Consider the following 54,316-nt stretch of genomic DNA (forward strand, 5'->3'; position numbering starts at 1 on the left):
CTGGTCGTGGTCGGACAGCAGCGCGGACGCGGTCTGCGCGGTGCGGGCCAGGTCGGGGTGGCCCGTCAGGTGTTCGTCGCGCAGTCCGCGCAGGACGTCGATCGCGGCGCGGGCCTCGCCGCGGCGGGCCAGCGCCGTGCCGAGGGCGACCGCCGCGCGCACCCGGTCGCGGGGCGGGCCGGGCAGCCGCATCGCCTCCGCGAGGCGCGGTATCCCGGCCGTGGAGCGTACGGTCGCGTACTCCAGGGAGCCCAGTTCGGTGAGGACGGCGGCGCGGCGGGCGGGCGGTATCGGCTCGTCGAGGGCGCGACGCAGATAGGCGAGGGCGTCGTCGCTGCGGTCGTCGCGGGCGGCCAGGTCGGCGGCGTCGAGCAGGGCGGCCGTCGCCCAGGTGTCGCCGACGGGACCGGCCCGCAGCAGTTGCCCGGCGACGGCCTCGGCGTGGTCGCCGCGGCGCAGCATCGCCTCGGCCGCCCGGCGGTGGGCGCGTTGCCGTGCGGCGCTGGTCCAGCCGCCGAGCACCGCGTCCCGCAGCAGCGGATGGGCGTAGCGGGGCCGGCCCCCGGGGTCCGGGCGGAGCAGGCCGAGGCGGGTCATGGCGGTGAGCCAGCCCGGTACGCGGTCGGGGTCGGCGCCCGCCGTCCGGGCGAGCAGGTCGGCGTCGGCCGTGCCGGGGCCGTCCTCGTCCAGCGCGGCGAGCGCGCGGGCGACCTCGGTGGTGGCGGGCCCGGCGCTGTCCAGCCACCAGGAGACGGCGGCGGCGTACGAGCCGGGGTACAGGGCGGCGCAGGTGTCGGGGAGGGTGTCCTGGTCGGTGGACTGGAGATCGTCGAGGAGGGCGCTCAGCAGCAGGGGGTTGCCGGCGCCCGCCCGTACGCAGTCGGCGACCCACTCCGGCGTGGTGTCACCGGCCCGCACCGAACGGATCAGCTCCGCGGCCGATTCGGGGCTCAGCGGGGCCAGGGTGCGGGTGTGGACGAGGGCGGAGGAGAGGGCGTGCGCCAGGCCGTCGGCCGGTGGGTCGATGTCGTACTGGCTGCGTTCGGTCACCACGAGCAGCACGGGTAAGCGGTCGATCCAGCGGACGGCCTCGACGAGCCAGCGCCGGGACGCGGCGTCGGCGAGGTGCGCGTCGTCGACGGTGATCAGCAGCGGGGTCTCGTCGGCGTAGGAGCGGAGCAGCCGCCACAGCCGGGCGGACCTGCCCCGGTGCGGCGGGGTGCCGGGCGGGTCCGGTGCCTCGCCCGCGACGGCGTCGAACTCGGGTGCGTGGGCGAGGAGTTGGTAGACGGTGTCGAGCGGGATGGCGGTGTGCTCCGGCGAGCAGCGGGCCCGCAGGACCCGCATGCCCTGTGCCGCCGCCTGCTGTGCAGCGGCCTCCAGGAGCGCGGTGCGGCCGGTGCCGGTGGCCCCTCTGAGCACGATCAGGCGGCCGGATCCCGTGCGGGCGCGGGCGGCCTCGGCAGCCAGCAGCTCCAGGGTGTCACGGCGTTCGAGGAGCCGGTCCGGTGCGCACATCACTGCCTCCTGTCGTGGAAGTGTCGTCTTCCGTTCGGTAGACGGGCCGACGCCCGCCGTGGTGCACCGATTCCGGTCGGACTCGGTGCGCCGGTTCCGGCCGGCCGTGTCGTACGGCACCGGTCGGGGTCGGGTACGGGTACGCGGAGCGGGCGGGGTCACGGGCGGGGGTCGGCGGTGCGGGGGACGGTGGTGAAGGGGGCCGCCGTGGAGGTGTCGTGGCCGATCTCGTGGTCGATCTCGTGGTGCTCCACGATTGCGCACGGCGGTCGGCACACAGAAGTGTGGTTCGAGCCCATCGGTCACCTGGGCCCCCGCGGTGCATCCGGCTCCTCCGGCCGGCCCGGTCCGCGGCCCGCACGGTGATCCGGCGGGCACACCGGCAGGCAGCCCGGCCGACGGTCCGGTCGGCGGAGCCTCCCCCCACGCGTACACAGGAGAATCGGTTGCCCAGCTCATTACGGACGCCGGAGACGGAGACGGCCACGACCGTGGCGCGGCGCCGGATCCCGGTCGTGGTCCACACTCCGGATCCGCTCTCCCGGGCGGGGGTGCTCAGCCAGTTGGGCGGGCACCCGGTGATCGACCTGGTCGAGGGCGGTGAGCCGAGGCCCGGCACCGTGGCCGTCCTGATCGGTGAGACACCGGACGAGACGCTGCTGGCGGCGCTCCGCAAACTGGTGCGCAGCGACGGCGCGCGGGCGGTGCTGGTGGTGAGCGCGATCCGGGAGACGGAACTGCTCGACGTCATCGAGTGCGGGGTCGGCGCGGTGGTGTGGCGCCACGAGGCGACCGCGCACCGGCTGTCGCAGGCGGTGCTCGCGGCCTCGCGCGGTGACGGCGATCTGCCCGCCGATCTGCTGGGGCGGCTGATCAACCAGGTCGGCTCGTTGCAGCGTTCGGTGACCGGCCGGCCGGGCGCGCCCGTGTCGGGCCTCGTGCCGCGGGAGATCGACGTGCTGCGGCTCGTCGCCGAGGGGTTGGACACCGGTGAGATCGCGAGCAAACTCTCCTACTCCGAACGCACCGTCAAGAACGTGATGCATGGTCTGACCACCCGACTGCATCTGCGCAACCGGGCGCATGCCGTGGCGTATGCCCTCCGGGAAGGCTACCTCTGATCGAACAGGCAGTCGCATCGGACCCGCCGGGCAGCGTGTTCTGCCCCCGGGTCGTCCCCGGCGTGCCTGCGGGGACGGGCACCGCTCGGGGCACGATCGGCGGACGGACAGACGACGGGGCGGACGGCACGGGAGCACGACGGTGATCCACGAGGTGGACGAGGTCCTCAAGGGGCTGATCGGGGGCGGCGCCCTGGCCGGGTCCGGTATCGAGGTCTCCTTCGAGGCACCGACGCGCGACTGGGCGGCCCGGCGCAACGCGCCCACCATCAACACCTATCTGTACGACATCCGCGAGGACGTCTCCCGTCGGCAGCGGGGCCACATGCCCGTCCGGGACGAGCGTGACATCGTGGTGCGGCGCCGTCAGCCGCCCCGCTGGTTCCGGCTGTCGTACCTGGTCACCGCCTGGACGAAGCAGCCGCAGGACGAACACCGGCTGCTCTCCGCGGTGCTGGCGACGCTGCTGCCGCGCGAGTTGCTGCCGCCGGACGAACTGCCGGGCGCGCTGGGCGCGCTGGGGCTGTCGGTGCCCCTCACGGTGGCGGGGCTGCACACCGAGTCCCGTTCCCTCGCGGAGATCTGGTCCGCGCTGGGCGGCGAGCTGAAGCCGTCCCTCGACCTCGTGGTCACGGCGCCCTTCCCGGCCTTCCCCGAGTACGACGCCGGTCCCCCGGTCACGGAGGGCGCGGCGGTCCGCGTCCGCACCATGGACGGTACGGCGTCCGACTCGCCCGAGCGACGGCACCGGCCGCGGCACCTGGCGCCGGCCCCCGCGACGGGCAGCGGCCCCGTGGCCCCGGTGGAGCGGGCCGAGTGAGCACGCACGCCCCCGTGGAACCCGACGGAGCGACGCTCCCCGCCGCGCCGCGGCCGGGCGTCGCCGACGATCCCCTCCTGGTGCGGCTGGGCCGGCTCCGTGAGCGGGTGTCACGGCTGGTGGACCGGCGGGCCGCCGTCGACCCGACCGCCGGCGATCCGCTGCGCGGGCTCTACCTCTCCGAGGAGGCCGTACGGCATCTGCTGGTCCCGGTGCCGCCGGACCCGGAGGGGCCGGGGGCGGTGTACGAGGGGCCGGAGGACCGGTTCGCGCGGCTGGCCGGGCGACTCGGGCTCACCGACCTGGACACCGCCGTCCTGCTCATCGCGCTCGCCCCGGACGTGGACCGTTCCTTCGAGCAGCTGTACGGGTATCTGAACGACGACGTCAGTCGGCGCCGGGCGAGCGTGGGGCTCGCCCTCGATCTGTGCGGGGTGCCGGTGCACCGTGCCGAGGGGCGGGCCCGGTTCCACCCGTCGGCGCCGCTCGGCGCGCTCGGCCTGCTGACCGTCGAGGAGCCCGAACGCCCTTTCCTCAGCCGGGCGTTGGCCGTGCCCGACCGGCTCGTCGCGCATCTGCTCGGCGACGACACCCCGGACGCCGCGCTCGCCGCTCATGTCCGGCCGTTGACGTCGCCCGCGGAGTCGCTCGTGCCCGGTGGCGCGTTCACCGCCAAGCTGGCCGCCCGGCTGGCCGCCGGTCCGCTCGCCGTCCATCTGCGGGAGCACCGTGAGGGGGACGGGCTGGTGTGCGCGGCGGCCGCCCTGCGCGCGGCGGGCCTGGAGGCCCTGCATCTCACCCCTGCGCCGGAGCCCGCCCAGGACGGCGACCCCTGGTCCGGCCTCCTCCCCCGGCTGCTGCGCGAGGCCCGGCTGAGCGGACGCGCGATCGTCGTGTCGCCCCTGCCCGAGCGGCCGGGCCCGCTGTTGCGCGCGCTGATCCCGGCAGGCGGGCGCGACTTGCGGCACCGTCACCCAGCCGTGGTGTGTGTCGATCCCCGGCCGTACGACCCGCAGTGGGCCGATGTCGACCCGCTGGTCCTCGACGCGCCCCGTCCGTACGCGGCCGCCGCGGACGCCTGGTCGGCCGCGCTCGGCACGGGCGCGGAGGGGCCCGGGTTCGACCTGGCCAGGGCCGTGGCCCCGTACCGGCTCGGCGGGGACCGGATCGAGCGGGCGGCCCGTGCGGCCCTGGACCTCGCCGCGTTCGACGGTACGGAGGTGACCGCCGCCCATCTGCGGCGCGCGGCCCGGCAGCAGTCGGCGTCCGGTCTGGAACGGCACGCCCGCCGGATCCGCCCCGACGTCGGCTGGGGCGACCTCGTCCTGCCGGACAAGCCCCTCGCCCAGCTACGGGAGTTCGCGCTGCGGGCCCGGCATCGCGACCGGGTGCTCGGGGACTGGCGGCTCAGCGCGGGCGGCGGCCGGGGCCATGGCGTGCTGGGGCTCTTCGCGGGCGAGTCCGGCACCGGCAAGACGCTGTCGGCGGAGGTCGTCGCCGCGGATCTCGGTCTGGACCTCTATGTCGTCCAGCTGTCCTCGGTGGTCGACAAGTTCGTGGGTGAGACCGAGAAGAACCTGGAACGGATCTTCTCGGAGGCCGACCGCACCGACGCCGTGCTGCTCTTCGACGAGGCGGACGCCGTGTTCGGCAAGCGCTCCGAGGTCAAGGACTCCCACGACAAGTACGCCAACATGGAGAGCGCCTATCTGTTGCAGCGGCTGGAGGCGTTCGACGGCATCGCGCTGCTCACCACCAACCTGCGGGCCAACATCGACGAGGCGTTCACCCGGCGGCTGGACATGGTGGTGGACTTCCCGTTCCCGGACGCCGGGCAGCGGCTGGCCCTGTGGCGGCACAGCCTCGCGTCGGTGCCGTGCGCCGACGACACCGACCCGGGCGGGGTGGCCCGTGACTTCGAGCTGGCCGGCGGTTCCATCCGCAGCGCGGTGGTCACCGCCGCCTACGCGGCGGCGGGGCGCGGCGACCGGGTCACCTCGGCCGACCTGCGGGAGGGCGCGGAGCGCGAGTACCGCAAGGCCGGCCGGCTGGTGCCGGGCGAGGGCGGCTGGTAGCCGCCGTTCGGCCGGGCTGCCGTTCGGGGGCGGGGTCCGGCCCCGCCCCCGAACGGCCGGCGGCGTCTCACACGGTGAAGCGGACGGCTTCCACCCAGATGTCGTTGCGGAGGGTGCCGCCGAAGGTCCAGCGGTCTCCCTCGTCCGGCTTGTCGCAGGCCATGCCGGCCCAGCCCTCGTTGCGCTGGTGGACGGCCTGGCAGACCGTACCGCCGCCGTCGTCGACGTTGAGGGTGAAGCCCAGCAGGGCGGGGGCGTCCTCCTTGCTGTCGCCGACGTAGTTGTCGCTGCCGTCGGGCGCGCCGGACCACGGTTCGACGTAGTGGCCCTGGCCGTCCGTCGACTGCGGGTTGTGGACGAAGGCGGCGCTGGCGGTGCCGCCCACACCGAACACCGCGATGTTCAGGGCCGTGAGGGGCCGGTTCTGGCCCACCGTGCCGGCCATGTCGCCGTCGCACTCCGGTGCCGTCCAGCCCTTGCCCGCCACGAAGGCCCGGTAGCAGATGTGCTTGCCGCCCGGATCGGTCGCGGCGAGCTTGCGGACCGCGGTGGCGGCGGTCGGCTTCGGGGCCTTCTTCTTCTCCTCGGACCCGCCGCCCGAGCCGCCGCCGTTGCCGCCGCCGCCACCGCCCGCGTTCTCCGGCTCGGCGGTCTGCGGGGGCGCGGCGGGAGCGCTGGAGGTGGGCGGTGGCGCGGGCGAGGGAGGTGCCTGCGGGCTGGGGGGCACGGTGCTGACGGCGGCCTTGTCGAGCTTCTCGGTGGCGGTGCTGCGGACCTGCGGCTTGTGGGTGATCCACAGCATGACGAAGGTGATCGCCAGCGCGAGGAGGAGACCGAGGAAGGTCGCCAGCCAGCCCGGCAGGAAGCCGCGCTGCACGTACGTGCCCTCGACGTCCAGGGGCACCGCCCCGGAGCGCTTGACGGCGAAGGTGTAGGGCCGTTCCTCCTTCGACCCGAACCAGATGATCTGCCGCGGCTTCAGCGTCGCCTTCACGAACGCGGCCCGGCCGGGCTCGATCTGCACGTTGCTCGGGTGGATGTCGTACGACAGCTGATCACCCGTGTCGCTGCCACTGACCGAGGCGGTGACCTTGGTGTTGCCCAGGTTGTCGACCGCCAGTCTCGGGCGGCCCCGCAGGCGGCCCTTCACGGTCGGCGGCACCAGCTCCGCGCGGACCTCCGTGAACGGGGTGATGGTGAGGTTCCCCTCGGGAACCGTCGTCGCCTCCGGATGCTCCGTCGGCGTGATCCGCACCGCGTACGGGTTCGGCCCCGCCGTCGCGTCCGACGTCCGCGGCGGGGCGAACGACAGCTCCACCGTCCCGGTCGTCCCCGGATACAGGCGGAGCGACTGCGGCTCCACCGTCACCCACGGCGCGATGTCACCCACCGGTTCGAATCGGTACTCGTCGACGACATCGCCGGTGTTGCGCAGCTTCAGCCGCACGGTCGTGCTGGCACCCGGGTCCACAGTCGCGGACGGGGGTTCGAGGGAAGTCCACAGGCTCACCACCTCGACGCTAGCCATGGTGATCCCGCCGGTCAGGTGGCTCCTGGGCACGGTTCGTTCCCCAACGGGCGCCGGGCGGTGCCCCTTTGGCCGTCCTGGGGCACGGAGAGCCGTCACGGGGAGCCGTCACCGAGAGCCGTCACGGGGAGCCGGGGCCGGAGCCGGTCGGGGACGGCGCGAACGTGCCCGCGGGCGTGTTGCGGGGGGTCGTGGACGTGCGGAAGACGAGCCCCGGGCCGTGCTTCCTGCCGAGCACCTGCGTGACGTAGTGGTTCATCCGCTCGATCTCGTCGTCGCGCGAGTAGACCCGGACCAGCGCCTTGCGCTGTTCCAGGTCGACCTGGCGCTGTGTCCGCTCCCACTCCTCGCGGGCGGCCTGGTCGGTGCCGTCGACGGGAGCCTTGGGCACGGCGTCGAACTCGTCCTGGGTGCGCACCGGGAAGGAGTCGACGGGGACGAGGACATGGTCGGAGCCGCCCGGACCGGGCACCGCGCGGTACACGATGATGTCGAGACCGTCGACCTGGTTGGCCGCGATCTGCCCCTTGAGCCGGGGCCACTCGATCGTGGTGAGCACGCTCTTCTGGGTGGTGCCGTCGAGGACATGGGCGGTCACCCAGCCCTTCAGGCCCTCCACGTACGTCTGCGACAGGAGCCGCCACAGTTCGCCCAGGGCCGGTGACGCGCTCCAGCTCGGCAGGCCGAAGAGCAGACCGTCGAAGATCCGGCCCTGGATGGACGCCTCCAGGACCGTGCCGCGGCCCACGCTGACGTCCTCGGTGGCCTGCGCCGAGCCCATCTTCGACCAGAGCTGGCCGCGCTGCGCCGACGCGTCGGCGTGCCGGTCCAGGATGTCGAAGAAGCCCTCCTTGGTCTGGTTCTGCTTGTACCAGGAGTACTGGACCTTGTTGCCCTGCACCGTCCGGTGCTGGAACCCGGCGATGACGGCGCCGATGGCCGCGTGGTCGATCGGGGTCGTCTCGTCGGTGTCGGCCTTCTCCAGGTCCCGCTCGATGTTGGCGAGGAAGGCGGTGACGCCCTGCTTGAAGGAGTCCATCTCGGCGAGGGCGCGGATGCCGTTGATCCGGCTCCACAGCTGCTGCTTGTCCTGGATGAACCGGATCTTGCGGGCGTCCGCCGGGGTCATCGACCTCCCGGAGCCCGACGACCGGTCGGAGCCCTGGGAGGACGGCCGGGTCGGCGATCCGTCCTTCCCCGCCCGCTGCACCACCGGGCCGGCCGCCCCCTGCCGCAGCGCCTTCACGGTGGCCGCGTTGCCCGCCGCCTGCTGGAAGGCCAGCACCGACGGGGCGGGCGCCGCGGTGAGCGGGGGCCGGGGCGAGGGCGTCCGCGGCGGCCGTCCGGTGTCGTGGTCCTGGTGTGCTCGCATACGGCTGTCCCCTGGAGAGCTGGTGAGGCGGAGAGGTGGAGAGGTGGAGGGGCAAAGGGGCGGAGAAGTGGCCGGCCGGGCGGGTCAGGCGCTGGTGTCCATGCGGTCGGCGGGGTCCGGCTCGCGGTCGCTGGAGCTGGCCGGTGAGTCGGAGTCGGTGTTGTAGTCCCAGGTCGCCCCGACGGGCACCTGCGTCGTCTCCCCGTCGTGCTCCTCGCACCGCAGCAGGAGCGTGGCGAACGTGCCGCTGACGGTGTCGTCGATCCGCTTCGCCAGCTGGGCCGCCTTCTCCACGCTGAAGTCCGCGATGTCGGTGTTGGCGGCGCCGCTCACCCACGCCGGTCCGGGCCGGATGTCGGAGCCCGCGTACAGCTCGATGAAGCAGCTGACGCAGGGGCGTTTCACACCGGCGATGTGGTCGTCCGAGATGCTGCCCGGCGCGGCGGCGCCGATGATGGTGCGTTCGGCGTGCTTGCCGTCCTTGGTGGGCACCGGCACCGTCATCGGCCCGGTGAGCGCCTGGAGGACCTCCCAGAACTCCGGGGGCGTGGACTCCGCCTCCTTGGCGAGCAGACTCCTCAGCTTCTTCATGTGCCGCGTCTCGCGGTCGGTCTGCCCCACGACCGTCTCCAGCAGCTCGACGATGTACTCCTTGGCGGCCTTCGTGCCCGCGCCCTCGCGCAGCACGTTGTTGACCTTGACGCGGTTGGTGGAGACGAACAGCTTGAACGCGGCCTCCACGTCCGGCGCCTCGGTCACCTCCATGCCCGCCTGGACCTCCTCGGGGCGTTCGTTCTTCTGCAGCATGGCCCGGTTGACGACGGTGGAGATCCAGCGCAGCACCTGCTTGGTGCGTTCCCCGGCATAGCTGCGGGGTGCCACGCCCTGCTCCGAGGGGATGTACATCTGCCCCTTCTTGCTGGTGCCGGCGGCGGCCGCCTTCTGCTCGTCGGTGGCCCCCGAGCGGTCGATCTTGTGCAGGGTCAGGCTCTGGTTCGCGCCGTGGGCCTCCCAACCGAGGGCGATCAGCGCCTGCTTGACCGCGTCGGACGGGCTGGTGGCCGCACCCTTCGCGCCGGCCCGCCCCTTGGCCTTGGTGACCCGGCCCCCGCTGGTCCTGGAGGAGGAGCCGGCGGCCGGCGACCGCTGCACGGCCGGCCGGCCCGCGTCCCCGCCGTCCCGCCGCGCGGGGGCGGCCTCGGCGGCGGACCGCCGCACGGGTGCCGGTCCGCTCATCGCCTCCCGCGCGGTGTGCCGCGCCTCGACCTCGGCCCAGTCGCCGGGATGGGAGATCATCAGGCCGTCGCCGTTGTCGGTGCCGGGCACGGGTCCGCGCTTCTGCTGGCCGATGTGGGCCAGCTCCTCGGCGAGGACCTCCTTGTCGCCGCCGTCCCACACCACGTGCGGGTACGAGGCGTACGCCCGCGCCTCGATCTGTGCGGCGGAGTCCAGGGCCGCCGCGTCGGTGTGGAGGCGTACGTCGCTGAAATCCTGGCCGCCGAACCGGCCCTGCATCTCGTTCAGCAGCGGCTCGTCCATCCGCTGTCCCGGTGAGCGCAGTACCTCGTGCACCGTCGAACGCTGCACCGATGAACGCTGCGCCGACGGGCCGTGCCCGCAGTGGGCGTCGTGCTCGTGCCGCTGCTCCTCGACGGCGCGGGCCACGGCCGCGTTCCCGGCCGCCCGTTGCAGCGCGAGGAGCCCGGCGGCGGGGCCCGGCGCGGGGGTGCGGCCCGCGCCGGCCCGCCCCCGGGTCTGGTCGGTCTCCTTGTCCTGCGCGCGCACGGGGCTCCCTCGACGGCCTGGGTACGTACCGGACGTACGTGCTCCCAGGGCTACCGGAGGGCGCCCGGCCGGGGGAGAGCCGCGAGGGCAGCCTCGCGGGCAGAGCGGGTGGGCGGACGGTCACCCAGGCACGGCGGGGTGCCCCTGCGGGCAACGGGAATGCCCCCGGACAGGCACCGGAGGACGTTTCGGGGGACGCGCTTCGCGCGTGAGGGTGACAGACGAACTGTCTCGTACCCCGAGGAGCGCAGAGCATGCCGTCCTACCTGTCGCCCGGCGTCTACGTCGAGGAGGTGGCCAGCGGCTCGCGCCCCATCGAGGGGGTGGGGACCTCGGTGGCGGCCTTCGTGGGCCTGGCCCCGACCGGCCCGCTGAACGAGCCGACCCTGGTGACCAACTGGTCTCAGTACGTCGCCGCCTTCGGTGAGTTCACCGACGGGTACTACCTGGCGCACTCGGTGTACGGGTTCTTCAACAACGGCGGCAGCGCCGCGTATGTCGTCCGTGTCGGCGGCACGGACGGTGGGGCGGCCGGGAGCAACACCCCGGCCGCCGTCACCGGTTCCGCCGCCCCCGCGGCCCTCCCGGCGGGCGAGCCGCAGCGGCTGGGCACCTTCACCGTGGCCGCCATCGCGGGCGGTTCGCTCAGCGTCGAGGTCACCGACCCGGAGGGCGAGGGCCCGGCGGAGCGGTTCCGGCTGGTCGTCAAGGACGGCGACAAGGCGGTGGAGACCTTCGACGTGACGGCCAAGAAGGGCGGCCGGAACTACGTCGTCACCCAGGTCAAGGAGCGCTCCAAGCTCATCTCCCTCCAGGAGGCGGCGCCCGCCGCGCAGCTCGTGCGCCCCGACAACCAGACCGTGGCGCTGGCGGCCCCCGCCCCGGCGCCCGCCGCGACCGGCGCGGACGAGACGCACCCCGGCCCCCGCGAGTACCTCGGGGACTCCGCCGACCGCACCGGCTTCGGGGGCCTGGAGGCCGTCGACGAGATCTCCATGGTGGCCGTGCCCGACCTGATGGCCGCCTACCAGCGCGGCGCGATCGACCTGGAGGCCGTCAAGGCGGTCCAGCTGGGGCTCATCGCGCACTGCGAGCTGATGGGCGACCGGGTCGCCGTCATCGACCCGCCGCCCGGCCTCAACGCCCGGCAGATCAGGGTCTGGCGGCAGGAGACCGCGGGGTACGACTCCAAGTACGCGGCCCTCTACTACCCGTGGATCAAGGTCTTCGACCCGGCGTCCGGCCAGTCCCGCACGGTCCCGCCGAGCGGCCACGTCGCCGGCGTGTGGGCCCGCAACGACTTCGAGCGCGGTGTGCACAAGGCGCCCGCCAACGAGGTCGTACGCGGGGCCGTGGACCTCGAACTCCAGATCACCCGGGGCGAGCAGGACCTCCTCAACCCCGTCGGCGTCAACTGCATCCGCGCCTTCCCGGGCCGCGGCATCCGCGTCTGGGGTGCCCGCACCATGTCCTCCGACCCGGCCTGGCGCTACCTGAACATCCGCCGGTACTTCAACTACCTGGAGGAGTCGATCCTGATCGGCACCCAGTGGGTGGTGTTCGAGCCGAACGACCACGCCCTGTGGGCCCGGATCCGGCGCAACGTCTCGGCGTTCCTCGTCAACGAGTGGCGCGGCGGCGCCCTCTTCGGGCAGCGGCCCGAGGAGGCGTTCTACGTCAAGTGCGACGAGGAGACCAACCCGCCGGAGTCGGTCGACCTCGGCCGGGTCATCTGCGAGATCGGCATCGCCCCGGTGAAGCCCGCCGAGTTCGTGATCTTCCGGCTGGCCCAGTTCTCCAGCGGCAACGGGGAGCTGGAGGAGTAGGCGACCTCCCGCCGCACCAACCCGCCCCCTCCTTCTCCCACGCGACTCCGTCAGAAAGACAGCGAACCCATGAGTCTCATGCAGGCCGACAGCCTCACCTCACACAATTTCGGCCTCCAGATCGACGGGGTGATGGTCGAGTACCTCGCCGAGGTCAGCGGCCTCTCCCTGGAGCAGGACGTCATCACCTACCAGCAGAACTCCGCGCAGGGCCGCCCCGAGGTCAACCTGCTGCCCGGTGTGCAGCGGAGCGGTCAGTGCACCGTCGTGCGCGGCATGACGCAGTCCGCCTCGTTCACGCAGTGGATCAACGACTCGATCGCCGGGCAGATGAGCTCGGCCCGCAAGAACGCGTCGATCATCATGATGGACTTCCAGAACAACCCGGTGAAGCGCTACAACATGCGCAACGCCTGGTGCAGCAAGGTCGACGCGAGCACCCTGAAGGCCGGCGAGGCGTCCGCGCTCACCGAGACCGTGACCATCGTCTTCGAAGAACTGGTCATCGAGTAATGCGGCGCACGGCAGGACGTACGGCCCTGGGGGCGCCGGCGGCGGGTCCGGGGACGGGCCCGGCGGTGGGCCCGGGGTCGGCGGGTGTGGCGGACGCCCCGGCGTCTCCCGGTGGCTTCGCCCCCACCTCCGTCTCCGTTTCCGGGCCGGCGTCCGTGCCGGAGCCGGTGGCGGTGCGGCAGCAGTTGCGGACGGAGTTCCCCTTCGAGCTGCCGCGCGGCTACGTCGACGAGTCCGGGGCGGTCCACCGGGACGGCGTGATGCGTCTCGCGACCGCCCGGGACGAGCTGATCCCGCTGCGCGACGTCCGCGTCCAGGAGAACCCGGCGTACCTGTCGGTGGTGCTGCTGGGCCGGGTCATCACCCGGCTCGGAACGCTGCCGATGGTGCACGACGGGATCGTGGAGAACATGTTCGCCTCCGACCTGGCGTTCCTTCAGGACTTCTACCGCCAGGTCAACGCGGAGGGCCACACCCGTGCCGCCGTGGAGTGCCCGCACTGCTCCGAGCCCTTCGAGGTCGAGCTCGGCGGGAGCCGCCTGGGGGAATCGTGACGTACGCGACCGACCGGCTGCACGAGGAGATCGCGTACGTCGCCTACCACTTCCACTGGAGCCTGGAGGAGATCCTGGACCTCGAACACCCCGACCGCCGTCGTTTCACGGAACAGATCGCGTCCCTGGTGACCAGGGGCGGGGCGGAGGTCTGAACGGTGGGCTTCTTCGACCGCCTCAGGGGTGGTTCGGGTCCTGCGGGTGGGGGCCACAGGGGGCAGGGGACTGCCGGGCGCGGCTCCGTGGGGGGCGGGGCCGACGTCGGCAGGAGTTCGGCGGGTTCCGGGAGTTCGGTGGATTCCGGGGGATCCGGGCCTGTGGAGGGTTCAGGGCCTGTCGAGGGTTCGCGGGCTTTGGGTGACTCGGTGCCTGCGGGGGGCTCCGGTGTCCCGGTGGCGGGTTGGGTGCGGTTGGCGCCGATCCAGCGGGCCGCCGTGCGCGACGCGGCGGTCGCCGACGCCGGGTTCGGCGGACGGCTGACCACCTGGCAGAACCCGTCCTTCACCGGGTCGCTCTCGCACGCCGTCCTGCCCGACGCCCCGAGCGGCCTGATCAAGGACGTCCTCACGGTTTCGGCACGGCCCACGGCCGGGCTGGAACTGCCCTCGCTCACCTTGCCGGTGGCGAGGGCCGACGCGGAGCCCTTGGGCCGGGTGCCGGGCTTCGGCACGGCCGGGGAGGCGCTCGCCGAGGTGTACGACGACGCGTACGGCGGCACGCACGGCGACCCGATGGGCGACGCGCCCGGTGAGGTGCGGTCGGCCGGGGCCGAGCGACCGTCCGAGGGTGCGGGGCCGAGCGGGGGTGGGCGGCCGGCTGTGGACGGGCGGGCGGCCGACGGTGCTCGGGCGGTGCGGCGTGCGGAGCGGTCGGTACAGCGTGCGGAGCGCGCGCGTTCCGTGCGGGCGTCCCGGCCTGTGGGGCCCCGTGTGACCCCGGTGACTCCGGCTGCTCGTCCACACGCGTCTCGGCCGCCTCTGCTGACGAAGGGCCCCGCAGCGCCCGCCGTACAGCGGCGCGCGCTCCCGGCGGTACGACGCCAGGGGCCGGGACCCGACGGGGCGACGAGTGGCCCCGCTGCCGTGGGCGCTGCGGGCGAGGGCTCCACGACGGTCGGCGTGCTGGGGGACAGCTCCACCGCACCGGGCGTCGCGGGCGACGGCTCGACGGTGGATGTTCCAGACCACGGCCCCATGACGGACATCGCATCCGGCAACCGCAACGCTGTGACGCCTGGTCCTGGTCCTGGTCTTGGTGCTGGTGCTGGTCCTGGTCCTGTTCCTGGCAACGGCTCCATGACCGGAGTTCCGGGTGACGGCTTCGGCGTCTCGGCCGGTCCGACGGCAACCGGCGGCGCCGCAGCGAGCCGTGGCGGTACGGCGGGGCGTACCGGTGTCCAGCGGGCGGCCCTCGGTTCCGACGGGGCGCCGGCCCGCCCTGGCGGCCCGGCTGCCGTGTTCCGCGGGCAGCCCGATGCCGGTCCCGTCGGCACGTCGGACGCTGTTTCCGACCGTACGGTGACCGGCTTTGGCGGGCCCGCTGAGGGCAGCCGTACCGGGGCCACGGTCCAGCGGGCGACGCGCGAACCCGTTCGCCCAGCGGTCGGCCCCAGTGGTGCGCAGCCGCTGCGGAACGAGGCCGTGGGCGAGGACCGAGGGCCGGCGGCGCCTCAGTCCGACGGCGGCTTGGCGGACGGGCCCCGCGCAGGTACGCCGACCCCGACCGTCCCGTACACAGCGCAAGGAGGCGACCGCGACGCCAAGGCGGCGGAGCCGAGCCCTCAGGTGGCCGTCGTGCAGCGGGCGTCGAGCCACACGATGGGTACGCCGCCTGTCTCCGCCGACTCGACCGGCAGTGACGGCGGCGACGGCAACGACGGCACCGGCGTGCAGGGGCCCGGCGTCGGGGCGAAGGGCCCCGTCGGCGGACGGCCGGACAGTCGGCGGAGCACGGCTCCCGGCAACCGTGGGGCGACCGAACCCACCGGCGCGCAGCCTCAGCCTGCTCGAACGGCAACCGGCCCCGCGCCTTCGACGACCGCCCCCGGCCGTCCGGCGCCGACGGACTCGTCCGGCCCGGTGGCCGCGACCGCCCCGCAGGGACCGACAGCACCGACAGCACCGAGCAACTCGAACGGCAAGGTGGACGCCCCGCGCCGCCCTCACATCCCGCCAACCACCAACGCCCCACGCGGCGTTCAGCGGTCGGCGGTCACCCCGAGCACCTCGTCCAGCGCCCCCGCCGCCACGCCGACCACCCCGGCCACCGGCTCAACGGCCACCCCCTCCGCCGCCGCACCGCAAGGCCCCCGTGACATGACCGCCGGACCCGACGGCACCAAGTCGAGCGTCCAGAGGTCCACGCCCCAGCCGACCGGCGCCCCCACGCGAGTCACCGGCCCGAGCTCGCCCACGCCGACGAACCCCGTCGCGTCCACCCCCACCTCCCCCGGCAGCAAGACCTCTCCGCCCAGCACTTCTCCGCTCCCGGCCCCCCGCCCCCTCCAGCGGAGCACCACCGGTCGGACCCGGCGTACGGGCCTCGGCGCCCCGACCTCCGTCGACGTGCCGTCGCCGGCCACCCAGGCAACCCCGCAGCCCCCCGGGGCGACGCCGACCGCGACGTCACCGTCTGCCCCGCCCACCGTCCCCGCAACCACGACAGCGGCCGGTGCCACAGCCAGTCGCGCCGCGGGAACACCCGCACCCGCCACCGCCTCCCCCACGGCCCCCGAGCACTCTCCGTCCCCCGCGCCGGCCGTCTCCGCACCCACCGCCCCCGCAACAGGCACCGCCACTGCCCCAGCCGCACCGACACCCCCGCCCGCCCCTCAACTCCACCCCCCGGTCCAACGCGCGACCACGCCACCCCCGGTCCGCCCCCTCACCCCCAGCCGCGCCCTCACCTCGTCCACGCCCCCCGCGACACCCCCCGCCGTCCAGCGCAGTGCCACCCCCGGCGCCGTACCCCTGCGTCGCCCCGCCCCCCGGCACGGCACCGCACAGACACCGACCCCTCCCGCGGCCCTCGCCGTCCAACGCCTCTCCGCCGCCCAGCCCGCGCACCCCCGCACCACCCCCGCGCCACTCCCCGGCAGCCCTCCGGCGCTCCCTCCCCCACCCCCCTCCCGGCCGAGCGCACTCCCCGCCCCGCCGGTCATCCAGCGAAGCCCCCTCAGGCCCCACACCCCCACACCCTCGCCACCACGGTCGCAGTCGCCCACCCCACCCAAACCGCCGACCACCAGCCCGCAGCAAGGCACCCCCGCGCCCAAGCCCGCCCCCCTCCAGCGCAACCCCCTGCACCCCACCCCCGCCCACACCACCACCGCCGTCTCCCCGGTCACCGCCCACCGCACGCCCCCCGGCCCCACCACCCAAGCCGCAACCGCAACCCCTGCCACAGCCACAGCCACAGCCACAGCCACAGCCGCGACCAGCCCATCCGCCGGTACCTCCGACGCCCCTCCCGACTACGTCGCCGTCCCCAAGGGACAGTTCGACCCCCGCGCGCTCAGCGACTTCCAGTTGGACGAGCTGACGCACCGCCTGATCGGCCGGATCACCCGGCTCGTCCGTACCGAACTCCGCCTCGACCGCGAACGCATCGGCAGACTCCGCGACCCCCGCCACTGACCCCGACCAGCCCGACCAGCCCGACCGCCGAGCCCACGACGCCCCCGACCCCGGGCCCCCGCCCCCGGGCCCCGCACCATCCGCCCCAACCCCCAGAAAGGCCGCCCCCGATGTCCCGCGATCTCGACCCGGGCTCCACCATCTTCTTCACGCTGACCATCGACGGTGAGAGCCTCGGGTACTTCAACGGGTGCGAGGGACTCTCGTCGACGGTGGAGATCGAGCACCGTCAGGAGGGCGGGAACAACGGGTTCGTCTGGCAGTTGCCCTCCCGTGTCACCTTCTCCACCATCCGGCTGACCCGGCCGCTGACGCCGGACACGGCGAAGGTCGCGGCGTGGATCTCGTCCGTCGCCACCGGCGTGAAGCGGCCGACCGCCCAGATCGCCGCGCTGCGCGCGGACGGCTCGGAGGTCGCGCACTGGGGCCTGATCGACGTGCTGCCGGTGAGCTGGCAGGGCCCCACCCTGGACCCGGCCAACCCGAGCGTCGCCACGGAGGTCCTGGAGATCACCCACCACGGGTTCACGGACTGAAGGGGGCGGGACAGACCATGGCAAGGGGCACCAAGGGCGGCGCGGGCAAGAGCCTCGTGCGCGCCACGCTCGCCATCCACGAGCCGCCGGTCGGCACCAGTACCAGCAAGGGCGCGCTGATCGAGACGTTCGCCTTCGACTTCAACCCGGCGCGGTTGCAGCTGAGCCGGCGCGCCCAGTGGAAGGTGACGCCGACGGCGGCGGTGCGCGACGGTTCCGTACCGGAGTTCATGGGGCCGGAGCCCCGTGAGATGACCGTCGAGATCTTCCTGGACTCCTCCGCCAAGCCGGGCGCCACCACGGTGCTGAAGAAGGTGGAGTCGCTGATGGGGTGCTGTGAGGTGACGTCGAAGAGCATCGCCGCGAAGCAGCCCTCCCCGCCGTGGGTGGAGTTCCAGTGGGGGGCGTTCTCCACGGCCCGGTTCACGGCGTACGTCAGCTCCGTGGACGCCACGTACTCCCTGTTCGGGACGACGGGCGTGCCGATCCGGGCCACCTGTCAGGTCCGGCTGCACGAGATCCCCACCAAGACCAAGGGCCAGAACCCGACCTCGGGCGCGCTGACCGCGCGAAGCGTGCACCGGGTGGTGGCGGGCGACTCGCTTCAGTCGCTGGCGTGGCGGGAGTACGGGAACGCGGCGGCGTGGCGGGCGATCGCCGAGGCCAACGGGATCGACGACCCGACCCGGCTGACGACCGGCGTCGTCCTCGTCCTGCCGGCCGCCGAGGAGGTGGGTCCCTGATGGTGAAGCCGTCCCACTCCAACGTCGTCCACGTCACCATCGACGGCAACAAGCTGCCGACCGAGTACGCCGATCTGCTCGTCGGCGGCTGGGTCGACCTGGGGGCCGGGGTGCCCGGCGCGTTCCGGCTGACGTTCCGCGACCCGCACGGGCTGCTGCTCGGCAAGCTGAACATCAGGTTCGGCTCGCTGGTGGTCATCGCGTCCGTCGCCGACGGCAAGGGCGCGGGCTCCCCGCTGCTCACCGGCGAGGTCACCGGGATGGAGACCGACTACGACGGCACCGGCACGTTCACCGTCGTCCGCGGCTACGACCCGGGGCACCGGCTGATGCGGGTGCGCAGGGTGGCCGCGTATCGCAACCAGACGGCCGCCGACATCGCCCGCAAGCTGGCCTCGACGAACGGCATCCCGGTCGGGCGGATCCAGGGCACGAAGACGGTCTACGAGTTCATCAGCCAGTCGAACGTCACCGACTGGGACTTCCTGGCGAGGCTCGCCGACGAGAACGAGATGGTGATGTCGCTGGACTCCCGGGGGAAGTTCCAGTTCGTCGAGCCGAAGCCGGCGTCGGGAGCGCCCGCGACGAGCACCCCCGGCGAGAAGAGTCCCTTCGTGTTCCAGGCCGGTGTCGACGTGCTGCGCTGCCGGGCCGCCGTGACCGCCGCCGACCAGGTCGACAAGGTCGAGGCGCGCGGCTGGAACGTGACCACGAAGAAGAAGCTCACGGCGACGACGAGGGCGGCCACCAGCCCCGGTGTCGACATCGGCACCACCCCGCAGAAGGCCGCGAACCCGTTCAAGGCGGCGAAGCTCGTCGAGACCGACCACCCGTACGACATCCAGGCCGAGGTCACGCACGCGGCGAGCTCCCTCGCCGACGACATCACCTCCGCGTTCGCCGAACTGGAGGTGACGGTGCGCGGCAACCCCGAGCTGCGGCCCGGGGTGCCGATCACGCTGACCGACGTGGGCACGCCCTTCGAGGGCAAGTACACGTGCACCGCCGTACGGCACACGTTCGGCGACGGCAGCCACTACGAGACGTTCGTGACGGTCAGCGGCCGCCAGTGGCGCTCCCTGTTCGGCCTGACCTCGGGGGGTTCAGCGGCCGCCCCGAGGCTGCCCAGCGTCGCCAACGCGCTGGTCACCGATGTCGCGGACCCGCTGAAACAGGGCCGGGTGAAGCTCCAGTTCCCGTGGCTGGACGACACGTACGTCAGCGACTGGACGCGGACGGTGCAGCTCGGCGGCAAGGGCGGCGGCGGCATCTTCCCGCTGGACGTCGGCGACGAGGTGCTGGTCGCCTTCGACCGGGGCACGCTGGACCACCCGTTCGTCATCGGCGGCCTCTACAACGGCGTCGACAAGCCGACGCCGGTCAAGGACGTGTGGCTGCACGACCCGGTCAAGAAGAAGGCGATCCGGCACACGCTGTCCGACCGGGACGGCAACCGGGTGGACCTGCTCAGCCAGCAGACCGGCCTGCGCAAGCAGGGCGTGCGGCTGGCCACCGGCAACGACCGGCTGATCGTCAACCTGGACCGGACGAAGACCGAGATCACCGTGGACAGCAAGGGCGCCGTGCGGATCAAGGGCGGCACGTCGGTGTCCGTGAACGCCGGTACGGATCTGACGCTGAGCGGGCGGCGGTCGGTGACCATCAGGAGTGGTGGGCCGCTCACCCTCCAGGGCCAGGGGCTGGTCGGTCTGCGCTCACTGGCCGGCGCCGTCAACGTGTCCGCGATGGGCGCCCTCAACCTCAGCGCGACCGGCGCCACCACGGTCAACGCGGCCGGGACCGTGCAGATCAACGCCGTGGGCCAGCTGGGCCTGAAGGCCGTCAAGGTCGACATCTTCGGCGGGTTCTTCGTCAACCAGATCAAGTACCCGTTCGGGTGAGGGCCGAGAACGGCGTCGGGGACGTCCCGCACGTCCGACGCCGAAGCGCCGCAGAGACACACGTACGTCAGGAAGGGAGGCCGGCCCGCAGATGGCCGAGCAGTTCGTCGGGTCCGGTTGGGCGTTCCCGTTGCGCATCGGGCCGACCGGAGGCATCGCCCTGGTCAGCGGGGAGCGCGAGATCGAGGAGGCGATCCGGCTGATCCTCGCCACCGCGCCCGGTGAGCGGCCGATGCGCCCCGAGTTCGGCTGCGCCATCCACGACCTGGTGTTCGCCCCGGTCAACGAGGCCACCGCCGGCCGGATCCAGCACGAGGTGTACGCGAGCCTCGACCGCTGGGAGCCGCGCATCGAGGTCAGCGAGGTGGAGGTGACCGCCGGCGCGGAGCAGGGCGTGCTCTTCATCGACGTCCGCTACGCGATCCGCGGCACCAACAACCCGCGCAGCCTGGTCTTCCCGTTCTATGTCATCCCCTCCCACGACGAGCCGGACGTGCCGTCCGAGGCTCCCGAAAGCGACCGCTGATGGCCCTGCCCTCCCCCAACCTCGACGACCGCCGCTTCCAGCAGTTCGTCGACGACGCCAAGCGCTACATCCAGCAGCGCGCCCCGGAGTGGACCGACCACAACGTCTCCGACCCCGGTGTCACCCTCGTGGAGACGGTGGCCCACATGGCCGACCAGATCGTCTACCGGCTCAACCGGGTGCCGGAGAAGAACCACCTCGCCTTCCTGGACCTGGTGGGCATCACGCTGTTCCCGCCGTCCGCCGCCCGTACGGACGTCACGTTCTGGCTCTCCGCGCCGCAGGAGGAGCCGGTCGTGATGCCCGTCGGCACCGAGGTCGCCACCGTGCGCACCGAGAGCGAGGAGGCGGTGGTCTTCGCCACCGAGCGCGAACTGACCGTCGTGCCATGCGAGTTGCGGCATCTGGTGGTGCAGCTGAGCGGTGAGCCGGTCACCGACCGGACCGCCGACCTCGCGGAGGGCAAGGACCTGATGTGCTTCGCGGAGGCCCCCCGGCCCGGCGACTGCATGCTGCTCGGGCTGAGCGCGGCGGTCCCGTCGTGCGCGGTCGCGCTGGAACTGGACAGCCGCGTCGACGGTGTCGGTGTGGACCCCCGGCAGCCGCCACTGGTGTGGGAGGCGTGGACGGAGGACGGCTGGGCCGCGTGCGAGGTCGACCGGGACGGCACGGGCGGCCTGAACCGGCCCGGCGCGGTCGTCCTGCACCTGCCCGGCGGCCACACCCTGTCCCGCACCGGCGGCCAGGAGGCCGGCTGGCTGCGCTGCCGGGTCACCGAGCCCCACCCCGACCAGCCCTTCTACACCACCTCCCCGACCGTGCGCGCCGCCGAGGCGTTCACCCTCGGCGGCACCACCACCGCCGTGCACGCGGAGACGGTGTACGACGAGGCGCTCGGCGAGTCCACGGGCCTGCCGGGCCAGCGGCTGCGGCTGGCCCACGCGCCCGTCGTCGGCGACACCCCGCCGGTGCTGCTCCAGACCGCCGAGCACGAGGGCTGGACCGACTGGGAGGTCGTGCCCTCCTTCGCCGCGTCCACCCCGCACGACCGGCACATCACCCTCGACGCCGCCACCGGTGAGATCGCCTTCGGCCCCGCGGTCCGCGAACCCGACGGCACCCTGCGCCAGTACGGGGCCGTGGCACCCAAGGGCGCCGTCATCCGGGCCCGCCGCTACCGCACCGGCGGCGGCCGCGCGGGCAACGTCGCCCGGGGCGCCGTCCAGGTCCTGCGCACCTCCATCCCGTACGTCTCCGAGGTCGTCAACCGGGAGGCCGCGCGCGGCGGTGTCGACGGGGAGACCGTGGAGGAGGCGAAGGTCCGGGCGCCCATCACCCTGCGCGCCCAGGAACGCGCGGTGACCCTGCGCGACTACGAGGAACTCGCGCGGCGCGCCGCCCCCGACACGGCCCGCATCACGTGTCTGGAGGGCGACGAGGGCGAGCACGGGGCGTACGCGGTACGGGTCCTGGTGGTCCCGCAGGCCGTGCCCGACCCCGGCGGCCGGCTGCGCTTCGAGCAACTCGTGCCCGGTGACGGACTGTTGCGCCGCATCACCCGCCACCTCGACGAACGGCGCCTGATCGGCACCCGGTTGGCGGTGGGGCCGCCGTTCTACCAGGGGGTCACCGTCGTCGCCACGGTGCACGCCTTCCGGGGCGCCGACACCGACCGGGTCCGGCGGCAGGCCCACGACGCCCTCTACCACCACCTCGACCCGCTGACCGGCGGCGCCGACGGGCGCGGCTGGCCGTTCGGCCGTCCCGTCCAGGCCGGGGAGGTCTTCGCCGTCCTGCAACGCGTACCCGGCGTCGAGCTCGTCGACGAGGTCCGGCTCCACCCCGCGGACCCGCTGACCGGCAAACGGGGCGACCCCACCGACCGCATCGACCTCAGCCCACCGTCCCTGGTGTTCTCCTTCGACCACCGGGTCCGAGTGATCGGGGACAAGCAGTGAGCACCCCGCCCCGGCCGTCGACGCCGCCCCGGCCTTGGACGCCGCTCCGGGCCACGGCGCCGCTCCTGCCGGCGGCGCTTCCCGTGTCGGTCACCGCCGTGGGCAGTCGTTCCGCGGGGCGGAACGGGTGGGCACAGCGGGCAGCGCCGGGCGCCGTGGAAGCATGCGGCACGTACGGCGACGGGGCCACACCATGAGGGGCTCCATCGACGGCCTCGGGTCGTCCTCCCCCATCGGCCACATGCTCCCGGCCGTCTTCGCCGACGACGACCTCGCGCAGCGTTTCGTCGCCGGCCTGGACGAGGTCCTCGCCCCCGTCCTGGCCGTCCTCGACAACCTGGACTCCTACTTCACGCCCGCCCTCGCCCCGGTGGACTTCACGCGGTGGCTGGCCGGCTGGGTCGGCGCCGAGACCGACGGCACGGAACCGGAGGCCCGGCTGCGCGCGGCCGTCGCCGCCGCCGCGTATCTGCACCGGGTACGGGGCACCCGGCGCGGACTGTCCGAGGCCGTGCGGCTGGTGTTCGGCGTCGAACCGGAGATCAGCGAGAGCGGCGGCGCCGACTGGGACGCCCGCCCGCTGGGCCCGGTCCCCGGCGACCGCCGCCCCCATCTGCGCGTGTCGCTGCGGCTGCCGAACCCGACCCGCGCGGACGAACACCGGCTGGACGCCCTCGTGGCCGCCGCCCGCCCCGCCCACATGCCCTACACGGTCCACGTGACCGCCGCCGAAAGGACGCCCGAGACATGACCAGCCAGACCCCCGACACGGGCCGGGCCCGCAGCTGCGCCGAGTGCGGCACCCGCGGGGAGCCCGGCCAGTCCTTCTGCGACGCCTGCGGCGCGGTACTCGGCTGGTCCACCCCCACGGACGAGCCCCCGGCCCCCCGGACCACCGCCTCCACGCCCGACCGGGCCCAGCAGGATACGGAGCCCGCACCCGACCGGCCCTCGGCCCGCCGGAACGCCGACGACGCCCCCGGCCGTGCCTCGACCGACGGGGACGGCGAACGCGGCACGGCCGAGACGGAACCGGCGTGGGACGCGTTCGCCCACCCCGGCGCGGGCACGGGCACCGCCCGGACGGCCCACGACACGACCCCGGCCCACGCCGGCCCGGCCGCCCGCCGCGCCCCTGAGCGCCCCGCGTCCCCCGAGCCCGCGTCCACGGCCGCGTCCGCGTCGGCGTCCGCCGGAACGGCCACCCCCGCGACCGCGCCCACGGCGACCCCCGCGACAGAACCGGCGCCCCCGCCCGCGCCGTCGGCCAGGACCGCCACAGCGGCCACCGCCCCCACCGACACCACTCCCACCCCGTCGCCCTCCCCCTCCGCCTCCACCCCTCGGACCGCACCCGACACGCCGCACCCCGCCGACGACACCACCCCCCTGCCCGCCCCCGACTCCCCCGCGGCTCCCTCACCCTCCGACCGAGCGCGTTCCCTCCTCGTCCCGGTGGCCGATCCGGCGCCCCGGCCCGCCGCGGAGCCGGCCGTCGCGCCCGTGCTGCCGGGGCGGCCCGCCGTGCAGCGGCCCCAGGTGCGGGCTCCCGGCCCGGAGACCGGCACCGTGGGCGGTGTGCCGTGCCCCTGGTGCGCGACCCCCAACCGGCCCGACCGGCACTTCTGCGGGCGTTGCGCCATGCCGATGGCGGGCCGCGCGGAGGTCCCGGGCCGGCAGCCCTGGTGGCGGCGGATGCTCAACCCCGGTGGCGCGGAGGCGCCGTGGGCGGGTGACCGCCCCCGGCTGCGGCGCGGCTTCGGCCGGGTCCTCAACTGGGTCGTCGGCGCCCTGGTGCTCGCCCTGATCGTCACCCTCGCGTTCCGCGCCGACGACGCCGTCCAGGCGACCCGGGACCACTTCGCCAAGCGCGCCCCGATCGGCCCGGACCGGGTGAAGGCGTCCCGCTCGTACCCGGACCACGGCGCGCGGCTCGCCTTCGACCAGTTGAACAACACCTGGTGGGGGCCGGGTGTCACGCAGACCGGCGAAGGGGAGTGGCTGGAGGCCCGGTTCGACCATCCGACGCGGCTGCTGGACGTGGTCATCACGCCCGGTGTCTCGACCAAGGTGGACCAGCTGTCGCAGTCGGCCCGCCCGCACCGCATCGAGGCCGTGATCACCGCCGCCGACGGTGCGAAGAGCACCAGGATCATCAACCTGGACCAGGGGGCCGGCGGCCAGCGCCGCTCGTTCCGCGTCGGCGAGGTCACCGCCGTCCGCTTCGTCCTTCGCTCCGCCTACGGCGCCGATGCCAAGAAGCAGGTGTCGATCGCCGAGATCGAGTTCTTCGGCCGCTCCAACAGCAACACCTGACCCGACGGCCGGGCGGCCCCCTACCCGTCGTGGGTGCCGCCCGGCGGGTGACCCACCGCCTGTCTCCTTCTACGCTGGACGCTTCGAGTGCGAAGGGGCGGGTGGGACCGTGGCGCGACGACCGTACGCCTCACTCAAGCCGTCATCACCGTCACGGCCCACACCCCGCGCCTCGACCGCCCGCGCGAAGCGCTCCTCGCCGACCTGTCCCTGCGGATGACGGACCCGGGCCCCCACCCCTGACCGCAGGACCGCACCCTCCCCCCACACCCCGGAGGCCCCCATGCTGCGTGGCATCGACGTCAGCTCCCACCAGCCCTCCTCCTACGACACCACCGGCCTGTCCTTCGTCTTCGTGAAGGCCACCGAGGGCCGCACCTACACCAACCCGCGGCTCACCGCCCAGACCAGGACCGCCCGGGACGCCGGCCTGGTCGTCGGCTTCTACCACTTCCTCTGGCCGGGCAACCTGACCGCGCAGGCCGAGTACTTCCTCGCCAAGGCCCCGGAGAGGGCCGGCGACATCCTCGCCGTCGACTGGGAGACCACCGGCGAGGGCACCCGCGCGAGCAACGCCGAGAAGGACCGCTTCCTCCGGAAACTGAAGGAACTCCGCCCGGACCACCGCGTCGTCCTCTACTGCAACCACGACTTCTGGCTCACCGTCGACCGCACGTCCTATGCCGGCGACGCCCTCTGGATCGCCGACTACGTCACCGCCGGCAAGCCCCGCGTCAAGGCGAAGTGGCGCTTCCACCAGTACACCGACCGCCCTCACGACAAGAACGTCGCCGCCTTCGACACCGAGGCCGCCCTGCGGGAATGGGCCACGGGCGCGTGAGGGGGCGGGAACGGCGAAGGGGCGCCCGCCGCGGTGTGCGGTGGGCGCCCCCTTGGCCGGGGCACGTCACTTGTTGAGGTACGTCCAGAACTCGTCGAACGACAGGAGCTTGTCGCCGTTGAGGTCGCGGCTGTTGATGATGGCCTCGGCCACCGCCTCGGTGACGTTCCAGTCGCCCTCCTGGGCCAGGGCGGTCTTGAACTCGGCGGAGGTGATGAAACCGTCACCGTTCGTGTCGATCCGCTGGAACTGCTTGCGTGCTTCCTCGATGTCCGCCACCGGTCCGCCCCTTCGTCGTGCTCTTCATGCGATACAGCCATCGTTGGCGGGCCAAGATTAACCGGCACACCGCGCACGCGGTGCGGCACCCACCCGGGCCGGTGCGGTCGTCGATCATGTCGAGGAGTCCGGGCCCCGCGGTGGGTGGAGAGTCAAGGAGCGGTGATGGAGACATTGCGGGACATTCTCGACGCGGCGGCGGGTGGTGCCTTCCCGCCCCCGGACGGCCGTACGACGGTCGTACCGCAGCCGTCGTACCGGGACGCCGGGGTCTTCGCGTTCACCGCGCACACCGTCATAGCCACGGACGAGGACCCGGCGTGGGTGCACGAGACGCTGGCGGCCCTCGACTGCGACGCGCTGGCCGCGACCATGAACGCGCGGTTCCTGACCGCTCTGCTGGACCGCACGGGGCGCCGCGGCGACACGATCGACGTGATGACGGTGGGCGCGCCCCTGCCGGGTGTACCGGAGCCGCCGCTGGAGGAGATCTCCGATCCCGGTCATCCGAGGGTGGTGAGTTCCCGCGAGCGGCGCGACGACGTGCGGGTGTGGCGGACGGGGGGCGGCCTGCTGGTCCTCGGGCGAGGGGTCGCCGGGCGGCTGGAGGTCGCGGTCGAGGTGGCCGAGGAAGGACGGCACCGGGGGCTCGGCCGGGCCCTGGCGCGGGCGGCGCGGCAGCTGAGCGGGGGCGAGCCGGTGTGGGCCCAGGTGTCGGCGGGGAACGCCCGCAGTCTGCGGGCGTTCCAGGCGGCCGGTTATCTGCCGGTGGGTTCGGAGGTACTGCTGAGCGCCCGCTAGCCGACACCGGCCGGGCAGCCTGCCGCGCAGCCTGCCGGGCAACGGGGTGGGCGACCCGGCGGGCACCCGGCCGGGCGGCCCGGCGGGGTCAGTGCCAGGGCTCGTAGTGCGGGTTGCTCTCGCACTCGCTCATCTTCTCGGTCCTGGTCTTCTTGTCCACCGGGCAGACGCCGATGACGAACTGCCGCGCGATCCCGCCGGGGAAGGCCACCTCGACCTGGTCGGCCCACTTGTGCTGGTCCCCGATGGTCTTGTTCACGTCCACACCGCCGGGGGCGTCGATGTAGTAGTTCCAGCCGGACTTGTACCAGGTCTTGTACAGGTCATGGTCGTATGTGGTCGAGACGTACGGGGAGGGCTGGTTGACGAGGACGTACTGTTCGATGTCGTACTGACCGTCGATGACGTCCCTGGGGTGGAAGCCCTGCTCGAAGACGACGGCCGGGCCGCGGCTGTCGCTGCGGTAGAGGGTGCCGCAGGTGGTGCGCCAGACCGGCTCGGGCGTGATGCGGTCGACGTCCACGCGGCGGTCGGCGGCGGCGTGGATCCTGTCCTCGAACTGGGGGCAGGCGGGGGCGGCGGCCCTACCCGGGGCCCGGTTCCCGGGCTGGGCGGGGACGGTCGCGGCGGAGGTCGCGAGGACGGCGAAGAGGGACAGGACAACGGCGGCGGCCCGGCGCCGCAGACGAGTGGTGATCACGGTCAGCACCCTCTCGACCGGGGGGCGAGGGGCCGGGGACCGTCACCCGTTCGGCGGCGTGTCAGGCCGCCCGGTTGTCACGCCTCACCGGAAGATGCCCGTGTGGCCGAGGGAGTAGCGGCCGGGCTGGGGGTACACGGCGAGGCCGTGCGGGCCGCTGCCGACGGGGATGCGGGCGAGCTGCTTCCCGGTGCGGGTGTCGATGGCGTACACCTCGGAGTCGTAGCGGCCGGAGAGCCACAGGACCTTGCCGTCGGCGGAGACGCCGCCCATGTCGGGGCTGCCGCCGTCGGGGAGGTGCCACTTCTTGGTGAGTTCGTTCCTGGTGAAGTCGAAGACGGAGACGGTGCCCTCGCCGCGGTTGGAGACGTACATCTCGCGGGAGTCGCGGCCGACGTACAGGCCGTGGGTGCCCTTGCCGGTGGGCAGCAGCTTCGGCTCGTCGAACGTGTCGCCGTCCAGGACCCACATGCCGTCGGCCATCATGTCGGCGATGTAGAACCGCTTGCCGTCCGGGGCGATCTTCACGTCCTGCGGCATGGCGCCCTCGAAGGGCAGTTTCCGCTGGGCGACCACCTTCATCTTCTCGGTGTCGACCTTCAGGAGTTCGCCGCTGAACTCGCAGGACACGATGAAGTACCTGCCGTCGAGCGAGAAGTCGGCGTGGTTGACGCCGTAGCAGCTGACCGGTTCGGTCTTGACCCGCTTCATGGTGTGCGGGTCGCGGAAGACGAGTTCACGGTCGAGGGAGGCCATGACGACGGCGTACTTGCCGTTCGGGGTGAAGTACAGGTTGTACGGGTCGTGCACCTCGACGGGTTCGCCCGCCTTGCCCGTCCTCGGGTCGATGGGCGTGAGGGTGTGGCCCCGGTTGTTGTTGACCCACAGGGTCTTCAGGTCCCAGGACGGCACGACGTGCTGGGGCTGGCGGCCCACCGGGATCGTCTCGATGATCTCGTACGTCGCCGGGTCGATGACGGAGACGGTGTCGGACTCGCTGTTGGGGACGTACACCCGCGACGGGAAGTCCTTGACGACCGGGGAGAGCCGGCCCGGACGGTCGGCGGCGTAGACGTCCTTGGGGTCGAGGACGGGCGGCATGCCGTGCAGGCCCTGTGCCTCCGGCCGTTGTCTCTTCTTCCGCTCGGCGGCTTCGGCCGCGGCCCGGTCGGCACGTTGGGCCCGGATCCGCTGTTCCTGCTCGTCGGTGCCGGTCGCGCTGCCGCACGCGGCCACGGCGGCGAGGACGGCCGCCGCGAGGAGGGCGCGCTGGACGAGGTGGCGCTGCATGAGGGAGGTGCGGGGCGTGGTCACGCGCACCTTTATAGGGAGGTCGGGCAGGTTTTCCGGCGATTGGCCCGTTCGGCGGAGATCCGCGTCGCGAGACGGCGAGGGGCAGCGGGGGGCTGTCCCGGTCCAGCCTCCGGGGGCGGTCCCGGTCCGGTCTCCGGGGGCGGTCCCGGCGGGACCTAGCGGTCCGCGACGCGCATCTCGAACCAGGTGGTCTTGCCGCGTGGCAGCAGATCCACGCCCCACCGGTCCGACAGTTTGTCGACGAGGAAGAGTCCTCGTCCGCTGATGTCCATCTCCTGCACCGGCATCAGACAGGGCAGGCCCCGTGAGGGGTCGCGGACCTCGACGCGGATCCAGCCGCGCCGCCGCCGCATCCGTAACCCGAAGACCCGGGCCCCGGTGTGCCGTACGGCGTTGCCGACCAGTTCGGAGACGAGCAGGACGGCGTCCTCGGTCATCTTGGGCGAGAGGCGCCACTCGCGGAGGACGACGACCTGGGCGAGCCGGCGGGCGGTGGCCGCGGACTCGGGGCGGGACGGGAGCGGAACCTCCGCCTCCGTGGGGTTGCCGAACAACTCCAGTGCCTTCAGCGCCCGTTCGTCCTCGATCGCAGGCGACCAACGCGCCGCGGTCGCACTCCCGTGCCGCCGCGGCTGTTCGATACCCTCCAGCCCCGCCATGCCCCCATCATGGCCGCCCACAGCGCCCTTCGTGGCCGTTCCGGAGGAATACAACCCCCGGAACCAACCATTCCGGGGGTTTCGTATGTCATATGCCAAAGGCATCACATACCCGTCGACACCCCTCTTGACCTGCGCGGACCATCTGAACTTCGGTCAGACCGCAGAGCCTTGGCCGGAACTTTCTTAAGGCTGCCTTAAGACTGCGATAAACCGCTCCATCGGGGGACGCGGGTAAGACATCGCGTCAACTACAAGGGGAGCAGCGGAAGTCGCGGGCGGGAATTCCGGCCGGTCAGACGAACTTCGCCTTGCCCGGCCCCTCCTCCACGAAGCTGCGCATCCCGCGCTCCCGGTCCTCGGTGGCGAACAGACCGGCGAACCAGTTCCGCTCGATCGCGAGCCCCGTCTCCAGGTCGGTCTCCAGGCCCGCGTCGATCGACTCCTTGGCCGCCCGCAGCGCGATCGCCGGACCCTGGGCGAGCTTCGCGGCCCACTCGTGCGCGGCCGTGTACACCTCGTCGGCCGGGACGACCCGGTCCACGAGGCCGAGCGCGAGGGCCTCGTCGGCCTTGACCATACGGCCGGTGAAGATGAGGTCCTTGGCCCTGGAGGGGCCGATCAGCCGGGACAGCCGCTGGGTGCCGCCCGCGCCCGGGATCACCCCGAGCAGGATCTCCGGCTGGCCGAGCTTCGCGTTCTCCCCGGCGATGCGGTAGTCCGCGCACAGCGCCAGCTCGCAACCGCCGCCCAGGGCGTAGCCGGTGACGGCCGCGACGACCGGTTTGGGGATGCGGGCCACCGCGCTGAAGGAGTCCTGGAGGGCGCGGGAGCGGACGACCATCGCCGCGTGGTCCATCGCCTGCATCTCCTTGATGTCCGCGCCCGCCGCGAACACCTTCTCCCCGCCGTAGAGGATGACGGCGCGGACGTCGTCACGCCCCGCCGCCTCCTCGGCGAGCTCCTTGAGGCGGTCCTGGACGGCGATGTCCAGGGCGTTCATCGGGGGGCGGTCGAGGCGGATGGTGCCGACGCCTTCGGCGACTTCGAGATGCACAGTCATGCAGGCAGGTTAACGGGGACTAACGACAGCGGCTCCGGTGTGCTGCGTCACAGCACACCGGAGCCGTACGTCCGACCGGAAGGGCTATGCCCGTCCGGCTGGAAGGACTACGCCTTCCACTTGTCCCAGGACATGTTCCAGCCGTTGTAGCCGTTGTCCGGGTCGACGACACGGTCGTTGGAGTTCTTCACGACCACGACGTCACCGACCATCGAGTGGTCGAAGAACCAGCCGCCCGGGGCCTTGCGGTCGTAGCCGCCGCGGGTGTCGCGCAGACCGATGCAGCCGTGGCTGGCGTTGTAGTTGCCGAAGGCGTCCCCGCCCCAGTAGTTGCCGTGGATGAAGGTGCCGGTGTTCGTCAGGCGCATGGCGTCCGGCACGTCCTTGATGTCGTACTCGCCGCCGTAGCCGACGGTCTCGCCGTTCATCCGGGTCACGCGCAGGCGCTCGCTGATGACCATCTGGCCGTTCCAGGTCTCCATGCCGGGCTTGCCGGTGGTCACGGGGATGGTCTTGATGAGCTTGCCGTCGCGCTTCACCTTCATCGTGAGCTTCTTTACGTCCACGACGGAGACCTGGCTGCGGCCGATGGTGAAGGAGACCTTCTTGTTCTGCTCGCCGTAGACGCCGTCGCGCCCCTCGACACCGTCGAGGTTGAGGTCGACGGTGACCTTCGTGCCGGCCGCCCAGTACTTCTCCGGGCGGAAGTCGAGGCGGTCGTTGCCGAACCAGTGGCCGGCCACCTCGACGGGCGGCTCGGTCTTGATGGTGATGGCCTTCTCGACGTCCTCGGGGGCCGTGATGCCGCGGGTGAAGCGGATCGAGAACGGCATGCCGACGCCGACCTTCGAACCGTCCTCCGGGGTGAAGATGCCGACGAAGGTGTTCTTCGGGGTCAGCGTGGTGAAGGACGACTCCTCGGCCGCCTCACGCCCCTCGGTGTCCTTCGCGACGGCGTGCACCTTGTACTCGGTGGCCGAGTTGAGGTGGATGGACGGCGTCCAGGTGGCGCCGCCGTCCGTGATCTCGCCGGCGATCTTCTTGCCCTCGCCGTCCTCGACGGTGACCTCGGACAGCTTGCCCTTGGTGGCGGTGACCTTGAGGGCACCGCTGGTGGCCACGTCCTTGGCCTTGTTCTTCGGAGCGATGGAGACCACCGCTTGCGACGGCTCGGTGGCCGCCTTGCCGGAAGCGCTCTTGTCCGAGCCCTTGCCCTTGTCGCCGTCGGAGCCGGAGTCGGACCCCCCGCCTCCGCCCCCGCACGCGGTGACGGCGAGCATCAGCAGGCCCAGCAGCAGTGCCAGGACCCCCTTGCTCCCCCGTGCCCGCGCGCCAACCGACGCCCCCGATATCGGTCGCCCGTTCAACTCTCTTGTCTCCCCTCGCACGGCCTTGAGCAGGCCCGCACCCCTCCGCGCAGCACGCGCGTCCGCACGTACATTAACCAGATGATCGGATGGGATTGGCCCCGGCGAATGTCACCGTTCAGTCCCAACTTGAACAATCCGAGCCCCGGTCCCCGGTCCGGCCCCACCCCCGGACGCCCGCCGCGCGCGTACGGCTATGTCGGTTACTTCACCGCGGCACCCGCTTTCCATGCCTTCCACCCCATGTTCCACCCGCCGAGTCCGTTGTCGGGAGCGACCTTTTTGTCGTGGCTGTTGACGACCTCCACGACGTCCCCGACGAGGCTGCGGTCGAAGAACCAGCCCGCGGGAGTACTGGAGCTGCCGCCCCTCACATCGCGCAGGCCGACGCAGCCGTGGCTGACGTTGGCCCGGCCGAAGGCGTCCGGGGCCCAGTAGTTGCCGTGCAGGAAGGTGCCGGAGGTGGTCAGGCGCATGGCGTGCGGAACGTCGGGGATGTCGTACTCGCCCTTGCCGTCGGCCTTCTTGAAGCCGACCGTGGCTCCGTCCATCCGGGTCACCTCCAGCATCTCGGTGACGACCATCTTCCCGTTGTACGTGGTCGTGCCGGGCGCCCCGGTCGTGACGGGCAGGGTGGCGAGCACCCCGTCGCCGCGCTGGACGCGCATGGTGTGCAGGGCCGCGTCGACGACGCTGACCTGGTGGCGGCCGATGGTGAACGAGAACGTCCGGTACTGCCGGCCGTAGACGCCGGGCGCCCCCTCGACGTCACGCAGCCGCAGGGCGACGGTGACCTTCGTGCCGGGCTTCCAGTACGTCTCGGGGCGGAAGTCGAGGCGGCCCCCGCCGAACCAGTGCGGGCGGACCTCGACGGCGGGCTCCGCGGTGACGCGGACGGCGCGTTCGACGGCCGCGCGGTTCTCGATCTCCCGGTTGAACTCCAGGGAGACGATCATCCCGGTGCCGACGGTGGAGCGGTTCTCCGGGGCGACGTACGCGATGAAACGCTTGTCGGGGACATACGTGCGGAATGTGATGTGCCGGGCGGAGCGGCGGCCGTGGGTGTCCAGCGCGACCGCGTCGACGGTGTACTTCGCGGCCAGCGCGAGCTTCCGTGAGCCGGTGGGGCGCCAGGTCAGCCCGTCGGCGGACACCCGGCCCGGAACGGGTGACTCCTGGGCGTCCTGCGACTTCACCACCTTGACGGACTCCAGGCGCCCACTGGGCACCCGTACTTCGAAGCGCTGCTCCGGGCGCACGCCCTTGCTGCCGTCCTCGGGGGTGACCCGGATCGTGTCGTCCGGAGCTTTCTCACTGGTCGGCGGGGGTGTGGGGGTGCATCCGGCGACGGCGGCCAGCAGGCCGGCCGCGACCAGTACGGCGGCCGGCGCGGCGCCGGGGCGGCGCGCGTGCGTCTGTGCGTGGTTCACGTGCGGCCCAACGACGGCGCACGCCCCCGGGAAACGTGAGTGCGAGGCGTGCTCTGGGCAGAACCATGGGAGACAACTCGACGGGGAGCAGGGACCTGTCCGTCAGTTCGAGGGGGGTGTTGTGCGGGGCTGTCACAACACCCCCTGGGGCGGCGGGTTCCGGGGCTGGGACTCCCGGCCCCGTTTTCGCGTCGGCCCACCGAGTCGCGGGAGGCCGTGGTGTCGAGCGCAGCCGAGCAGGAGGCAGTGGAGGAGACGCGCGGGGTACCGGCCGCGCGTCGGGCCGCCGTGCTCAACGGCAGGCCTGGCGGGGCGGGGCCGCCGTTGCCCGTGTGGCCCGGTGCCCCGACACCGCTCGGGGCGCGCTTCCGGGTGGGGCCGGACGGGGTCGCCGGGACGAACTTCGCGCTGTGGGCGGGCGGGGCGGAGGCCGTCGAGCTGTGCCTCTTCTCCCCGGAGGGCGAGGAGACACGGCTGAAGCTGACCGAACTGACGCACGAGATCTGGCACGGCTTCGTGCCCGGTGTGCTGCCGGGCCGGAGGTACGGCTACCGGGTGCACGGCCGCTGGGACCCGTGGACCGGCGCCCGCTGGAACCCGGCGAAGCTGCTCCTCGACCCGTACGCCCGGGCCGTGGACGGCGAGTTCAGCCTGCCGCCGGAGGTGTACGGGCACGTCAGGGACTGGCCCGAACAGCATGTCGCGGACACCGTGCGCGACGAGCGGGACTCGGCGCCGTACGTGCCGAAGGGCGTCGTCGTGCACGACGACAGCCCCGACGATGAATGGATGGACGACCGGCGGCCCAAGACCCCGTGGGCGGACTCGGTCATCTACGAGCTGCACGTCAAGGGGTTCACCCAGCTGCACCCCGGCATCCCGGAGGAGCTGCGCGGCACCTACGCGGGGCTCGCGCACCCGGCGGCGATCGAGCACCTGGTGAAGCTGGGCGTGACGGCGGTGGAGCTGCTGCCGGTGCACCAGTTCGCCCACGAGGATCATCTGCTGCGGCGGGGCATGCGGAACTACTGGGGCTACAACTCGATCGGCTACTTCGCGCCGCACGCGGCGTACGCGGCGTCGGGGACCGCCGGGCAGCAGGTCGGGGAGTTCAAGCGGATGGTGCGGGCGCTGCACGCCGCCGGCATCGAGGTCGTCCTCGACGTGGTCTACAACCACACGGCGGAGGCGGACCAGCGCGGCCCGAGCCTGTCGTTGCGGGGCATCGACAACCGCGGCTACTACCGCCTCCAGGGCGACGCCCGTCACTACGCGGACTACACGGGCTGTGGGAACACCCTGCACGTGGTCCAGCCGCATGTGCTGCGGCTGATCACCGACTCGCTGCGGTACTGGGTGACGGAGATGGGGGTGGACGGCTTCCGCTTCGACCTGGCGGCGGCGCTGGCCCGCTCGATGCACGACGTCGACATGCTCTCCCCGTTCCTCGCGGTCATCGCCCAGGACCCCGTGCTGCGGCGGGTGAAGCTGATCGCCGAGCCGTGGGACGTGGGCTCGGGCGGCTACCAGGTGGGCGCCTTCCCCCCGCTGTGGACGGAGTGGAACGACCGCTACCGGGGCGCCGTGCGGGACTTCTGGCGGGGGGCGCTGCCCGATGTGCGGGACCTCGGCTACCGGCTGTCGGGGTCGAGCGACCTGTACGCGTGGGGCGGGCGGCGGCCGTACGCGTCGGTCAACTTCATCACCGCGCACGACGGTTTCACCCTGCGGGACCTCGTGTCGTACGAGCGCAAGCACAACGAGGCGAACGGGGAGGGCAACCGGGACGGCTCGGACGACAACCGGTCCTGGAACTGCGGCACCGAGGGCGAGACGGACGACGAGCGGGTGCGGGCGCTGCGGCGCCGCCAGTTGCGGAACCTGCTGACGACGCTGCTGCTGTCCACGGGGGTGCCGATGCTGGTCGCCGGGGACGAGCTGGGGCGGACCCAAGGGGGCAACAACAACGCGTACTGCCAGGACAACGAGATCAGCTGGCTCGACTGGGGGCTGCTGGAGGACCCCGGCTGGAAGGCGCTGTTCGAGCTGACGGCGCGGCTGATCGCCCTGCGCCACGAGCACCCGGTGCTGCGCCGTCGGGCCTTCTTCTCGGGCCGGGCGCACTCGGCGGACGGGTTGCGCGACCTGGCGTGGTTCACGGCGCGCGGCAGTGAGATGACCGAGGGGGACTGGTACGCGCCGGCCGCGACCCTCGGCATGTACCTCTCGGGCCGTGACATCCCGGGGCGGGACGCGCGCGGCGCCGCCGTCCTGGACGACAGCTTCCTCGCGGTCCTGCACGCGGGGGACCGCCCCGTGGAGTTCGTGCTGCCGGGGACGCCGTGGGCCGAACGGTACGAGGTCGTCGTCGACACGTCGCGGGAGGAGCAGACGGAGGCGCCCGGGGTGGTGTGTCGGGCGGGCGCGGCGGTCGAGGTGCCGGCGCGGACGGTGCTGCTGCTGCGGGTGGTGGCGTAGGGGGCGCGGTCAGCCCATGAAGTACGTGACGAGCAGCACGGTCACGCCGTTCGCGCGGACGTCCTCGATGAGGTTCCAGGTGTCCCTGCGGGCCCGCGGGTCGAGGCCGGTGGTCAGCTCGTCCAGGACGACGATCCGGGGGTTGCCGATGAGGGCCAGCGCGATGAACAGGCGCTGTTGTGGCCGCCGGAGAGCTTGCCGAACCGGGTGTCCGGCGACGCGGACACGGCCCGCGTCGGGGACGCGCAGGCCCTCGACGCATGCGACGGTGGTGGTCTTGCCGGCGCCGTTGGGGCCGGGGATCTTGAAGATCTCGCCCTCGTCGACGGTGAAGGAGACACCGTCGACGGCGGTCCGGCCACCGTAGGACTTGCGCAGACCGGTGACCTCGACGACGAGAGGGGCACAGCCGGGTACGGAGGTGGATGTCGTAGGGGGCATGGGTCGAGGGGCCCGCTGGGAGCCGGGCGGGCGCATCGGCCGCCCCGCTCGAAACGCCGTCAGCCGATCGGTTGATGTAGGGGGTACGACCCCGCGCGGCACCGGTCGTAGGACCGATGGCCGAGGGGGGTCCGGCCAAAACTCGGTGGGCGATGTCAGTGGCAATCCGTAGGCTCGCTGCTGATGCCCACGACACGTGCAACCGCCGAGGAACCCGACCAGACCCAGGACCGAGAGCAGCCCCAGGGACCCGAGCCGCGGACCGGCCGGCAGGCCGAGGGGCGGTCCGCCGTACGCAGCCTGCTGCGGCTGTGGCCGTATGTCCGGCCCGTGCGGGCGCGGCTGTCCGTGGCCGCGGCCGTCGCGATAGTCGCGTCCTGCGTGGGCCTGGTCATCCCGCTCGTCCTGAAGTGGATGGTGGACGGGCCGGTCGCGGACCGCGACCCGGCGGGCGTATGGCTCGGCGCGCTGTACCTGCTGCTGCTCGGGCTCGCCGAGGCGCTGCTGTTCGGGCTGCGGCGCTGGCTCGTGGCGCGGCCGCTCGCGGGGGTCGAGGCGTCGATGCGGGCCGACCTCTACCGGCATCTCCAGCGGCTGCCGGTCGCCTTCCACGACCGGTGGGCCTCCGGTCAGCTGCTGTCGCGCGCCACGACGGATCTGTCGCTGCTGCGGATGTTCCTCGCCTTCCCGCTGACGTTCCTGCTGGTCAACGCGGTGACGATCCTTGTCGGTGTGATCATCATGCTGATGCAGGACTGGACGCTCGGTCTGGTCATCCTCGGGCCCGCCGTACCCGTGATCGTCACCTGTGTCGCCTTCGAGCGGAAGTACGCGGCGGTCGCGCGACTCGCCCAGGACCAGGTGGGCGACCTGACCACGGTCGTCGAGGAGAGCGTCCTCGGCATCCGGATCATCAAGGGGTTCGGGCGGCACCGCAGCCAGGCGCGGGCGTTCCGTGAGCTGTCCCGGACTTTGCGGGGCACGGAGCTGCGCAAGGCGCGGCTGCTCTCCGCGATCTGGGGCGTCATCATCACCCTGCCCGAACTCGCCATCGGGGCGGCGCTCGTCGTGGGTGTGGTGCAGGTGGCGGACGGCGCGCTGTCCGCCGGGACGCTGGTGGCGTTCCTGTCGACGGCGCTCGCGCTGCGGTGGCCGGTGGACTCCATCGGCTTCCTGCTGGCGATGAGCCAGGAGGCGGCCACCGCGACCGAGCGGTACTTCGAGGTACTGGACGCCGAGCCGGAGAGCGCCGAGCCGAAGTACGGCGGGCCGGAGCGCGCCGACGGCACCGGGGGTGACCGGCGGCCCGCGGCGGAGGCGGTGCGGGGCGGCCTGGAGTTCCACGGCGTGCGGTTCCGCTATCCCGACGCGTCCGCCGACACGCCCCCCGTCCTCGACCGGATCGACCTCCACATCCGGCCCGGTGAGTCCATGGCGCTCGTCGGCGCCACCGGCTCGGGCAAGACGACGCTCACCGCGCTCGTGCCCCGGCTGCACGAGGTGACCGGCGGCCGGATCACCCTGGACGGCGAGGACATCGCCGGGATGCCGAGGGAGGAGCTGCGGGCGAAGGTCTCCGTCGCCTTCGAGGAGCCGACGCTGTTCTCCGCGACCGTCGGCGAGAACGTCCTGATGGGCGCCGGACCGGACGCCGGGCAGCCGGAGCTGGACCGGGCCCTCGCCATCGCACAGGCCGACTTCGCGCACAGCCTGCCCGACGGCACCGCCACGCAGGTGGGGGAGCAGGGCCTCAGCCTCTCCGGCGGGCAGCGGCAGCGGCTGGCGCTGGCGCGCGCGGTGGTCGGACGGCCCCGCTTCCTGGTGCTGGACGACCCGCTGTCCGCGCTGGACGTGCACACGGAGGCCGCGGTGGAGGCGGCGCTGCGCCGGGTGCTCGCGGAGACGACGGCCCTCATCGTGGCGCACCGCCCGTCGACGGTGCTGCTGGCCGACCGGGTGGCGCTGCTGTCCGGCGGCCGTGTCGCCGCCGTGGGCACCCATCACGAGCTGCTGCGGACGAACGCCGAGTACGCCCATCTGATGTCGGGCACCGAGGAGACCGAGGGGGACGCGCGATGACGGCGCCCACGACCACCGCGCCGAACAGGGAACCGGACGGCGACGAACGCCCCGTCGAGCAGGGGGTGGCCGACCCCTTCGACCACGACGACCTGCCCACCCCGCCGGGCGCCACCCTCGCGCTGCTGCGGTCCCTGCTCGCGCCGATGAAGGCGCGGGTCGCGTTCACGAGCGTGCTGCTCCTGCTCCAGCAGGCGGCGGTGCAGGCGGGCCCGCTGCTGGTGGCGTACGCCATCGACCGTGCCGTCCCGGCGTTCCGGGACGGCCGGCACGGGCCGCTGATCACCGTGGGCGTGGCGTACCTGGTGTGCGCGCTCGCGGCCGGCCTGCTGCAGTTCGCGTTCATCGGGGCGTCCGCGCGGGTCAACCAGGACGTGCTGCTGGATCTGCGCGGCCGGATCTTCCGGCACGCGCAGGCACTGAGCATCGACTTCCACGAGCGGTACACCTCGGGCCGGCTGATCTCACGCTCCACCACGGACGTCGAGTCGCTGCGGGAGCTGCTCGACGAGGGTCTCCAGGAACTCATCACCGTGATCCTCGCCTTCGTCTACATCTCGGCGATGCTGCTCTGGCTGGACCTCGGGCTCGGCGCGGCCGCGCTGGCGTCGTTCGTGCCGCTGTACGGGCTCGTACGGCTGTACCAGCGGCGGGCGGCCGGGGTGTACGCGGCCCGGTCCACCGCGATCGCCGCCGTGATCGTGAAGTTCGCGGAGACGATGAACGGCATCCGCCCGGTGCGCGCGTTCCGCCGCGAGAAGGCGAACGACGCCGAGTTCCGCCGCCTGAACAGCCACCACGAGCGCACCAACGGCGACGCCATCCTGGAGATGGCCCGGTACGTCGTCGGCTCCCGGGTGGTCGCCAACGTCACGGTCGCCGCGATCGTGCTGTGGGGCGCGTACCGGGTGGCGTCCGAGTCGCTCGCGCTGGGTGTGCTGGCGGCGGCGGTGCTGTACCTGCGGCGGCTGTACGACCCCATCGACCGGCTCGGCATGTTCCTCAACTCCTACCAGTCGGCGGCCGCCTCGCTGGAGAAGATCGCGGGGCTGCTGGCCCAGCGGCCGTCGGTGCCCGAGCCGAGGGAGGCGAGGGAGCTGCCCGCCGCGGTCTCCGGGATGCCGGGCCGCGAGGTCGTCTTCGACGGCGTACGGTTCGCGTACCGCACCGGCGGCGAGGTCCTGCCCCGCTTCGACCTCACCCTCGCGGCGGGCAGCACGGTCGCCGTGGTCGGCTCCACCGGCGCGGGCAAGTCGACGCTCGCCAAGCTGCTGGCCCGCTTCTACGACCCCTCGTCCGGGCGGATCCTCCTCGACGGGGTCGACCTGCGCGACCTCGCGATGCCCGAGCTGCGGCGCGGGGTGGTGATGGTCACCCAGGAGGCGTTCCTGTTCTCCGGCACGGTCGCCGAGAACATCGCCATCGGCCGCCCCGACGCCACCCGCGAGGAGATCGAACACGCCGCCAAGGCCATCGGCGCCCACGATTTCATCAGCGCGCTCCCCGACGGCTACGACACCGACGTACGCAAGCGGGGCGGGCGCATCTCCGCCGGGCAGCGCCAGCTCGTGGCGTTCGCCCGCGCGCTGCTCGCCGACCCGGCCGTCCTCATCCTCGACGAGGCCACCAGCTCCCTCGACATCCCCGGTGAACGGGCCGTGCAGCGCGCCATGTCCACGGTCCTCCAGGGCCGTACGGCCGTGGTGATCGCCCACCGGCTGTCGACGGTGGAGATCGCCGACCGCGTGCTGGTCATGGAGCAGGGCCGGATCGTCGAGGACGGCACCCCCGCGGAACTCATCGCGGGCGAGGGCCGCTTCGCCGACCTGCATCAGGCGTGGCGGGACAGCCTGGCGTAGCGGCCGCGCGGCGCACGGCGCACGGCCGCCCACTACGAACGACAGGTCCGTGGACACGCCGCGTCCGGACCGGAAAACGTCCGGAATACGATCAGTTCGGACCACAGCACGTCCGTATCACGACGACCAGTCCGGCGTACGGCACGCACGCCATGCGACCCGGCGTGCGACACGTCCGTCCGGCGGGAGGAACCGGGGGCCCGATGATCGACGCGTACGAGGACCCGGGCGTCCCCGACCGCCGGGGCGGGGCCCGCTACCTCTGGTGGCTGGTGAGGAGGCAGGCTGGCCGCTCCGCACTCGGCTCGCTGATCTCCTGCGTGTGGATGGTGCTGCTCGCGGCGACGCCGTACATGCTGTCGCGGGCCATCGACGAGGGTCTCCTGCCCGGCGACCACCGGGCGCTGGTCGGCTGGTCGACGGCCCTGTTCGGGGTGGGTGCGTTCAACGCCTGGCTGAGCATCATGCGGCACCGCACCATGACCCGGGTGCGGATGGACGCCAACTTCCGCACCGTGAAGGTGGTGATGGACCACGCGGTCCGGCTGGGCGCCGCGCTGCCGCGGCGGGTCGGTGCCGGTGAGGTCGTCACGATCGGGGTGGGCGACGTCAACACGATCTCGTCCTCGCTGACGGTCATCGGGCCGGGCGCGGGCGCGCTGGCCGCGTATCTGGTGGTCGCGGGGCTGCTGTTCTCCGTGTCCGTCCCGATCGCGACGGTCGTGCTGCTCGGGATGCCGCTGATGGCCGTCCTGGTGGGGCCGTTGCTGCGGCGGCTCCAGGGCACCGAGGCGGAGTACCGGGAACGGCAGGGGGTGCTGACCGCGCGGATCGCGGACCTCGCGAGCGGGCTGCGCGTCCTCAACGGCCTCGGCGGCAAGGGCCTCGTCGCCGACGCGTTCCACCGCGACTCGCAGCGGCTGCGGGCCCAGGGCTACCGGGTCGGCTCGGTGACCAGCTGGCTCCAGGCGCTGGGGGTGGGGCTGCCCACGCTGTTCCTCGCGGTGGTGACCTGGCTGGCGGCGCGGCTGGCCGCCCAGGGCGCCATCACCGTGGGCGAGTTGGTGTCGGTGTACGGATACGTGACGGTGCTGGTGCGGCCGGTGTCGTACTTCGTCGACTGGGGGTACGAGGTGAGCCGCGGGGTGGTGGCGGCGCGGCGCGTCATCCGGTTCCTGGACCTGGAGCCGCTGCCGGACCACGGCACGCGGGACGCTCCCGCGGAGCCGTCGGCGCTGCACGACCCCGAGTCGGGCGTAAGGGTGCTGCCGGGCCGGCTGACCGCGCTGGCCGGCGACCGGCCCGCCGACGCGGCACTGATCGTGGACCGGCTCGGACGGTACATGCCGACGGCCGTGACCTGGGGCGGCGTCCCCCTCGACGAGATCCCGCTGGCGCGGGTCCGGGAGCGGATCCTGATCGCCGACCACGAGGCGGACCTGTTCGCGGGGCGGCTGCGGGAGCTGCTGGGCGGCCGTACGGAGCCGTCCGACGCGGAGATCGCGGAGGCGGTGCGCGCGGCCGTCGCCGACGACATCGTGCAGGGCCTGCCGGACGGGCTCGACTCGGCGATCGACGCCCAGGGGCGCAACCTGTCCGGGGGCCAACGGCAGCGGGTACGGCTGGCGCGGGCGCTGCTGGCCGACGCCGAGATCCTGCTGGCGGTCGAGCCGACGTCGGCGCTCGACGCGCACACGGAGGCCCGCGTGGCCCAACGCCTGCGGACGGCCCGCGAGGGCCGCACGACCGTGGTCACCACGACGTCCCCTCTCGTCCTGGACCACGCGGACACGGTCGTCTACCTGGCCGAGGGCAAGACGACGGCCACCGGCACCCACCGCGAACTCCTGGCGACAGAGCCGGGCTACCGGGCATTGGTGGCCCGGGACGCCGGTGAGGACGAGGACGAGGGGACGAGGGCGGGCACGCACGAGGCGGCCGCAGAGGAGGCCGTACGGTGACGACACGCTCCCCCGAGGGCCCGACGGACCCCACGTCCGCGGCTTCCGACGGCTCCTCCCCATACCCGGCGTCCAGCGAGGGCTCCACCGCCGAGGGCGCCGCGGACGCCGGACTCCCCACGGCGGGCTCCGCCACCAAACGCTCCACCGACACCGGACACCCCACGACCGGCTCCGCCGGCGCAGGCACCATGCCCACCGGCACCACCGGCACCACCGGCACCGGACGCGCCGCTTACCGCCCCTCCGCCGCGGGCCCCGCCGGCGCCTCCCGTACCTCTGACTCCGACCCCGGCTCCCCTACCGACGGCCCGTCCTCCTCCCGCCTCCCCATCGCCCGGCCCGCCGATGTGCGGCGGGCCGCCGTGCGGCTGGTGCGGGGGGACGGGCGGGCGTTTCTCGCCGTGCTGGCGTTGAACGGGGCCGCGGCCGGGACGGGGCTCGCCGGGCCCTGGTTGTTGGGGCGGATCATCGACGAGGTGCGCGGCGGGGCGGGGGTCGGCGCGGTGGACCGGCTGGCCCTGGCCATCCTGCTGTGCGCGGTGGCGCAGCTGCTGCTGGCCCGCTGGGCCCGCTACGTGGGGCACCGGTTCGGCGAACGCGTCCTCGCACGGGTCCGCGAGGAGTTCGTGGATCGCGCCCTCGCCCTGCCCGCGTCGGTCGTGGAGCGGGCCGGCACCGGTGACCTCACGGCGCGCGGCACCGCCGACGTGGACACCGTCGGCAAGACCCTGCGCGACTCGGGCCCCGAGCTGCTCATCAACACCGTGCAGGCGCTGTTCCTGATCGGCGCGGTCTTCGCCCTGGACCCGCTGCTCGGGGTGTGCGGACTGTGCGGCCTCACCGGCATCTGGTTCGTGCTGCGCTGGTATCTGCGCCGGGCGCGCGCCGGGTATCTGGCGGAGGGCGCGGCCGGTTCCGAGGTCGCGGAGATCGTCGCGGCCACCGCGTCCGGCGCGCGGACGGTGGAGGCGCTGCGGCTGGAGCGGCGGCGGATCGCCGCGAGCCGGGACGCGCTGGAGGTCTCCCGGCGCCGGCGGTTCCACACCCTGTCCCTGCGGACGGTGTTCTTCCCGGGCGTCGAGGTCTCCTACCTCGTACCGGTGGTGACCGTCCTGCTGGTCGGCGGGGTGCTGCACGAGCGGGGCTCGATGAGCCTGGGCGCGGTGGTCGCGGCGGCCCTGTATCTGCAGCAGTTGAGCGGACCGCTGGACGAGATCCTGATGCGGATCGAGCAGTTGCAGTCCAGCGGCGCTTCGTTCGCCCGGGTCGAGGGCCTGGCCCGCGCGCCGCGGACGGTCCCGGTGCGGTCGCCGGAGCCGGCGGACGACCGGATCGACGTGACCGGCGTGCGGTACGCGTACGAGCGGGGCGGCGAGGTGCTGCGCGGTGTCGACCTGACCGTAAGGCCGGGTGAACGGTTGGCCGTGGTCGGCCCGTCCGGCGCCGGGAAGACCACCCTGAGCAGGCTGCTGGCGGGAATCGACGCGCCCACGGAGGGCTCGGTGACGGTCGGCGGGGTCCCCGTCGTCGGCCTCGGCCCGGAGCGGCTGCGCCGTCAGGTCGTCCTGGTCACCCAGGAGCACCATGTGTTCCTCGGGACGGTCCGCGACAACCTCCTCATCGCCGAACCCTCCGCCACGGAGGAGGAGTTGTGGGCCGCGCTGACGGCCGTGGGCGCCGACGGCTGGGTCCACGACCTGCCCGACGGGCTCGGCACCCGCCTCGGCGAGGGCGGTCGCCGTACGGACGGGTCCCAGGCCCAGCAGCTGGCCCTCGCCCGGGTGGTCCTCGCGGACCCGCACACGCTCATCCTCGACGAGGCGACGGCCCTGCTCGACCCCGCCACCGCCCGCCACACCGAACGCGCCCTCGCCGCGGTCCTGGAGGGCCGGACGGTCATCGCGATCGCCCACCGTCTGCACACCGCCCACGACGCGGACCGGGTCGCCGTCATGGAGGACGGGCGGCTCACCGAACTGGGCACCCACGACGAGCTGGTGGGCGCGGGTGGAGCGTACGCGGCGCTGTGGGAGAGGTGGCACGGCGAGCGCCCCGCCTGACGAGGCCCTGCCGCCCCGGGCCGACGCCCCCTTGGTCGACGGTCCAGCCAACAACCCGTATATCGAACATGACCCTCCGGTCAACGAACGATTTCCGGCCAACTTGTTGACGCGCTCCTGACAGATGGCGCGATCTCCTGCCACGCTGCCCACATCCGCGTCACAGCAACCTCACAAGCTCCCCCCGCCGTGCCGCGGAGCACCTCCCACGCATGTGGTGTTCGCGTTCCACCCCTTGTTCTGCCCGGGCGGCCACCAACCGCCCGGTCTCCCCTGGCCGCGCGAACCGCGGCCATGCAGAAGGAGTCAGTGTTGAGACGCCAGTCCCACAGACGCACCTCCCACACGAGCGACGTCCGTTCCCGTTCCACGCAGCGACGCGTCGCCACCGGCGCGCTCGTCGCCGTCACCGCCCTGCTGGCCGCCGCCGTCCAGTCGGGCGCCGCCACCGCCGCCCCGGAGAAGGCACCGTCGGCCGCGGGCAAGGGCACGGTCTCCATGAAGCTCAGCCCCTCCCAGCGGGCCGAGCTGATACGCGAGGCCAACGCCGGCAAGGCGGAGACGGCGAAGGAGCTGAACCTCGGCGCCAAGGAGAAGCTCGTCGTCCGTGACGTGGTCAAGGACCGCGACGGCACCGTGCACACCCGGTACGAGCGGACCTACGACGGCCTCCCGGTCCTCGGCGGCGACCTCGTCGTCAAGACCTCGAAGGCGGGCAGCACCGAGGGCGTCGTCAAGGCCACCAAGGCCACGATCAAGGTCGCCTCGGTCAAGCCGACCCTCGCCGCCGCGAAGGCCGAGAAGCAGGCGCTCGGCGCGGCGAAGGCCGAGCACGCCAAGGACGCCGAGATCAACCGCGCCCCGCGCAAGGTGATCTGGGCCGCGAACGGCAAGCCCACCCTGGCGTACGAGACGGTCGTCGGCGGCTTCCAGCACGACGGCACCCCGCAGGAGCTGCACGTCGTCACGGACGCCCGGACCGGCGAGAAGCTGTTCGAGTGGGAGGCGGTCGAGACCGGCACCGGCAACACGGTGTACTCCGGCACGGTCGACCTCACCACCACGCAGTCGGGGTCGACGTACAACCTCACCGACGGCGCGCGCGGCGGCCACAAGACGTACAACCTGAACCGCGGTACGTCCGGCACCGGCACCCTGTTCTCCGGCCCGGACGACGTGTGGGGCAACGGCACCCCGTCGAACCTGGAGTCGGCCGGCGCCGACGCCCACTACGGCGCGGCGCTGACCTGGGACTACTACAAGAACGTGCACGGCCGCAGCGGCATCCGCGGTGACGGCGTCGGCGCCTACTCCCGCGTGCACTACGGCAACAACTACGTCAACGCGTTCTGGCAGGACGCCTGCTTCTGCATGACGTACGGCGACGGCTCGGGCAACGCCAACCCGCTGACGTCGATCGACGTGGCCGCGCACGAGATGTCCCACGGCCTCACGTCGAACACGGCCGGCCTCAACTACTCGGGCGAGTCCGGCGGTCTGAACGAGGCCACCTCGGACATCTTCGGCTCGACGGTCGAGTTCTACGCCAACAACAGCTCCGACGTCGGTGACTACCTCATCGGCGAGGAGATCAACATCAACGGCAACGGCACGCCGCTGCGCTACATGGACAAGCCGAGCAAGGACGGCTCGTCCAAGGACGCGTGGTACTCGGGCATCGGCTCGATCGACGTGCACTACTCGTCGGGCCCGGCGAACCACTTCTTCTACCTCCTGTCGGAGGGCAGCGGCGCCAAGACCATCAACGGCGTCAGCTACAACTCGCCCACCTCGGACAACCTGCCGGTCACCGGCATCGGCCGGGACAAGGCGGAGAAGATCTGGTTCCGCGCGCTGACCACGAAGTTCACCTCCACCACCAACTACGCGTCGGCCCGCACCGGCACCCTCGCGGCGACCGGTGAGCTGTACGGCACCACGTCCGCCGAGTACACGGCGGTGCAGAACGCGTGGGCGGCCATCAACGTGGGCTCGCGGCCCGGTGGCGGCGGGGGCGGTGGTACGTCGTTCGAGAACACGGCCGACGTATCGATTCCGGACAACGGCGCGGCGGTCACCTCGCCGATCACCGTCTCCGGCCGGACGGGCAACGCGCCGTCGAACCTCGCGGTGGCGGTCGACATCGTCCACACCTACATCGGTGACCTCCAGGTGCAGCTCGTCGCCCCCGACGGCACCGCGTACACGCTGAAGGCGTACGGCACCGGCGGCAGCTCGGACAACATCAACACCACCTACACGGTGAACGCGTCGTCCGAAGTCGCGAACGGTGTGTGGCAGTTGAGGGTCCAGGACAACGCGGCCCGGGACACCGGCTACATCAACAGCTGGAAGCTGACGTTCCCGTAGGGAACCGGGCGGCCCTTCGTATACAGGGCGTGAACCGACAGGGCGCCGCCCCGGGGGATCCAACCCCCCGGGGCGGCGCCCGCTTTGCCGTTCTCCGGGATCCGCTTGATCGGCCCTTTGCCGTGTTCGAAGCCGATTTACACAGCGGCAACATTTCTAGACAGTCGACTTTCGGCCAACATCACTTGAACCTCCTGACATGTACGCGTCCGGGTGTCACTCTTCACTCAACCGCCGCACTCGTAACTTCAGTTCACCGGACGGCGACCCCACGCCGGTCCGGTCTCCCCCACCAAGGAGCATGAGTGACTCCGTTCTACGCGCGTCATAAGCGGACCACGCTGGCCATCGCGACCGCCGTCGCCGCCGGTGCCCTGCTGACCACCGGTCTGACCACCGGCGCCACCGCCCAGCCCGCGCCGGCCGCCGACAAGGCCCGGTCCGCCGGTGCCCCGGTCGCGCTGACGCCGGCCGCGCGCACGGCCCTCATCAAGAAGGCGGACGCGGCCACCGCCGAGACCGCCGACGAGATAGGCCTCGGCGCCAAGGAGGAGCTGGTCGTCCGTGACGTCCTCAAGGACGCGGACGGCACGGTCCACACCCGCTACGAGCGCACCTACGGCGGTCTCCCGGTCCTCGGCGGCGACCTCGTCGTCCACGAGAGCAAGGCCGGCGCCGTCAAGAGCGTCACCAGAGCGACGAAGGCCACCGTGAAGGTCGCGGACCTCACCGCGGACGTGACGAAGGCCGCCGCCGAGAAGCAGGCGCTGAAGGCCGCCAAGGCCGAGGGCTCCAGCAAGACCGCGGCCGACAAGGCCCCGCGCAAGGTCGTCTGGGCCGCGAGCGGCAAGCCCGCCCTCGCCTACGAGACGGTCGTCGGCGGCTTCCAGCACGACGGCACCCCGCAGGAACTCCACGTCGTCACCGACGCGGAGACCGGCAAGAAGCTGTACGAGTGGGAGGCCGTCCAGACCGGTACCGGCAACAGCCAGTACAACGGCCAGGTCACCCTCGGCACCACCAAGTCGGGCTCGACGTACAACCTGACCGACGCCGGGCGCGGCAACCACAAGACCTACAACAAGGCCCGCGCCACGTCGTCCTCCACCGGCACGCTCTTCACCGACGCGGACGACATCTGGGGTACCGGCAGCGCCTCCAGCTCCTCCACCGACCAGAACGCCGCGGTGGACGCCCACTACGGCGCGCAGGTCACCTGGGACTTCTACAAGAACGTCCTCGGCCGCAACGGCATCAAGAACAACGGCGTGGCCGCGTACTCCCGCGTCCACTACGGCAACGCGTACGTCAACGCCTTCTGGTCCGACAGCTGCTTCTGCATGACGTACGGCGACGGCGACGGCAACGTCAAGCCGCTGACCTCGCTGGACGTCGCGGGCCACGAGATGTCCCACGGTCTGACCTCCAACACCGCGGGCCTGAACTACTCCGGCGAGTCGGGCGGTCTGAACGAGGCCACCTCCGACATCTTCGGCACGGCGGTCGAGTTCTACGCGGCCAACGCCAAGGACCCGGGCGACTACCTCATCGGCGAGAAGGTCGACATCCGCGGCAACGGCACCCCGCTGCGGTACATGGACCAGCCCAGCAAGGACGGCTCGTCGGCCAACTACTGGTCGTCGTCCCTCGGCGGCCTCGACGTGCACTACTCGTCGGGCCCGGCGAACCACTTCTTCTTCCTGCTGTCGGAGGGCAGCGGCGCCAGGACCATCAACGGCGTCAGCTACAACTCCCCCACCTCCAACGGCGCCACGATCACCGGCATCGGCCGCGCCAAGGCCGTCCAGATCTGGTACAAGGCGCTGACCACGTACATGACCTCGACGACCAACTACAAGGGCGCGCGCACGGCGACCCTGAACGCGGCGCGTGACCTGTACGGCGCCGGCAGCGCGGAGTACAACGCGGTGAACGCCACGTGGGCGGCGGTCAACGTGACCGCGTAGCACATCGCGGCCTGTGTGAGGGCGGTACCCGGAGAGAAGGCGACTCCGGGTACCGCCCTAGGCTTTGGCCCCATGTCCCACACCGACGGCTCACACCCTCTCCCGGACGGCTTCACCTACGAGGCCGTCGGCGCGACCCGCGAGGGCCGCTGCCCGCCCGGCTTCAACGAGATGCAGGTCCGCACCCGCCTCGGCGAGGGCACGGACCTGTTCGAACGGGCGGCGCACGCGGTCCACACCTGGGAGATGCACCGCGCGCTGGGCGTGGGCCTCCACACGGACGCGCCCGAGGCCGCGCCGGGCGTCGACGTCACCGTCACCCTGGGCGGCGTCATCAAGGCCCCCTGCCGCGTCGTCTGGACCGTGGACGAGCCCCGCCGCAAGGGCTGGGCCTACGGCACCCTCCCCGGCCACCCCGAATCCGGCGAGGAGTCCTTCGTGGTCGCCCGCACGGGCGACGGCACGGTCTGGCTGACGGTGACGGCGTACAGCCGCCCGGCGAAGTGGTACGCGCGAGCGGGCGGCGCGGCGACGAGGGGCCTGCAACACGCGTACGCCCGCCGATGCGGGCTGGTGCTCCGAAGGCTGGCGGGCGACCCGAAGGAGTAACCACTCCTCTGCGAACGCCGAGCCAAGTCCTGCTGCCGCTCATGTCGGCGCCCACCGCAGCGCACGCAGCCGCTCCGCCGAGCGGTGCCCGATGCGTCTTGTACGCCCGGATTCACGAAGCTGCTCCACAACGTTCACCGAGGCCGGTCGGTATGGGGACGTTCTGGACGACCGGCCTTCCCGTGTTCTCACGGCTGTTGGTGCTTGCGGTCCTGCCGGTCCCGCCCTTTCCGCCACCACGGGTCCCGGACTCCCTCGACCGCGTCGACAGAAGGGAACACCGGCCGGGACCCGCCCGGCCGGCTACCGCATCAGCACCCCCGCCCCCTCCCCCGTCTCCTCCGACGGCACCGCCAGCAGGCCCAGTTCGGCCGGGGAGGCGAGCAGGCGGTGGGACGGGAGGATGCGGACCGTGTAGCCGAAGGGGCCCGTGCGGTCCAGGGCCAGGGGGCCCTCGTAGATCCAGCGGCCCTCCTCGTCGGGCCCGCTGGTCGGCTTCAGCGGGACGCCCGCCGCGTCCGTGATCCGGTCCTCGGAGTCGACGCGGCCCGACACCGCCTGCACCTCGACGTCGTCGGGGGCGAGTTCCCCGAGGTCCACGCGGACGCGCAGCATCAGCGTGGCGCCCAGTTCGGCGGTGCTCGTCGGCACCGCGGACGCCTCCACATGGTCGACCTTCACGCGGTGCCAGGCGCCCCGGACGCGTGCCTTCCAGCGCGCCGACTCCCGTGCCGTGTCCGGGTTCAGCGCGCGGTGGGCGCGCGCCGCGGGCGCGTACAGACGGTCCACGTACTCGCGGACCATCCGGCCGGCCAGCACCTTCGGGCCGAGGTGGGTGAGGGTCTGGCGGACCATCTCGATCCAGCGGTCGGGCAGTCCGCCCTGGCCGCGCTCGTAGAAGCGGGGCGCCACCCGCTGTTCGAGCAGGTCGTACAGGGCGGCGGCCTCCAGGTCGTCCCGGCGGTCGTCGTCCGTCGCCGTGCCGTCGGCGGTGGGGATCGCCCAGCCGAAGTCCGGCCGGAACCATTCGTCCCACCAGCCGTCCAGCACCGACAGATTGAGGCACCCGTTCAGCGCGGCCTTCATCCCGCTGGTGCCGCACGCCTCCAGCGGCCGCAGCGGGTTGTTGAGCCACACGTCGCAGCCCGGGTACAGCTTCTGCGCCATCGCCATGCCGTAGTCCGGCAGGAACACGATCCGGTGGCGCACCCTCGGGTCGTCGGCGAACCTGACCAGCTCCTGGATGAGGCGCTTGCCGCCGTCGTCCGCCGGGTGGGCCTTGCCGGCGACGACGATCTGGATCGGCCGCTCGGGGTGCAGCAACAGCTCCATCAACCGGTCCTGGTCGCGCAGCATCAACGTCAGCCGCTTGTACGAGGGGACGCGGCGGGCGAAACCGATGGTCAGGACGTCCGGGTCGAGCACCCCGTCGATCCAGCCGAGTTCGGCGGTGCCCGCGCCGCGCTGGCGCCAGGAGGCGGCGAGGCGCTCCCGTACCTCCAGCACCAGTTGCTCGCGCAGGTTGCGGCGCAGTTCCCAGATGTCGCCGTCGGGGATCTCGGCCACGGCGTCCCAGCGGTCCGAGCCGCCGACCGTCATGGCGTCCTCGGTGCGTTCGGCGCCGACCTGCCGTGAGCCGAGCCGGAACACCTCGGGCGCCACCCACGTCGGGGCGTGCACGCCGTTGGTGACGGAGGTGATGGGGACCTCGTCCGCGTCGAAGCCCGGCCACAGGCCGGAGAACATCTCGCGGCTGACCTGGCCGTGCAGCAGGGACACCCCGTTGGCGCGCTGGGCGAGCCGCAGGCCCATCACCGCCATGTTGAAGACGTTCGGGTCGCCGCCCGAGTACGTCTCCATCCCGAGGCCGAGAACGCGTTCGACGTCGATACGGGGCAGTTCGGCGTCGGGGCCGAAGTGCTGGGCCACGAGTTCCCGGTCGAAGCGGTCGATGCCGGCCGGGACCGGGGTGTGGGTGGTGAAGACGGTGCCGGCCCGGACCGCCTCCAGACCGGCGTCGAAGTCGAGCCCCTCGTCGCAGAGCTCGGCGATGCGTTCGAGGCCCAGGAAGCCGGCGTGGCCCTCGTTGGTGTGGAAGACCTCGGGTTCGGCGTGACCGGTCAGGCGGCAGTACGTGCGGACCGCCCGGACACCTCCTATACCGAGCAGCATCTCCTGCAACAGCCGGTGTTCGCTGCCGCCGCCGTAGAGCCGGTCGGTGACGCCCCGTTCGCCGAGGTCGTTCTCCTCGACGTCGGAGTCCAGCAGGAGCAGGGGCACGCGACCCACCTGGGCCTGCCAGACGCGGGCGTGCAGCCGGCGGCCGCCGGGGAGCGCCAGGTCGACACGGGCCTGGGAGCCGTCGGTCTCCTGCAACGGCACCAGGGGCAGCTCGTTCGGGTCGAGCACGGGGTAGTGCTCCTGCTGCCAGCCGTCCCGGGACAGCGACTGCCGGAAGTAGCCGTGCCGGTAGAGCAGACCGACGCCGATCAGGGGCACGCCCAGGTCGCTGGCGGCCTTGAGATGGTCGCCGGCGAGGATGCCGAGGCCGCCGGAGTACTGGGGCAGCGCGGCGGTGATGCCGAACTCGGGCGAGAAGTAGGCCACGGCGGCCGGTGGTTCCGTGGTCTGGGTCTGGTACCAGCGGTCGCCGGTGACGTAGTCGCGCAGTTCGTCGGCGACCACGGTGAGCCGGCGCAGGAAGCGCCGGTCCTCGGCGAGTTCGGCGAGGCGCCGGGCGGAGACGGAGCCGAGAAGGCGTACGGGGTCGCCGCCGGAGGCGGCCCAGCACTCGGGGTCGACCGACTGGAAGAGGTCACGGGTCTCCGCGTGCCAGGACCAGCGCAGATTGCGCGCCAGCTCGCTGAGCGGCTGAAGGGCTTCGGGCAGGACGGGTCGGACGGTGAATCTGCGGATGGCCTTCACAGAGGATTCCACCTTCACGCCAGGACGTACGGGCCAAGGGGACGCACCTGTTGCGTGCGACCGTTCGTCACCACGACGGTAGCGGCGCGGGCGGGCGGGTCCGCAAGCACGGCGCGTCCCTCGGTATGCAATTACGGCGCATCCGTACCCCGGCCCCCCGGCCGCGCAGTCCGCTCCCCCGCGTTCAGTCCGGAATTCGTCGCGGCCCGCCCCTGTCCCGCCACGGGCGGTATGGCCGATTCCGCCCCTCTGGGCGACCTTGTGGGGCTTCACCCCGCACGAGAGGCTGCCGAGTGGCGCACCGGCCGACCGAGGAGGGGGTCGCATCCATGCACGACCGGGCAGAGGCGAGAAACAGGCGTCTGCGCTGGGCGGGAGGCCTCACGGCGGTCATCACGGCCGCGGTGCTCTCGGTCGCCCCCGCACCGGCGCACGCCGCTCCGGAGGGACGCGTTCTCGGAGCCGGGGGCGCCGGTTCCGTCGGCGGCAGTTACATCGTGACCCTCAAGGCGGGGACGGCGGCCCCGTCGAAGGAGGGGAAGGGCATCGCCCGGAAGTACGGGGCGAAAATACGCCACATGTACAGCTCGGTGCTCAACGGCTATGCCGTGAGCGCCGGTGAGAAACAGGCCAAGCGGCTCGCGGCGGACCCACGGGTGGCGTCCGTCGTGCAGGACACGGCGGTCAGGTACGACGGCAGCCGGCGGAACCCGCCGTCCTGGGGCCTGGACCGCCTGGACCAGGCGGGACTTCCGCTCGACAGGAGCTACACCTGGCCGGAGTCGGCGGGCCGGGGCACCACCGTGTATGTGATCGACACCGGTGTACGCGTCACCCACCAGGACTTCGGTGGCCGGGCCGTCCACGGCTGGGACTTCGTCCAGAACGACAGGACGGCCCAGGACGGCAACGGCCACGGCACCCATGTCGCGGGCACGGTCGCCGGCGCCCGATACGGGGTGGCCAAGAAGGCGAAGGTGGTCGCGGTGCGCGTCCTCGACGACGCGGGGGCGGGGACGACGGCCCGGGTCATCGCGGGCATCGACTGGGTCACCCGGCACGCGAGGAAACCCGCGGTGGCCAACCTGAGCCTGGGCGGCCCGGCCAACGCCCAGCTCGACGCCGCCGTACGCACCTCCATAGCGTCCGGGGTGACGTATACGGTCGCCGCGGGCAACGACGCCGTCGCCGCCTCCTTCTCCTCACCCGCCCGGGTGAAGCAGGCGATCACGGTCGGCGCCACCGGAAAGAAGGACACCCGCGCCGCCTTCTCCAACTGGGGCACGAGCCTGGACCTGTTCGCGCCCGGCGTGTCCATCACCTCCACGTCGCACCGCAGCGACACCGGGTCCGCCACCTATTCGGGTACGTCGATGGCGGCGCCGCACGCCGCGGGCGCGGCCGCCCTGTATCTGGCCGACCACCCCGCCGCGACACCGGCGCAGGTGGCCGAAAAGCTGGTGGAGGGTGCGGTTTCGGGCAAGGTCAAGGACAGATTTCCGGGCTCTCCGGACCGGATTCTCCACGTCGACGCCCCGTAGGGCCCGGTAACACCACAGGTGAACGTCCCTTTACCCAAAGCGACTAGAGTGACCGGCCTCGACCCCCTCGGACGAGGCCGGTCTTGTGTGTAGACATACGCGTGAGTAGTTAACAAAGTGCCGGAATGCTCACCCGCACTGTGTGGGAAGGCTCCACCGGTACATCCCGCTGGCCCCACCTCCCCACACCCTCATCCGCCCACCCACGTTGACGCGGACAGGAGCGGTCATGCCCGCCACGCACCACTCGTCAGCACCCCCGACGACCAGTACCACCACAGCGCACACCAGCACCCCCGCCGCGGCCACCCCGAGCGCCGCCGCGCGCCCCGCACGCCGGGCGCACACCGGCCCGCCCGCGCCGTCGGCCTCACCCCCGGACACGGCGACCGTCGGCCGGATACCGGTTCTGGACGTACGGCCCACCGTCCATCACGGCCACCGGCCCGCGAAGGCCGTGGTGGGCGAGGAGTTCGAGATCTCGGCGATCGTCTTCCGCGAGGGCCATGACGCGGTCGCCGCCAATGTGGTCCTGATGGACCCGGAGGGCCGTCCGGGCCCGTGGACGCCGATGCGGGAGCTCGCCCCGGGCACGGACCGCTGGGGCGCCACCGTCTCCGCGCCGAGCGAAGGCCGGTGGACGTACGCGGTGGAGGCGTGGGGCGACCCGGTCGCCACCTGGCGCCACCACGCCCGGATCAAGGTCCCGGCCGGCATCGACACGGAGCTGGTCCTGGAGGAGGGCGCGCGGTTGTACGAGCGTGCCGCCGCCGGGGTCCCGGAGGGCGGGCGCGCCCGTGGTGCCGTCCTCGCCGCCGTGGACGCGCTGCGTGACACCGACC

General features: G+C 72.7%; 41 protein-coding genes (1 of these 41 running past the window's edge). 27 read left to right on the forward strand and 14 right to left on the reverse strand.

Translation table 11 applies throughout. From position 1 onward, the window contains the following. On the reverse strand, positions 1 to 1,518 hold the 5' portion of the coding sequence (locus tag SMA5143A_RS22375; protein ID WP_107464657.1) for a helix-turn-helix transcriptional regulator. The gene continues 1,413 nt to the left of window position 1, outside the view; only the first 1,518 of its 2,931 coding nucleotides appear in the window; the start codon lies at positions 1,516 to 1,518; the stop codon falls past the left edge of the window. A 446-nt stretch (positions 1,519 to 1,964) separates the two neighbouring features. Here SMA5143A_RS22375 and SMA5143A_RS22380 point away from each other — a divergent pair, with 446 nt between their 5' ends. From SMA5143A_RS22380 to SMA5143A_RS22390, 3 genes are all read left to right on the forward strand, one after another. Beyond that, positions 1,965 to 2,639: a helix-turn-helix transcriptional regulator gene (locus SMA5143A_RS22380; protein WP_258193671.1), complete on the forward strand. Its 675-nt coding sequence runs from the start codon at positions 1,965 to 1,967 to the stop codon at positions 2,637 to 2,639. 142 nt (positions 2,640 to 2,781) lie between these two features. After that, positions 2,782 to 3,459: a DUF4255 domain-containing protein gene (locus SMA5143A_RS22385; protein WP_107464658.1), complete on the forward strand. Its 678-nt coding sequence runs from the start codon at positions 2,782 to 2,784 to the stop codon at positions 3,457 to 3,459. Beyond that, a complete protein-coding gene (locus SMA5143A_RS22390) occupies positions 3,456 to 5,534 on the forward strand; it encodes an ATP-binding protein (RefSeq protein ID WP_107464659.1) in 2,079 nt (692 codons plus the stop codon). The genes SMA5143A_RS22385 and SMA5143A_RS22390 overlap by 4 nt, the downstream gene beginning before the upstream one ends. 67 nt (positions 5,535 to 5,601) lie before the next feature. Here the strand turns inward: SMA5143A_RS22390 and SMA5143A_RS22395 are convergent, their stop codons facing one another. From SMA5143A_RS22395 to SMA5143A_RS44025, 3 genes are all read right to left on the reverse strand, one after another. Next, positions 5,602 to 7,044, reverse strand: coding sequence for a hydrolase (locus tag SMA5143A_RS22395; RefSeq protein ID WP_107464686.1), 1,443 nt, complete (start codon positions 7,042 to 7,044; stop codon positions 5,602 to 5,604). 139 nt (positions 7,045 to 7,183) lie between these two features. Next, the gene (locus tag SMA5143A_RS22400) at positions 7,184 to 8,434 is read right to left on the reverse strand and encodes a hypothetical protein (protein ID WP_107464660.1); all 1,251 of its coding nucleotides are present in this window, start codon (positions 8,432 to 8,434) and stop codon (positions 7,184 to 7,186) included. An 84-nt stretch (positions 8,435 to 8,518) separates the two neighbouring features. Next, complete coding sequence (locus SMA5143A_RS44025) at positions 8,519 to 10,219, reverse strand: eCIS core domain-containing protein (RefSeq protein ID WP_107464661.1); 1,701 nt, start codon at positions 10,217 to 10,219, stop codon at positions 8,519 to 8,521. Between the two features lie 254 nt (positions 10,220 to 10,473). Here SMA5143A_RS44025 and SMA5143A_RS22410 point away from each other — a divergent pair, with 254 nt between their 5' ends. The 4 genes from SMA5143A_RS22410 (at position 10,474) to SMA5143A_RS43090 (ending at position 13,267) form a co-directional block, all read left to right on the forward strand. After that, positions 10,474 to 12,045: a phage tail sheath family protein gene (locus tag SMA5143A_RS22410; protein WP_107464662.1), complete on the forward strand. Its 1,572-nt coding sequence runs from the start codon at positions 10,474 to 10,476 to the stop codon at positions 12,043 to 12,045. A gap of 69 nt (positions 12,046 to 12,114) precedes the next feature. Then, positions 12,115 to 12,558, forward strand: coding sequence for a phage tail protein (locus SMA5143A_RS22415; RefSeq protein WP_055522741.1), 444 nt, complete (start codon positions 12,115 to 12,117; stop codon positions 12,556 to 12,558). Beyond that, entirely contained in the window at positions 12,558 to 13,112 is a 555-nt protein-coding gene (locus tag SMA5143A_RS22420; RefSeq protein ID WP_107464663.1) for a hypothetical protein, read from the forward strand. Before SMA5143A_RS22415 ends, SMA5143A_RS22420 begins: the two co-directional genes overlap by 1 nt. After that, complete coding sequence (locus SMA5143A_RS43090) at positions 13,109 to 13,267, forward strand: DUF6760 family protein (protein ID WP_099970623.1); 159 nt, start codon at positions 13,109 to 13,111, stop codon at positions 13,265 to 13,267. Before SMA5143A_RS22420 ends, SMA5143A_RS43090 begins: the two co-directional genes overlap by 4 nt. A gap of 2,042 nt (positions 13,268 to 15,309) precedes the next feature. Here the strand turns inward: SMA5143A_RS43090 and SMA5143A_RS42610 are convergent. Then, positions 15,310 to 15,549 (reverse strand): hypothetical protein, encoded by a 240-nt coding sequence (locus tag SMA5143A_RS42610; RefSeq protein ID WP_146193927.1) that lies wholly within the window; start codon positions 15,547 to 15,549, stop codon positions 15,310 to 15,312. A gap of 1,308 nt (positions 15,550 to 16,857) precedes the next feature. Here SMA5143A_RS42610 and SMA5143A_RS22430 point away from each other — a divergent pair. The 9 genes from SMA5143A_RS22430 to SMA5143A_RS22465 all read left to right on the forward strand — a co-directional run bounded on the left by SMA5143A_RS22430 (position 16,858) and on the right by SMA5143A_RS22465 (position 25,568). Then, positions 16,858 to 17,283 carry a phage tail protein gene (locus SMA5143A_RS22430; RefSeq protein WP_055521704.1) on the forward strand — a complete coding sequence of 142 codons (426 nt, stop codon included), beginning with the start codon at positions 16,858 to 16,860 and terminating at the stop codon, positions 17,281 to 17,283. Positions 17,284 to 17,300: 17 nt separating this feature from the next. Continuing rightward, positions 17,301 to 18,026, forward strand: a complete 726-nt coding sequence (locus SMA5143A_RS22435) for a CIS tube protein (RefSeq protein ID WP_107464665.1) — start codon at positions 17,301 to 17,303, stop codon at positions 18,024 to 18,026. After that, positions 18,026 to 19,927 (forward strand): VgrG-related protein, encoded by a 1,902-nt coding sequence (locus SMA5143A_RS22440; RefSeq protein ID WP_107464666.1) that lies wholly within the window; start codon positions 18,026 to 18,028, stop codon positions 19,925 to 19,927. Before SMA5143A_RS22435 ends, SMA5143A_RS22440 begins: the two co-directional genes overlap by 1 nt. A 91-nt stretch (positions 19,928 to 20,018) precedes the next feature. Then, on the forward strand, positions 20,019 to 20,453 hold the full coding sequence (locus SMA5143A_RS22445) for a GPW/gp25 family protein (RefSeq protein ID WP_099970620.1): 435 nt from the start codon (positions 20,019 to 20,021) through the stop codon (positions 20,451 to 20,453). Then, positions 20,453 to 22,411, forward strand: a complete 1,959-nt coding sequence (locus SMA5143A_RS22450; protein WP_107464667.1) for a putative baseplate assembly protein — start codon at positions 20,453 to 20,455, stop codon at positions 22,409 to 22,411. Before SMA5143A_RS22445 ends, SMA5143A_RS22450 begins: the two co-directional genes overlap by 1 nt. 193 nt (positions 22,412 to 22,604) lie before the next feature. Beyond that, complete coding sequence (locus tag SMA5143A_RS22455) at positions 22,605 to 23,162, forward strand: phage tail protein (protein WP_107464668.1); 558 nt, start codon at positions 22,605 to 22,607, stop codon at positions 23,160 to 23,162. After that, on the forward strand, positions 23,159 to 24,727 hold the full coding sequence (locus SMA5143A_RS22460) for an NADase-type glycan-binding domain-containing protein (protein WP_107464669.1): 1,569 nt from the start codon (positions 23,159 to 23,161) through the stop codon (positions 24,725 to 24,727). Before SMA5143A_RS22455 ends, SMA5143A_RS22460 begins: the two co-directional genes overlap by 4 nt. A gap of 87 nt (positions 24,728 to 24,814) precedes the next feature. Continuing rightward, entirely contained in the window at positions 24,815 to 24,970 is a 156-nt protein-coding gene (locus SMA5143A_RS43095; protein ID WP_181361968.1) for a hypothetical protein, read from the forward strand. Between the two features lie 40 nt (positions 24,971 to 25,010). Further along, the gene (locus SMA5143A_RS22465) at positions 25,011 to 25,568 is read left to right on the forward strand and encodes a glycoside hydrolase family 25 protein (protein ID WP_107464670.1); all 558 of its coding nucleotides are present in this window, start codon (positions 25,011 to 25,013) and stop codon (positions 25,566 to 25,568) included. Positions 25,569 to 25,634: 66 nt separating this feature from the next. On the opposite strand, the gene SMA5143A_RS22470 is transcribed toward SMA5143A_RS22465, so the two are convergent. Continuing rightward, a complete protein-coding gene (locus SMA5143A_RS22470) occupies positions 25,635 to 25,847 on the reverse strand; it encodes an EF-hand domain-containing protein (protein WP_099970614.1) in 213 nt (70 codons plus the stop codon). 165 nt (positions 25,848 to 26,012) lie between these two features. Here SMA5143A_RS22470 and SMA5143A_RS22475 point away from each other — a divergent pair, with 165 nt between their 5' ends. Continuing rightward, positions 26,013 to 26,648: a GNAT family N-acetyltransferase gene (locus SMA5143A_RS22475; RefSeq protein WP_107464671.1), complete on the forward strand. Its 636-nt coding sequence runs from the start codon at positions 26,013 to 26,015 to the stop codon at positions 26,646 to 26,648. Positions 26,649 to 26,736: 88 nt separating this feature from the next. On the opposite strand, the gene SMA5143A_RS22480 is transcribed toward SMA5143A_RS22475, so the two are convergent. The 6 genes from SMA5143A_RS22480 to SMA5143A_RS22505 all read right to left on the reverse strand — a co-directional run bounded on the left by SMA5143A_RS22480 (position 26,737) and on the right by SMA5143A_RS22505 (position 33,181). Then, positions 26,737 to 27,357: an ADP-ribosyltransferase gene (locus SMA5143A_RS22480; protein WP_181361969.1), complete on the reverse strand. Its 621-nt coding sequence runs from the start codon at positions 27,355 to 27,357 to the stop codon at positions 26,737 to 26,739. 75 nt (positions 27,358 to 27,432) lie between these two features. Then, complete coding sequence (locus SMA5143A_RS22485; protein ID WP_375136532.1) at positions 27,433 to 28,662, reverse strand: YncE family protein; 1,230 nt, start codon at positions 28,660 to 28,662, stop codon at positions 27,433 to 27,435. Positions 28,663 to 28,817: 155 nt separating this feature from the next. Further along, positions 28,818 to 29,321 carry an ATP-binding protein gene (locus SMA5143A_RS22490; RefSeq protein ID WP_055518023.1) on the reverse strand — a complete coding sequence of 168 codons (504 nt, stop codon included), beginning with the start codon at positions 29,319 to 29,321 and terminating at the stop codon, positions 28,818 to 28,820. Positions 29,322 to 29,616: 295 nt separating this feature from the next. After that, a complete protein-coding gene (locus tag SMA5143A_RS22495) occupies positions 29,617 to 30,384 on the reverse strand; it encodes an enoyl-CoA hydratase/isomerase family protein (RefSeq protein ID WP_107464672.1) in 768 nt (255 codons plus the stop codon). Between the two features lie 107 nt (positions 30,385 to 30,491). After that, positions 30,492 to 31,751 (reverse strand): L,D-transpeptidase, encoded by a 1,260-nt coding sequence (locus tag SMA5143A_RS22500; protein WP_181361970.1) that lies wholly within the window; start codon positions 31,749 to 31,751, stop codon positions 30,492 to 30,494. Positions 31,752 to 31,954: 203 nt separating this feature from the next. Continuing rightward, a complete protein-coding gene (locus SMA5143A_RS22505; RefSeq protein ID WP_107464673.1) occupies positions 31,955 to 33,181 on the reverse strand; it encodes a L,D-transpeptidase in 1,227 nt (408 codons plus the stop codon). Between the two features lie 219 nt (positions 33,182 to 33,400). On the opposite strand from SMA5143A_RS22505, the gene glgX reads away from it, so the two are divergent. Beyond that, positions 33,401 to 35,659 (forward strand): glycogen debranching protein GlgX, encoded by a 2,259-nt coding sequence (gene glgX, locus SMA5143A_RS22510; protein WP_107464674.1) that lies wholly within the window; start codon positions 33,401 to 33,403, stop codon positions 35,657 to 35,659. Positions 35,660 to 35,668: 9 nt separating this feature from the next. Here glgX and SMA5143A_RS22515 read toward each other — a convergent pair whose 3' ends face one another. Next, on the reverse strand, positions 35,669 to 36,100 hold the full coding sequence (locus SMA5143A_RS22515) for an ABC transporter ATP-binding protein (protein ID WP_375136533.1): 432 nt from the start codon (positions 36,098 to 36,100) through the stop codon (positions 35,669 to 35,671). Between the two features lie 183 nt (positions 36,101 to 36,283). On the opposite strand from SMA5143A_RS22515, the gene SMA5143A_RS22520 reads away from it, so the two are divergent. The 7 genes from SMA5143A_RS22520 to SMA5143A_RS22550 all read left to right on the forward strand — a co-directional run bounded on the left by SMA5143A_RS22520 (position 36,284) and on the right by SMA5143A_RS22550 (position 49,008). Beyond that, entirely contained in the window at positions 36,284 to 38,179 is a 1,896-nt protein-coding gene (locus SMA5143A_RS22520) for an ABC transporter ATP-binding protein (protein WP_107464675.1), read from the forward strand. Then, the gene (locus SMA5143A_RS22525; RefSeq protein WP_107464676.1) at positions 38,176 to 40,038 is read left to right on the forward strand and encodes an ABC transporter ATP-binding protein; all 1,863 of its coding nucleotides are present in this window, start codon (positions 38,176 to 38,178) and stop codon (positions 40,036 to 40,038) included. Before SMA5143A_RS22520 ends, SMA5143A_RS22525 begins: the two co-directional genes overlap by 4 nt. Before the next feature lie 203 nt (positions 40,039 to 40,241). Next, positions 40,242 to 41,999, forward strand: a complete 1,758-nt coding sequence (locus SMA5143A_RS22530; protein WP_107464677.1) for an ABC transporter ATP-binding protein — start codon at positions 40,242 to 40,244, stop codon at positions 41,997 to 41,999. 191 nt (positions 42,000 to 42,190) lie between these two features. After that, positions 42,191 to 44,062, forward strand: a complete 1,872-nt coding sequence (locus SMA5143A_RS22535; RefSeq protein WP_107464690.1) for an ABC transporter ATP-binding protein — start codon at positions 42,191 to 42,193, stop codon at positions 44,060 to 44,062. A gap of 294 nt (positions 44,063 to 44,356) precedes the next feature. Continuing rightward, a complete protein-coding gene (locus tag SMA5143A_RS22540; protein WP_107464678.1) occupies positions 44,357 to 46,432 on the forward strand; it encodes a M4 family metallopeptidase in 2,076 nt (691 codons plus the stop codon). Positions 46,433 to 46,737: 305 nt separating this feature from the next. Further along, positions 46,738 to 48,399 carry a M4 family metallopeptidase gene (locus tag SMA5143A_RS22545; protein ID WP_107464679.1) on the forward strand — a complete coding sequence of 554 codons (1,662 nt, stop codon included), beginning with the start codon at positions 46,738 to 46,740 and terminating at the stop codon, positions 48,397 to 48,399. A gap of 72 nt (positions 48,400 to 48,471) precedes the next feature. Continuing rightward, complete coding sequence (locus tag SMA5143A_RS22550) at positions 48,472 to 49,008, forward strand: DUF1990 family protein (RefSeq protein WP_107464680.1); 537 nt, start codon at positions 48,472 to 48,474, stop codon at positions 49,006 to 49,008. A gap of 303 nt (positions 49,009 to 49,311) precedes the next feature. Here the strand turns inward: SMA5143A_RS22550 and SMA5143A_RS22555 are convergent, their stop codons facing one another. After that, entirely contained in the window at positions 49,312 to 51,933 is a 2,622-nt protein-coding gene (locus SMA5143A_RS22555; protein ID WP_107464681.1) for a glycosyltransferase family 1 protein, read from the reverse strand. A 329-nt stretch (positions 51,934 to 52,262) separates the two neighbouring features. Between SMA5143A_RS22555 and SMA5143A_RS44585 the strand changes: the two genes are divergently transcribed. Continuing rightward, complete coding sequence (locus SMA5143A_RS44585; RefSeq protein ID WP_107464691.1) at positions 52,263 to 53,474, forward strand: S8 family peptidase; 1,212 nt, start codon at positions 52,263 to 52,265, stop codon at positions 53,472 to 53,474. A 229-nt stretch (positions 53,475 to 53,703) separates the two neighbouring features. Further along, the coding region (locus SMA5143A_RS22565) for a maltotransferase domain-containing protein (protein WP_146193928.1) at positions 53,704 to 54,316 on the forward strand (613 nt) is incomplete at its 3' end.

It is taken from the genome of Streptomyces sp. MA5143a (assembly GCF_900290235.1).
Classification (GTDB): Bacteria; Actinomycetota; Actinomycetes; order Streptomycetales; family Streptomycetaceae; genus Streptomyces.

Bases quoted from the DNA above. Each gene is read 5' to 3' on its own strand.
- SMA5143A_RS22400 (WP_107464660.1), bottom strand. From the start codon at position 8,434: ATGCGAGCACACCAGGACCACGACACCGGACGGCCGCCGCGGACGCCC.
- SMA5143A_RS22410 (WP_107464662.1), top strand. From the start codon at position 10,474: ATGCCGTCCTACCTGTCGCCCGGCGTCTACGTCGAGGAGGTGGCCAGC.
- SMA5143A_RS22415 (WP_055522741.1), top strand. From the start codon at position 12,115: ATGAGTCTCATGCAGGCCGACAGCCTCACCTCACACAATTTCGGCCTC.
- SMA5143A_RS22420 (WP_107464663.1), top strand. From the start codon at position 12,558: ATGCGGCGCACGGCAGGACGTACGGCCCTGGGGGCGCCGGCGGCGGGT.
- SMA5143A_RS22430 (WP_055521704.1), top strand. From the start codon at position 16,858: ATGTCCCGCGATCTCGACCCGGGCTCCACCATCTTCTTCACGCTGACC.
- SMA5143A_RS22435 (WP_107464665.1), top strand. From the start codon at position 17,301: ATGGCAAGGGGCACCAAGGGCGGCGCGGGCAAGAGCCTCGTGCGCGCC.
- SMA5143A_RS22440 (WP_107464666.1), top strand. From the start codon at position 18,026: ATGGTGAAGCCGTCCCACTCCAACGTCGTCCACGTCACCATCGACGGC.
- SMA5143A_RS22445 (WP_099970620.1), top strand. From the start codon at position 20,019: ATGGCCGAGCAGTTCGTCGGGTCCGGTTGGGCGTTCCCGTTGCGCATC.
- SMA5143A_RS22450 (WP_107464667.1), top strand. From the start codon at position 20,453: ATGGCCCTGCCCTCCCCCAACCTCGACGACCGCCGCTTCCAGCAGTTC.
- SMA5143A_RS22455 (WP_107464668.1), top strand. From the start codon at position 22,605: ATGAGGGGCTCCATCGACGGCCTCGGGTCGTCCTCCCCCATCGGCCAC.
- SMA5143A_RS22460 (WP_107464669.1), top strand. From the start codon at position 23,159: ATGACCAGCCAGACCCCCGACACGGGCCGGGCCCGCAGCTGCGCCGAG.
- SMA5143A_RS22465 (WP_107464670.1), top strand. From the start codon at position 25,011: ATGCTGCGTGGCATCGACGTCAGCTCCCACCAGCCCTCCTCCTACGAC.
- SMA5143A_RS22475 (WP_107464671.1), top strand. From the start codon at position 26,013: ATGGAGACATTGCGGGACATTCTCGACGCGGCGGCGGGTGGTGCCTTC.
- SMA5143A_RS22490 (WP_055518023.1), bottom strand. From the start codon at position 29,321: ATGGCGGGGCTGGAGGGTATCGAACAGCCGCGGCGGCACGGGAGTGCG.
- SMA5143A_RS22495 (WP_107464672.1), bottom strand. From the start codon at position 30,384: ATGACTGTGCATCTCGAAGTCGCCGAAGGCGTCGGCACCATCCGCCTC.
- SMA5143A_RS22515 (WP_375136533.1), bottom strand. From the start codon at position 36,100: ATGCCCCCTACGACATCCACCTCCGTACCCGGCTGTGCCCCTCTCGTC.
- SMA5143A_RS22520 (WP_107464675.1), top strand. From the start codon at position 36,284: ATGCCCACGACACGTGCAACCGCCGAGGAACCCGACCAGACCCAGGAC.
- SMA5143A_RS22525 (WP_107464676.1), top strand. From the start codon at position 38,176: ATGACGGCGCCCACGACCACCGCGCCGAACAGGGAACCGGACGGCGAC.
- SMA5143A_RS22530 (WP_107464677.1), top strand. From the start codon at position 40,242: ATGATCGACGCGTACGAGGACCCGGGCGTCCCCGACCGCCGGGGCGGG.
- SMA5143A_RS22535 (WP_107464690.1), top strand. From the start codon at position 42,191: ATGCCCACCGGCACCACCGGCACCACCGGCACCGGACGCGCCGCTTAC.
- SMA5143A_RS22540 (WP_107464678.1), top strand. From the start codon at position 44,357: ATGCAGAAGGAGTCAGTGTTGAGACGCCAGTCCCACAGACGCACCTCC.
- SMA5143A_RS22550 (WP_107464680.1), top strand. From the start codon at position 48,472: ATGTCCCACACCGACGGCTCACACCCTCTCCCGGACGGCTTCACCTAC.
- SMA5143A_RS44585 (WP_107464691.1), top strand. From the start codon at position 52,263: ATGCACGACCGGGCAGAGGCGAGAAACAGGCGTCTGCGCTGGGCGGGA.